This is a genomic window from Candidatus Streptomyces philanthi (assembly GCF_059553635.1).
This window is the reverse complement of record NZ_JCANQV010000012.1, coordinates 1-46,679: the sequence shown is the minus strand read 5'-3', so window position 1 is coordinate 46,679 and position 46,679 is coordinate 1. Positions and strand designations below refer to the sequence as shown.

Here is a 46,679-nt window from a genome sequence, read left to right as displayed (position 1 = left end):
ACAGGATGGATCCGTGCGAGGGGACGACAACCGGCTGACCGTTGCCGTGCGGGAGGCGCAGAACGGCGACGAGGAGGCGTTCCGTACCGTCTACCGGGCCGTGCACCCCCGACTTCTCGGATATGTACGGACTTTGGTGGGCGAAGCGGACGCGGAGGATGTCGCCTCCGAGGCGTGGCTCCAGATCACCCGTGACCTCGACCGCTTCCGGGGCGACGCCGACCGCTTCCGCGGCTGGGCCGCCCGCATCGCCCGCAACCGCGCCCTCGACCACATCCGGATGCGCGGCCGCCGTCCCGCCGTCGGCGGCGACGAGAGCGCGCTCGCCGACACCCCCTCCGCCTCCGACACCGCCAAAGAGGCCCTGGAGGCCCTCGGCACCGGCCGCGCCCTGCGGCTGATAGCCCGACTGCCGCAGGACCAGGCCGAGGCCGTGGTGCTGCGGGTGGTCGTCGGACTCGACGCCAAGAGCACGGCCCAGGTCCTCGGCAAGCGCCCCGGAGCGGTCCGCACCGCCGCCCACCGCGGACTGCGGCGCCTCGCGGAACTCCTCGACGAGGACCCCGCGCCCGGAGGGACGGAAGCGGCCGCGCCCGCCCGCGGAACGGACGGCTGCCCCGCCGGGCTCCCCCGGGGCACGGGCGGCCGGGCGGCGGGCACCGTGCCCGTACCCCCACGAGGACGCCGGAACGGCGTGGCGGAATCGTACGCACCAGGTGTGACGGAAACGGCCGCACGAACGCAGAGGGACATGTGATGGCCGACGACCGGTACAGCTGGCTCGACGAGGACGCGGCGGAACGCCTGCTGCGCGGCGAGCCCGCCGGCGCCACGGCCGCACAGGACCTCACCCGACTGCTCACGGACGCCGCGACGCCCCGGGCGGCGCCGCTGCCGGGGGAGGAGGCGGCGCTCGCCGCGTTCCGTACGGCGCGCGGCGCCCGGCGGGACGACGGCGCCCCCGTGACGCTCGGTCACACCGTGCGGCCCCGGTTCGCCCGGCCGTTCCGCCGCGGTCTCGCCGTCGCGTTCGCCGTCTGCGCGATCGGCGGTGTCGCGGTCGCGGCCGGTACCGGCGTGCTGCCCAGCCCCTTCCCGGGCGGGGACCCCGGCCCGGCCGCCACCGTTTCGGTCGGCGGCACCCCCGGGACGCTGGAGAGCCCGTTCGCGGGAACGACGACCGGGACCGGCACACCCTCCCCGGGCACCTCGTCCGGCACGGACCCGTCCGGCACTCCCGTCCCGTCCGCCTCCGCCGGTACGAGCGGAAGCCCGTCCTCCGAGGGCAGCTCCCCGGACGGCGGCCCCACCGGCCCCTCGCACACCCCCGGGAACAAGGGCCGCACCGGCGCAGGGGAAACGTCCCGCCCCGGTCAGGGCGGCGGCCCCGACCGCATCGCCAGGCTCTGCCGCGACCACCGCGCGGGCCGCACAGAGGGCATGGACCCCGACACCGTCCGCCGCCTGGAGAGCGCAGCCGGGGGCCCCGCCCGCGTCCGCGCCTTCTGCCGCCGGTACCTGCTCGACCACCCGGGGCAGGGCGGCAACGGCCAGGGCGGCGACCACGACGACAAGCGGGGCGGCAACGGTCAGGGCGGGAACGACCAGGGCGGCGGGAAGGGCGGCGGCAATGAGGGGGACGAGGACGGCGACGGCGGCGGACCCTCCTCAGCCGCCGTTCCTGCCCCTCATGCCGGGCCCCGGAACTGACGGGTGTGACGTTTTCCGGGCGCGTGACGCAGTAACGAATGAAGCCGACTGGTCATCGGCTGCGCGGCGGCCGGGGTCGCCCCCCGTACCCACGGTGCCGCGCGTACGGCGCGGGCGGGACTCGTTCCCCCGGTCCCGCCCGCGCCCCTCTGCCGTACCGGACGGAAAGCCCCGCAGGCCCGTCCCGGGAGCGGGCCCCGCACACGACGACGCCGGGGAGCACACACCGCGTGCTCCCCGGCGTCCGCGCGCCACGGGCCTGCCGCTACTTGTAGACGACGACCTTGGTGCCCGGCCGTACCTGGTCGAACAGCTTGGCGATCCGCTGCTTGTCCCGCACATTGACGCATCCGGCGGACGCGCCGTTGTACCCGCGGGCGGCGAAGTCCGCCGAGTAGTGGACCGCCTGGCCGCCGCTGAAGAACATCGCGTACGGCATCTTCGTGTGATAGATCGTCGAGACGTGGTGCCGGCTCTTGAAGGTGACGTGGAACGTCCCCTCACGGGTCGGCGTCCGGCGGCCGCCGAACCGCACGTCCATCGCCGAGACGACCTTGCCGTTGACCACCCAGGCCAGCGTCCGGGTCTTCTTGCTGACGCACATCACCTTGCCCTTGAGACAGCGCCGGTCCAGCTTGCCCAGCGGCCTGGTGGTCGTCGGGTGCAGCTCCAGGCGCGTCGGTGTGTGCGTGCGCTTGAGCAGCGCCTTCCACGTCAGCGGCCCGACCGTGCCGGTGCGCGGCAGACGCTGCTTCTTCTGGAAGGCCAGCACCGACGAGGTGGTGGTCCATCCGTAGTAGCCCGTCGGCCTGACGCGGAAGTGGCCCAGCTGCGCCAGCCGCGCCTGGACCTCCCGCACACTGCCGTTGCGCGAACCGGGCTTGAGCTGCGGCCGCGCGGCCTTCTTGCTCTTGCTCTTGCTCTTGTTCTTGGCCGCGGCCGGTACGGCCGTCGCCGTCCGCCCGCCCAGCGGCGCCAGTGCCCAGGTCGCGGTCACCGCCCGCGACGCGTGGACCGGGGCGACCGCGGCGGTCGCCTCCGTGCTTCCGGTGCCGACGACGGCGTCGGGAGCGGCCGTCACGGTCCGGAAGCCGACCGTCGTCGCCAGAACGGCGGTCACGGCGACCGCCGTGCCGACGGCTCGTCTTCCTGAACTCCTCTTCATCAGTTCCCACCCCCGGGATGTCAAAAGCCCGTCTGCAATGCTGCCCCGTACTGCGCTGTGGTGAACCTGTGGTCATCGTGTGCGCGGGGTTTCAGCGCGTTGTACGCCACCGCGCGCCCCCGTGGCTAGAGTCCTGCGGGGCAACGGCTTTTCCCCATCGGTGACGTTGGTGGTCCACCGGACCGGCGGGAGGCGTAGGACATGGCGCACGAGGCGGACGGTGTGCGGTACGGCGAGAGCGGGCTGCTCGTCGAACCGGTCTACGGGCCGGAGGCGCTGGAGGGTTGGGACCCCGCCGCCCGCCTGGGAGCGCCCGGCGCCCCCCCCTTCACCCGGGGCGTCCACCCGTCCATGTACCGGGGCCGCCCGTGGACCATGCGGCAGTACGCCGGATTCGGTACGGCGAGCGAGTCCAACGCCCGCTACCGGCAGTTGATCGCCCACGGTACGACGGGTCTCTCCGTCGCCTTCGACCTGCCGACGCAGATGGGGCACGACTCGGACACCCCGCTCGCCGCCGGCGAGGTCGGCCGGGTCGGCGTGGCCGTCGACTCCCTGGACGACATGCGGGTGCTGTTCGAGGGCATCCCGCTGGACACCGTGTCGACGTCGATGACCATCAACGCGCCCGCCGCTCTCCTCCTCCTGCTGTACCAACTCGTCGGCGAGGAACAGGGAGTGGCATCCGAACGGCTGACCGGCACCCTGCAGAACGACGTACTCAAGGAGTACATCGCCCGCGGTACCTACATCTTCCCGCCCCAGCCCTCACTGCGGCTGACCGCCGACATCTTCCGCTACTGCCGCACCGAGATGCCGCGCTGGAACACCATCTCCGTCTCCGGCTACCACATGGCCGAGGCCGGCGCCTCGCCCGTACAGGAGATCGCCTTCACCCTCGCCAACGCCCTCGCGTACCTGCGGGCCGCGCGCGCCGCCGGGATGGACGTGGACGAGGTCGCCCCCCGGCTGTCGTTCTTCTTCGTCGCGCGCACCACGCTCCTGGAGGAGATCGCCAAGTTCCGTGCCGCGCGCCGGATGTGGGCACGGCTGGTGCGCGAGGAGTTCGCCCCGAGGAACCCGAGGTCGATGATGCTGCGGTTCCACACCCAGACCGCGGGCGTCCAACTCACCGCCCAGCAACCGGAGGTCAACCTCGTACGCGTCACCGTCCAGGCCCTCGCCGCGGTGCTCGGCGGCACCCAGTCACTGCACACCAACGCCTTCGACGAGGCCCTCGCCCTCCCCACGGACCGCTCCGCGCGCCTGGCCCTGCGCACCCAGCAGGTCCTGGCGTACGAGACCGACGTCACCGCCACCGCCGACCCGTTCGGCGGCTCCTACGCGATGGAGTCGATGACGGACGCGGTGGAGGAGGCCGCCGACGCGCTGCTGCGCAGGGTCGAGGAGATGGGCGGCGCGGTCGCCGCCGTCGAACGCGGCTTCCAGAAGGACGAGATCGAGCGGAACGCCTACCGCGTCGCCCGGGAGACGGAGGCCGGCGACCGGGTCGTCGTCGGCGTCAACCGCTTCCGGACCGAGGAGGAGGAACCGTACGTGCCGCTGCGTGTGGACCCCGCGATCGAACAGCGCCAGATCGCCCGCCTCGCCGCACTGCGGGCCCGCCGCGACGGGACGGCGGTGGGCGCCGCGCTCGCCGCCGTCCGCACGGCCGCGCGGGGAACGGACAACGTCCTCTACCCGATGCGCGAGGCGCTGCGCGCCGGCGCGACCGTCGGCGAGGTCTGCGACACGCTGCGGGAGGTGTGGGGGACGTATGTGCCTACGGGGGCGTTGTGAGGGGGAGGCCCGGGGGCTGGTGGAGCGCGGGTTCGCGTGCACCGCGAGGCGGGTCGGGCGTCCGGGGGCCGCGAGACGTCGGGCGGGCGGGGCCGGCGGCCCGGGGTAGGGCGCTGGTGGCGGACGCGTTGGACCGAGCGGGGGACGGCACTGTCCTGAGGGGCACACGGGCCGACCGCCCCGCCTCGTACCGCCCGTATCACGGGAGCACCCCGCCCTCATAGGGGTCACCCCGGCATACCCGGACACTCTGCGTCACACTGGTGTCATGTCGTCCCCCCGCCGCGCGTGCCCCGTCTGCACCCGAGAGATCGCCGTTGTCGGCGGCCGCTTCGCCCGCCACGACCCGCCGGGCCGCCGGAGCACCATCGAACTGATCTCCTGCCCGGGGTCGCGCCGCATCGCCCCGATGATGGCGCCGGCCGAGAAGCTGTTCGACCCCGAGGAGCCGCCGTTCCCCGGGCAGCAGCCCCTGTTCTGAGCGGGCCGTACGCCCGTCAGGCCGGGCGCGGCCATCGCCTGGGCCTCCTGGTAGTCGTTGGCCTCGAAGGCGATCCGCGGCTCGAACCCGGCCTCCCGGCAGCCGCGGGTCAGCGCCTCGGCGACGGGGTCGCCACCCTCGCGGGGGAGCAGTTCTGCGCCCTCACCCTCTGCGCGACGGCCGGGGGAACACCCCCGCACGCGCGGGGACCAGCTGGGCCACCCACTCCTCGTAGCTCAGGTCCGGGGAACACCCCCGCACGCGCGGGGACCAGCTGGGCCACCCACTCCTCGTAGCTCAGGTCCGGGGAACACCCCCGCACGCGCGGGGACCAGTACGTCGGCCCCGACGGTGTTCGGGCCGCGCGGGGAACACCCCCGCACGCGCGGGGACCAGAAGCGCTCCAGGAGCGTGACGGTCTCGTCGTCGGGAACACCCCCGCACGCGCGGGGACCAGAGGACCTGACCTGCGACTTTAGCTCCGCCTACCTGGGTTTTCAGCAACTCTCGCCGATTCGGGCATAGCGGGCATCGTTGGTGGGCTATGACGAAGCGCTGATCTTTGTCGTGGCGGTGGAAGGTGTGAGGATCAGCCTCGTTGTTGGTCGGGGGAAACGGGTGGTGGTTCGGCGGGGTGGGGCTCATAGGGGAATGCCTGCTCGTCTGGCGAGGGCTGTGAGCTTTGGGTTGTTGCGTTTGTGGAGTGAGATGAGGACTCGGGTGAGTTCTTGGGTTGTTGGGTGGACTCTGGACATTTGGGGGGCGATTTTCCAGGCTGTGGCGAGGGAATCGACGGCGCCGTCCCGGTCGTTGAGTGCGAGTTTGGCGCGGGCGAGGTTCATGTGGAGGGGGGCGATGCGGGTTGCCGGGAGAGTGGGGGCGCCCCGGAGGTATTGCTCGGCCTCGTCCATGGCCGCCGCGTTCTCCTTGAGGTCCACGTGGGTGGCGATGGTGTGGGTCAGGGTGTTTTCGGGGCCGAAATGGATTCCCTGGACGTTCACGTCGGTGGGGAAGTGGGAGGCGGCGTTCTGGGCGCCTGCCAGGTGGCGGGCGGTTGTCTTCTTGTCCTGGAGGCGTCCGGCCAGGGTGAGCCCGCGGAGGTGGAGGAGACCCAGGGCGAGGTGGCGTTCCCTTCCCTGCATGGTGGATTCGGCCCGGGTGACGGCCTGGTCGACCACGGCCAGTCCGCCGGCGAAATCACCGCCGTTCAGAAAGGTCCCGGCCTCGTCCCGGACTGCTACCGCTTGCGCGAGTGCGTCGGCCCGTTCTGCGGCCTGTTGCTGTTTCACGACCGCCAGTTCGGCGAGGGTCATCCAACGGTGCCGTGCGGCAAGCCAGTAGACCGCGCTGTAGACGTCGGCGACCCTGGCCCAGGCGTCGGGACGTCCGCTGCGGTGGGCGAATTCCTGCGTCCGCCGGACCAGTGAGGGAAGGGCCCGGGTCACGGCGACGAGATCCGCTTCTCCCCGAAGCCGGAGAAGTTGTGAGAAGTCGCGTTCAAGCCGGTCGATTTCTACGGGCTCGTCGGTCGGGAAGTCGAAACGGCGCATCGCCGCTCGCAATTCCGTGAGGCGGTCCTCTTCGCCGCTCGGCGGTGGCGCTTCACCCAGCAGGTCGGCCAGGGAAAGGCCCAGGGCTGACGCGACCGCAGCGGCCATGCTGTGCGAGAGCGGGCGTTCACCCCGTTCGATTTTCCCCAGCATGCTCGTCGACATGCCGGCCCGCGCGGCCAGTTGTTCCTGTACCCATCCCCGCCGCAGTCGCTGGATCTTGACGTTCGCGCCGGGTCCTGGAGTGGTGATGTCGGCACTCATGTGAGCTGTCTTCCCGGTCGGGGGTCACTTGCCTCCACGGCTTGATTCTGCGGCTTTTCCGGGCCTCGCGCTTGTGCACTTCCTGTGCACTTTCACCACCCATAACCCTCGTTGACTGACCGTGAGCAACGGCAGCAGGTGGCGGTGACGCCTCGCCCGCAGTGACGCAGAAGGCATGGGGCCGGATGGTGTCGGGGGCGGGCTGTCGGCCGCTTCCTGGCAACGGAGGTAAGCGAGTGCTGGTGGACGAGTCGCCCGGTGACTGGCGGCGGAAGATCGAAGAGGTGGAGGCGGCGCGTGATGATCTCGGTGCTGCGTTGAAGGGGGTGGGGGGCACTCTGCCGTCCCTTGGGGTGGATGTGATGGCCGGTGTCGGACGGACGTCCGTGCTGGTGGAGCTGGGGCGGTGCAATGTGGCCACGGCGCACGCGTTGGCGAATGTTTTGAGGAGGGTGCCTCAAGGTGATGGCGGGGTGGGGTGTTGTGGGGAGTGACGTGTTGGGTGACGGAGGAGAGGGAGAGCCGGTCAAATCTCCTGGGCGGAGTTCTGATGTGGCGGAAGAGAAGCAGGGCAAGGAGAAAGGCGGCACCGGCGACCTGTGGGAAAAGGTGCGAGGGGTGAACAGGCGGCCTTCGTCCGGGAAGGAATCGGGGAAGTGGGGGTGAGCGGACGCGGCGCGGGGCGGTCTGCGGGTGACGGCCTGTTCTGGGGCGGGGTGTTCATGCTCCTGTCGTGGGGCGGCGTCATGGTCGTAGCCCTGCTGGTGGCCATGGAGCGCGCCTGACCTGGGGGCGGTCGCCGGGTGCCCGGCCCCCCAGGGGGTGGGCATCGGGTCGGCGGGTCCCTTCGGAGGCACGTCGGCAGGCCCCCGCAACACCCTCGCCGTAGTCCCCCGCCCCACGAGTGGTCACCACCCCCAGAAGCAGGGTATGATCATCTACGTAACTCCGGTGCGGCGCACCGAAGTCGCGCGTCCGTGGTCCAAGGAAAGACGCCCACCTGCCGGTGGGAAATGTAGGTGCAAGGCCTGCCGGGCGCTCCGGGGAGAAGGCCCCGTACTCGTTGAGTGCGGGGCCTTCTTGCTGCGTCGGGGAGGGGACGGGTGGTTGGGCCCGTCCCCTCCCGTCGTCAGGGGGCCAGGACGTCGAGTTCGGCCATGGCGCCGATGGTGATCTCGCGGGTGAGGGATTCGGCGCGGGCGGCGTCGCCGGTGCGGATGGCCTCGGCGACCTGGACGTGGAGGGTGACCGCGGCCGGGTCCGGGTCGGTGAACATCACGTGGTGGTGGGTGCGGCCGGTGAGGACGGCGGCGACGACGCCGCCGAGGCGGGCGAACATCTCGTTGCCCGAGGCCGTCAGGACGACGCGGTGGAACGCCGTGTCGTGCACCAGATAGGCGTCGAGCTGCTGGCCGCGGGAGGTGGCGACCATGCCCATCGCGTGCTCGGTCAGCGCGGCGCACTGCGTGGGATCGGCGTGCCGCGCCGCCAGTCCCGCCGCGACCGGTTCGACGGCCGAGCGCAGGACGGTCAGGGAGCGTAGCTGGCGGGGGCGGTCCGGTCCCGCGAGGCGCCAGGCGATGACGCGGGGGTCGTAGACGTTCCACTCCTCGGTGGGGCGGACCGTGACGCCGACCCGCCGCCGGGAGGCGACCAGACGCATGGACTCCAGGACGCGGACGGCCTCGCGGATGACCGTGCGCGACACGTCGAAGCGCTGCTCCAGCTCGTCGGTGCGCAGGACCGTGCCCGGGGGGTATTCGCCCGCGGTGATCGCGGGCCCCAGGGACTCCAGCACTCGGGCGTGCAGCCCCTTCCCCTCGTTCTCCATGGCCCAAGCCTACGGTGACCCCCTTCGCGACTTTAAGTATGACGTTTACGCCACACTGTCTTGAATAAGTCACACCTAATGGGTTTCAGTGGGGTGACGCCGAGGTCGAAGAAGACAGCGAGGTACACGGGATGAGCACGCCCCACGTCATCGTCGTGATGGGAGTGGCCGGCACCGGCAAGACCACCATCGGACCGCTGGTCGCCACCGGGCTGGACACTGTCTACGCCGAGGGCGACGACTTCCATCCCCCGGCCAACATCGCCAAGATGTCCGCCGGCGTCCCGCTGGACGACGACGACCGCGGCCCCTGGCTCGACGCCATCGGCGCCTGGGCGCACGACCGGGCGGGCCGCGGCGGCGTCGTCAGCTGCTCGGCCCTCAAGCGCGCCTACCGCGACCGGCTGCGCGCCGCCGCCCCCGGCGTCGTCTTCCTGCACCTCAGCGGCGACCGCGCGCTGATCGAGCGGCGGATGGCCGAGCGCAAGGGGCACTTCATGCCCACCGCGCTGCTCGACTCGCAGTTCGCCACCCTCGAACCGCTCGGGTCCGACGAACGCGGCGTCGTCGTGGACGTCACCGGCACGCCCGAGGAGATCGCCGCCCGCGCCACCGCCGCACTGCGGACCCTGGGCGACACCGCACCGGGCGCCTGAGCGCCCCCACCTCGCCTGCCCGGGCTTGTGCTCCGGCGCACGCTCCACCCCGCCCCGGGGCCTCACTCCGGCGCGCACCCCCTGCCCGGGAGCCCCCTCCCCGGCAGGATCTCCTCCGGGAGCCCCCTCCCGGAGGACCTTCCCCCTCCCTCCAAGGAATCGCCGTGACTCATCTCAGCGTGGAGATGCTCGCAGCGGACGCCGCCGGACCGATCACCTCGGCCGGTCACGCGCAGCTGGGCATCGCCGTCCTGACCGGCATCGCCGTCATCGTCCTGCTCATCACCAAGTTCAAGCTGCACGCCTTCCTCTCACTGATCATCGGCTCGCTGGTGCTCGGCGCGGTCGCCGGCGCCCCGATGGACAAGGCCATCGCCAGCTTCTCGGCCGGCCTGGGCGCGACGGTCTCCGGTACCGGCGTCCTGATCGCGCTCGGCGCCGTCCTCGGCAAGCTGCTCGCCGACTCCGGGGGCGCGGACCAGATCGTCGACACGATCCTGGCGCGGACGCGGCGCGGGGCGATGCCCTGGGCGATGGTGCTGATCGCCGGGATCGTGGGTCTGCCGATCTTCTTCGAGGTCGGGATCGTGCTGCTGATCCCCGTGGTGCTGCTGGTCGCCAAGCGCGGCAACTTCTCCCTGATGCGGATCGGCATCCCCGCGCTCGCCGGACTCTCCGTCATGCACGGCCTGATCCCGCCGCACCCCGGCCCGCTGGTCGCCATCGACGCGGTCGGCGCCAACCTCGGCGTGACCCTCGCCCTCGGCGTGGTCGTCGCCATCCCCACCGCGATCGTCGCGGGCCCCCTCTTCGCCCGTTACGCCGCCCGCTGGGTGGACATCGCGCCGCCCGAGAAGATGCTGCTCACGGGCCAGGACGGGCGGGACGGCGAGGACGGGCGGGACAAGCGCCCCGGCTTCGGCATCACCGTCGCCACCGTGCTGCTGCCCGTCGTGATGATGCTGTCCAAGGCGCTGGTCGACATCGTCGTCGACGACCCGAAGGCCGGTGTCCAGCGGGCCTTCGACGTCATCGGCTCGCCGATGATCGCGCTGCTGGTCGGTGTGCTCGTGGCGATGTTCACCCTCGGCCGGGCGGCCGGGTTCACCAAGGGGCGGGTCGCCTCCACCGTCGAGCGGTCCCTCGGCCCGATCGCCGGAGTGCTGCTGATCGTCGGCGCGGGCGGTGGTTTCAAGCAGACGCTGGTGGACTCCGGCGTCGGCCAGATGGTCCTGGACGTCTCGCAGGACTGGAACATCTCCGCCCTGCTGCTGGCCTGGCTGATCGCGGTCGCCATCCGGCTCGCGACGGGCTCCGCCACCGTGGCCACCATCTCCGCCGCCGGCCTGGTCGCCCCGCTCGCCGCCGACATGAGCACCACCCACGGCGCCCTGCTCGTCCTGGCCATCGGTGCCGGCTCGCTGTTCTTCAGCCATGTCAACGACGCGGGCTTCTGGATGGTCAAGGAGTACTTCGGGATGAACGTCGGCCAGACCCTCAAGACCTGGTCGATCATGGAGACCCTGATCTCGGTCGTCGGCATCGTCTGCGTGCTGCTGCTGTCGCTGGTGCTGTAGCGGCGGTACGTACCGAAGGGGCCGGGTCCGTGGCGCACACGGGCCCGGCCCCTTTTCCGGTGGGCGCGGGGCCCGTCACGCCGTGGCGGCCAGGAACGGTGCCAGGGCGGCGGTGACCTCCGCGGTGGCGTTCTCCGGGCCCGCCGCGAGGGTGAGATAGCCGTCGGGGCGGATCAGGAAGACGCCGGGGCCGCTGCCGTAGGCGGCGCGGAGATGACCCTCGTGGTCGAGGAGGTCGGCGCCGGGGCCGCCCGCGCGGACGGTGCGGAGCAGGCCGGGGTCCTGGGGGAGGGCCGCCGGGTCGAGGTCGGTCGTCCCGAGGACGAGCAGGGTGAAGTGGGGGCCGCTCAGCAGCTCGAAGAGGCGTACGGGGGCGCCGTCCGGGGTGGTGCACGGCGCGTCCGGCGCGCGGTCACCGGCGCGCAGGGCGTCCTCCGGGAGGTCCTTGCGCCGTTCGAGGGTGAGGGGGCTGTCGGCGTAGCCGATGTCGAGCTGGTGCAGATCGCGGCCGCGGCGCAGGGAGCCGGTCTCGTGCAGACGGGTGCTGGTGGCGAGGATGCGGGCGGCGATCGGGCGGCGCTCGGCCCCGTACGTGTCGAGCAGCGCGTCCGGCGCGCCGTGCCGCAGCACCTGGCCGAGCTTCCAGCCGAGGTTGTACGCGTCCTGCACGCTGGTGTTCAGACCCTGGCCGCCCGCCGGGGAGTGGACGTGCGCGGCGTCGCCCGCGAGGAAGACCCGGCCGGTGCGGAAACGGTCGGCCATCCCCGCCCGGGGGCGGAAGACGGACGTCCAGCGCGCGTCGCCGATCTGGTCGGCGGACAGGTGCGTGTGCGCGGCGATGTGGGCGCGGACCGCCTCCGGGGAGATGTCCGGATCGGGGCCCGTGACACCGACGAGGAAGCACTGGAAGAGGTCCGTGCGGGCCAGCGGGAGCATGGCGACGAACGCGCCGGGCGGCCGGAACCAGCGGTGCCAGTGGTCCCGGTCGAGGCCGTCGACGGGCAGATCGGCGAGTACGGCGATGCCCTCGGGCAGCTCCGGGCCGCTCATGGTGACGCCGAGGGCCCGCCGTACGGTGCTGCGCCCGCCGTCGGCGGCGACGAGATACCGGGCGCGTACGGTCCGTTCGCCGCCGTCCGGGCCCTTCAGGCAGGCGGTCACGGTGTCCGCGTCCTGGGTGAAGCCGGTGAGTTCGGTGGCGAAGCGCACCGTGCCGCCCAGCTCGGTCAGCCGCGCGTACAGCACCTCCAGATTGCGCCACTGGGGAACCATCACCGTGTTGGCGTACGGGACGGCGGGGGTCGGCTCGATGCGCTCGACCATGCGCACCGTACGGACCATCCGCCCGTCCTCCCACATGCCCACCTCCGGGTAGTGGCCGCCGACGGCCAGGGCCGCTTCGAGGACGCCGAAGTCCTCGTAGACCTCCTGGGTGCGGGGCTGGACGCCGGTGCCGCGGGCGCCGGGGGAGAGGTGTTCCTGGCGTTCGACGACCAGGGCGTTCACGCCGCGGCGGGCCAGGTCGAGGGCGAGGGCGAGGCCGGTCGGGCCGGCGCCGCTGATCAGGACGTCCGTGGTGAGGTCCGTACCGGCCACCGGTTCCTTAACGTTGTTAAGTTCCATGTTTCCGAGCATGTGCTTAACGGTGTTAAGTTGTCAACATGGCTTCGCGAATCGACCGGAAACACGTGGTGGACACCGCCCTGCGGCTGCTCAACGACACCGGCCTCGAAGGGCTCACCCTCCGCCGGATCGCCAAGGAGCTGGACGTCCAGGCCCCCGCGCTCTACTGGCACTTCAAGAACAAGCAGGAGCTGCTGGACGAGATGGCCACGGAGATCTTCCGGCGGCTGTCCGCACCGGTCACGGAGGGCCACTCGGTCACGGAGCAGTACGGCACCACCTGGCAGGACGCCGTCCGCGGCGCCTGCCGCGGACTGCGCGGCACCCTGCTGTCCTTCCGCGACGGCGGCAAGGTCTTCAGCGGTACGCGGATGACCGGCGGTGAGTACGCCGCACCGATGGAGTTCCTCCTGCGGCGGCTGACCGACGGAGGCTTCACCTTGCGGGCCGCGACACGTGTCTGGTGGACCGCGTACAACTTCACCATCGGCCTGGTGATCGAGGAGCAGTCGGTCCACCCCGTGCCCGACGACCACGACGTCCGCGACCCCGCCTACGACCTCACGCAGCGCCAGGCCCGCTTCGGCGACGTGTACCCGCTGATGGCGGAGGCCGGGACGTACATGTTCGGGAAGATGGACGAAGGGTTCGAGGCCGGACTCGACCTCATCCTGGCGGGCGCGGAGGCCACGCTGCGCGGGGCGCGCGCCGGGGAGTGAGGGGGCGCGCCGGGGGCGGCCCGCCCTTGGCGCCGGCGCGGAGGGGCCGCGTCAGCCCGTACGCCCTCGGCGCCCGGCGCGGACACGCCCCCGCGTCAGCCCGTACGCCGAGGCGCGATCGCCCGCTTCAGCACCGGTGTCAACGGCCGCTCCACCCACCGGTGCAGCACCCACGCCAACAGCAGCATCACCGCGATCGTCAGCCCCAGCGTCACGGCGGAGGGGATGCCCAGGGAGCGGTGGAGAGCGCCGACCACGACCCAGCCGAGGTGCTCGTGGACGAGGTAGAACGGGTAGGTCAGGGCGCCCGCGACGGTCAGCCAGGGCCAGTCGACGCGGCGGAAGGCGCCCAGGGCCACGGCGGCGACGACGGCGAAGCCGCAGGTCACGATGGCGATGACGACGATCGCCGAGCGGTGCGGGAAGGTGTGCGCCGTGTGCGGGTGCCACAGTTCGGCGACCGCGTGGTGCTGCCCCAGCAGCCAGCCGGTCAGTACGATCGCCCAGGCCACCGGATCGCGCCAACCGAAGCGGTGCAGCAGGTACAGGCCGATGCCGCCGATGAAGAACGGCGCGTACCGCGGCATCAGGACCACATCGAGGAACGGCTGGTGGGCCGCCTGCGCCAGCACGGCGGCCAGCGTCCAGCCGGCGCAGAAGACGACGACCCGGCCGCGGGTGGCGCCGGGCAGCACCACACACAGCGCGAACAGCGCGTAGAACCGCATCTCCGCCCAGAGCGTCCAGCACACCCCCAGCACCCGGGGGACGCCCAACGGCATCTGGAGCATGGTCAGGTTCGTCAGGACGTCGCTCGGCGCCAGGGCGCGGAACGCGACCCACGGCAGCGCGAAGACGGCGGTGACCAGCAGGATCGCCACCCAGTAGGCCGGATAGAGCCGGGAGACGCGGGAGGCGGCGAAGGAGCGCAATCGTTTCAGCCCGGGCGCGGCCCGGTCGGACGAAGGGTGGGCGACGGGCGGGGCCCAGCCGCTGAGGCAGATCACGAACCCGCTGATGACGAAGAAGACCTGGACGCCGAGGCACCCGTAGGCGAACCACTGCGAGGCGGTGGGGAACTCCTGCGCCGGGGAGGCCCCCCACGCCCGGGATATCTCCCCGTTCCGCCCGCCGTAGTGGTAGAGCGCGACCATCAGCGCGGCCAGCAGCCGCAGCCCGTCCAGCGCCCGCAGCCGGGGCGCCGCGCGCCGCCCGCCCCGTACGGCGGTACGGGCGGGCGCGGGCGCGGCCTGAGTGAGCTGGGCGGTCACCGGGACAGCGCCCGCTTCTTCAGGCGCCGCCGGACCGCGCGGGCGCGGCGCGCCACGCGGCGGACCGCGGCGTTGCGCGGGATGAACGACAGCTGCGAGGGGATCGCGCCGGGCAGCGCGAGCGCGGTGAGCCGCCGGCGCTTGAAGTAGCGGCGGGTGTAAGCGTTCAGATGCGCCGTGAGGTAGCGCTCGGCGACCGGCCGCAGGTCGGGGTGGAGCTGGTGCTGCATGGCGTAGCCGACCGCGCCGAGCAGGCCGGTCAGGTCCCCGGGGGCGGGTGGTGCGCCGTCCCCGGTGAGGTCGGGGACGAGGGCGTCGACGAGGGTGACGGGCACGCGGTTGCTGTTCTGGTACGGCGTCAGGCGCTCCAGCAGCAGTTCGGTGCCGGTCCTGGCGGTCGGCAGCCCGTAGAACGCGGAGGCCGTCAGCAGGGCGGTGGAGAAGCAGCCGACGACCAGCGCGGGCCGCATCGTGCGGTAGACCGCCTCGGCGAGCACCGGCCGCTCCAGCACGGTCAGTGCCACGTCCAGCCGCTCCGCCTCCTCCTCCAGCAGCCGCGACCAGCGGGCCGGCGCGGAGGGGTGCGGCTTGAAGACCACCTCGCGGTGGCCGCGGGCGGCGGCGCCGCGCACCATCCGCACATGCAGGTCCTCCTCCTCCTGCGGGGTGAGGATGTCCAGCGCGGAGAGGTATTGGCCCAGCAGGAGGGCGCCGCCCTCGGGCAGTCCGGGGACGTCGCTCGCGTCCGCGAGGTCGTCGAGGACCGTGGTGAAGGCCGCGCTGGGGACCGCCTCGGACGGGACGCCGAACTCGGTGAGCAGCAGCGGCTCCAGGCCCGGGACCAGGTCGAGGTGGAGCAGACGGCCGACGCGGGTGCCGATGAGCGGGTCGAGCTTGTTGCGGGTGGGGCCGTAGCTCATCAGGCCGTCGGCGTAGACGTCGATCGGCGCGTCGGGGAACAGCTGCGCCACCGCCTGCGCCGGGTTGACCTGGATCGACTCGACGACCAGCGCCACGCGGTCGTCGCCCAGGCCCCACAGCAGCCGCAGATGCCGCTCCCACAGGGGCGCGTCGTCGGGGCGCGGGGACCAGCCGCCGGGGTGGAACGGGCTGATCGCCTCGTTCCAGGACAGGACGCGGTCGAAGCGGCCGCGCAGCCGGTCGAAGCCCGGCAGGGTGTCCAGGGCCGGGGTGGTCTCCGGGGTGGTGGCGTTGTTGCTGACGAGCAGGAGGTTGCGGCCGGCGGGCGGGAAGAGGCCGCTGTCCAGGGCGGCGGCCAGGGTCGCCGCGCCGTAGAGGGTGGACGCGAGGAAGATCCGGGTGAGGGGGCGGGCGGGCATCAGGCGGCGACCTCCGGGGAGGGGCTGCCGCCCCGGCCGGGCGGGAGGGGGGTCCTGGGGGAGGGGCGGCGGCGCAGGCGGCGCAGCCGGGAGGCGCGCTGGACATCCATCGAGTCGAGGGCCTCCTTCAGTACGTCCTGCGGCATGCGTTTCATCGCCGCCGCACTCATGTCCCGCAAAGTCCTGGCCACCTGCGGCTCGAATCGTTCGATCGAACCGAGATGGTGGGAAATGATGGCGCAATAGGTGCGCACCGCTTTCGGGAGAAGCCGGTCCGCCTCGCGGTCCCGGGCCGTTTCCTCGATGACCTGGTCGAAAGCGCGCAGGAAATCCAATTGCCGTACGTCACCGATCTGCGTGAGCGAGGACGCCACCCCGCGCCGGTAGAAAACACCGAGCAGACCGACGACCGCCATGGACGACGCCTCGCGGTGCAGCCGCCAGATCCACGGGCGGTCCTCGGCGGTCCGCAGCCCGTGCCGGAAGTGCAGCAGCCCGTCGTCCAGCAGCCGGCGGTGGTAGATGCCCGCCCAGGCGTAGGCGTAGTCGACGGAGGTGGAGCGGTCGGCGGGCAGGATCAGCTCCCGCGGGTCCATGACGACCCCCCGCTTGCCGTGCGGGACGCGGTGCACCGTACGGGCCCTGCGGGTGCACTGCACATGGTCGGTGCGGACGAAGTCGCACCCCAACTCCTCGATGACGGTGAGGAGTTCCTCGTAGTAGCCGGGGGCGAGCCAGTCGTCGCCGTCGAGGAAGGTGACGTACGTGCCGCGGGCCGCGTCCAGCCCGGTGTTGCGGGCGGTGGCCAGACCGCCGTTGCGCTCGTGCCGCAGCAGCCGGGCGCCCGGCAGCTCCCGCTCGGCGCGCTCCAGGATCTGCGGCGTCCGGTCGCGGGAGCAGTCGTCGACGAGCAGGAACTCGAAGTCCTCGCGGGCGTTGGCCGCCAGGCTTCTGAGGGTGTCGGGCGCGTATGTCTGCACGTTGTAGAACGGCACGATGACGGAGAGCTTGACCACCCGCGTGACATTAGGCGCGCCACCCGCCCTTCGTCCTTACGCGACCCGGACTTCATGGTGAACGAAGAATGGCGGAACGGTTAACCGGTCCGCGTCGCGGGGCGGTTCGATCACCGGCGATCGGCTGTTAACCCGTTGTTGCAGCCCAGTTGGTTTTCCGAGCGAAAAGCCTTCTTAAAGTCATCGGCGTGCCATCACCTCTCCCTCCCGGACCGCGTGTCGCGGTACTCGCCGATTCGGACACCCGCTGGAAATGGGGCGCCCTCACCGCGCGCCGCCTCCTGCCGGACGCCCGACTCGACGGCTACCTCCTGCGCGGCCGCGCCACCCCCACGGTCCGCCAGCTCGACGAGGTCGGCGCCCGCGCCGACGCCCTGCGCGAGATCCGCGCCGTCGACTTCCTGGACCTGATGCGGGACAGGGCGACGGCGGACGCCGCCCGCGAGCGCTACGACCTCGTCGTCCTGGCGTGCGTCGGCGGCGCGGTCCAGGCCGTCCTGCACGGACTCGCCCGGGTGTGGCAGGGCGCGGCACACCGGCCCGTCGTGGCCACCGGATACGTCGGAGTGGTCTACGAGAAGCTCGCCGACGGACTGCTGCTGCGGCACGGCGCCGACCTCGTCCTCGCCAACTCCCGCCATGACGCGGAACGGTTCCGCGCGGTCTACCGGGGGGTGGGCGCGGACGACGGCGCGGTCGTCGAGTGCGCGCTGCCCTTCCTCGGGGGCGCGCCCCACCGCCGGGACGGCGGCCCGTGCCGCACGGTGGTGTTCGCCGCCCAGCCCTCCGTACCGGAGAGCCGAGCCGACCGGACGTATCTGCTGCGCAGGGTCGTGGGGCACGCCCGGCGGCACCCCGACCGCGAGGTCCTGCTCAAGCTGCGCAGCAAACCCGGCGAGCACACCACCCACATCGAGGAACTGCCGTACCAGAAGCTCGCCGCGAAGGTCCCCGGCGGCCTGCCCGCCAACTTCCGTCTGGTCTACGGCAACATGGGCGAGGTCCTGGACCGCACCGACCTCCTCGTCACCGTCAGCTCGACCGCCGCCCTGGAATCCCTGCACCGCGGCATCCCCACCGCCGTCCTCACCGACCTCGGCATCCGCGAGATCCTCGGCAACCACCACTTCCTCGGCTCCGGCTGCCTCGCCTCCTGGGACGCACTGGACGCCGGCCACCTGCCGCACCCCGACACCCAGTGGCTCGCCCGGCAGGGCGTCGCCGCCGACGGGACCTACGCCACCGCCTTCGACGCCGCCCGCGCCCGCGTCACCGCCCTGCGCACCGGCGGCCCCCTCCCGCCGGTCACCCCCTACTACACCCCGCGCACCGCCCCCGGATACCTCCCCGGCATCCTCGCCCGCCACGGCCTCGACCCGCACGGCGCCCCGCTCGCCACCGTCCGCGCCGAGGGCGCCGAACCCCCCGGCACCTTGCGCAGGATCGCCCGCGACACCGTCCGCGAGGCCGCCCGCGGCGCCTACCGCCACGGCGTCCAGCGCGTCGCCCCCGCCATCCGCCGCTGGGGGCAGCTGTGACCACCGCCCCGCACCACCCCACCCCCCACGGACCGCGGAAGGACCCCGACATGCCGCAGCAGCCCGCGCCGAGCGGACCCGCAGTGATCGCCGTGATCCCCGCCCGCGGCGGCTCCAAGGGCGTCCCCGCCAAGAACCTCGCCGCCGTCGGGGGCGTCCCGCTGGTCGCCCGCGCCGTCCGCGCCTGCCGCGACGCCCGGATCGTCACCGACGTCGTCGTCTCCACCGACGACGCGGGCATCGCCGCCGCCGCCCGCACCGCCGGGGCCGTGGTGATACGCCGTCCCGCCGACATCGCGGGCGACACCGCGACCAGCGAGGCCGCCGTCCGGCACGCCCTCGACGCCTACGAGGCCGAGCACGGCGTCCGCGTCGGCACCGTCCTCCTCGTCCAGTGCACCAGCCCCTTCCTCGTCCCCGAGGACATCGAGCACACCGCGGCCGCGGTCGCCGAGGGCGGCGCCGACAGCGCCCTGACCGTCGCCCCCTTCCACGGCTTCGTCTGGCGGGACGGCGACGATGCCGCCGACACCACCGGCGGACACGGCGTCAACCACGACAGGTCCCACCGGCCGCGCCGCCAGGACCGCCCCCAGGACCTGCTGGAGACCGGCGCCGTCTACGCCATGGACGCCGACGGGTTCCGCGCCGCCGGCCACCGCTTCTTCGGCCGCACCGAACTGGTCCGCACCGACCCCGCCCGCGTCCTGGAGATCGACGACCCCCACGACCTCGCCCGCGCCCGCGCCCTCGCCCCGCTGCTCGACGCCCCCCGCCCCGGCGCCCTCCCGGCCCGCGACGACATCGACGCGGTCGTCCTCGACTTCGACGGCACCCAGACCGACGACCGGGTACTGATCGACGCCGACGGGCGGGAGATCGTCGCCGTGCACCGCGGCGACGGACTCGGCATCGCGGCCCTGCGCCGGGACGGACTGAAGCTGCTGATCCTCTCCACCGAGCAGAACCCCGTCGTCGCCGCCCGCGCCCGCAAACTGCGCCTGCCCGTCCTGCACGGCATCGACCGCAAGGACCTCGCCCTCAAGCAGTGGTGCGAGGAGACGGGTGTGGCGCCCGAGCGGGTGCTCTACGTCGGCAACGACGTCAACGACCTGCCGTGCTTCGACCTCGTCGGCTGGCCCGTCGCCGTCGGCTCCGCGCACGACGTGGTCCGCGGCGCCGCCCGCGCCGTCACCGTCCACCCCGGTGGCGGCGGCGCGATCCGCGAGATCGCCACCTGGCTGCTCGGCCCGTCCCTCTGACACCGAGCGGTCCCACGACCCCTTTGCCCCCCGTTTCCCCACAGAAGGAACCACCCTCATGAGCACGAACTCCCGCATCCGCACCCTCGGCGACCGCGAGGTCGGCCCCGGCCGCCCCGTCTACGTCACCGGCGAGATCGGCATCAACCACAACGGCGACCTGGAGAACGCGTTCGCGCTGATCGACGCCGCCGCCGACGCCGGCTGCGACGCGGTGAAGTTCCAGAAGCGGACCCCCGAGATCTGCACCCCGCGCGACCAGTGGGACGTCGAACGCGACACCCCCTGGGGCCGGATGACCTACATCGACTACCGCCACCGCGTGGAGTTCGACGAGGAGGGCTACCGCGCCATCGACGAGTACTGCCGCAAGCGCGGCATCGCCTGGTTCGCCTCCCCCTGGGACGTCGAGTCCGTCGCCTTCCTGGAGAAGTTCGGCGTCCCCTGCTACAAGGTCGCCTCCGCCTCCCTCACCGACGACGAGCTGCTGCGCGCCATGCGCGCCACCGGCCGCACCGTGATCCTCTCCACCGGCATGTCCACCCCCAAGCAGATCCGGCACGCCGTCGAGGTCCTGGGCAGCGACAACATCCTCCTCTGCCACGCCACCAGCACCTACCCGGCCAAGGCCGAGGAGCTGAACCTGCGCATGATCAACACGCTCCAGGACGAGTACCCCAACGTCCCCATCGGCTACAGCGGCCACGAGACCGGCCTCCAGACCACCCTCGCCGCCGTCGCCCTCGGCGCCGCCTTCGTCGAGCGCCACATCACCCTCGACCGCGCCATGTGGGGCTCCGACCAGGCCGCCTCCGTCGAACCCGGCGGCCTCGCCCGCCTCGTCCGCGACATCCGCACCATCGAGGAGTCCCTCGGCGACGGCGTCAAGAAGGTCTACGAGAGCGAACTCGGCCCGATGAAGAAGCTCCGCCGCGTCGCCGGCGTCGTCGCCGAGGCGGAGGCCACGGCGGGACGCGCCCCGGCCGCGGTCTGACGACGGGACGGCGGACACCACCGTGACCTCATCCGACGGGACCCGCGGCACCCCGCACGACGCCGGGCGGGTCCCCTCCCCCAAGGCGGCGGGAACTCCCGCCCGCCGCCTTGCGGGGATGCCCCGGCAGCGCGGACGACGCGCCACCGACCGGGACACCGCGGCCGGCGTCGAACCTCCCGACGACACCGGCACCCTCGCCTTCGTCGAGAGCCCGGTCCAGCTCCTCAACGTCCTCGAATGGGCCCACACCACCGTGAGCGCCCGCCTCACCGTCGTCGTGCTCGCCCCCCACGACCCGATGACCCGCGGCCAACTCCGCAGAATGGCCGAACTCGCCCGCGAGGAGGGTCACACCGTCCGCTGGGAAGAGGCGCGCGGCGGCGCGAGCGCCCCCCTGCGCACCATCGGACAGCTCGCTCCCCTCCTGCGCCGCGCCCGCGGCATCGTCATCGGCGACCCGTTCTCCCGCTACGTCCAGCTGCTGCTCACCCTCACCCGCGCCGCCGACCTCGTGGTGGTCGACGACGGCACCGCCACCATGGAGTTCATCGCCCAACTGGCGCGCGGCGAACGCCTGGTGCGCTGGCACCGCCACGGCAGCGGACGCGGGGCGCGGGACCTGCTCTTCGAGCCGTTCGCCACCCTCGCGCGCCGGCGCCTCAGTCCCGCGCACGGCGTCGAAGGACGCACCGTCGGCCTCTTCAGCTCCATGCCCGTCGACCCGCCCCCCGGCGTCCGCGTCACCCCCAACGACTTCGCCTGGACCCGCGGCCGCTTCGGCCCGCCCCGCCTCACCCGCGGCGCGGACATCGTCGGCACCTCCCTCGTCGAGACCGGCGTCGTCGACACCGAGCGCTACCTGGAGGCCGTCCGCACCCTCGCCCGCACCCACGGCGCCGCCCGCTACTTCGCCCACCGCCGTGAACACACCGCCAAACTCCACCGGCTGGCCACCGAGACCGGCCTGGAGGTCGTCCGCCCCGACCTGCCCCTGGAACTCATCGCCCGCCGCGGCCCCGTGGGACGGCGCATCCTCAGCTTCCCGTCCACCGTCGTCCACACCCTGCCCCTCGCCCTCCGCGGGACCGGCGCCGAGGTCGCGGTCTGCGACATCGACCCGGCCTGGCTGACACGGAACGCCTCACCCCGCGCCCAGGGCTTCCTCGACGGCGTCACGGGAACGGCACGGGCCGTCCGCAGGCTCCCTCCGGCCACCGGATGACGGGCCGCGCCGGCCACGGTGAAACCCGGGGTCATACCCGGGAGGAGGACGGTCCATGCACCTCCCGGTCCGGATTTTTTCCCCTGGTGGGCTGAACTTTTGTTGATACAGGGACAGTTGCGCCGTTCGGACGCCTAATCTTCACCAGGTGAACCAACTGATGTCCCGCTCCGCCGATACCGACGACCATCCCTCCGGCCGGCAACTTCCCGGCACCCTCCCCGAGTCGCTGCGCACCGAACTCATCGCCTTCCGCCGCGACTTGCACATGCACCCAGAACTGGGCCACCAGGAACACCGGACCACCGCCGCCCTCAAGGCGCGGCTGGAAAAGGCCGGTCTCGCCCCCCGCGTCCTGGACACCGGCACCGGTCTGGTGTGCGACATCGGCACCCGCCCGGACGAGCGCCCGCGCACGCCCGACGGTGCGGAACCGGCCGGCGGCCTCCCCCTCCTGGCGCTGCGCGCGGACATCGACGCCCTCCCCATCCCCGACACCAAGACCGTCGACTACCGCTCCACCGTCCCCGACCGCGCCCACGCCTGCGGCCACGACGTGCACACCGTCGTCGTCCTCGGCGCCGGACTGGTCCTCGCCGACCTCGCCCGCCGGGGCCTGCTGCCGCGCCCGGTCCGGCTGGTCTTCCAGCCCGCCGAGGAGGTCCTGCCCGGCGGCGCGGGCGACGCCATCGCCTCCGGCGCCCTGGACGGCGTCGGCCGCATCCTCGCCGTGCACTGCGACCCCCGCGTCGACGCCGGCCGCATCGGACTGCGCGCCGGCGCGATCACCTCGGCCTGCGACCGCCTGGAGGTCGCCGTCGACGGCCCGGGCGGCCACACCGCCCGCCCCCACCTCACCACCGACCTCGTCACCGCGGCCGCCCGTATCGCCGTCGACGTACCGGCCCTGCTCGCCCGCCGGGTGGACTCCCGCTCCGGCCTCGCCGTCACCTGGGGCCGGCTCCACGCCGGGCACGCCTGCAACGTCATCCCGCAGCGCGCCGAACTCTCCGGCACCGTCCGCTGCCTGGAACGCGACGCCTGGCGCCACGCCCCCGACCTCGTCCATGCCGCGATCGACGAGGTCGCCGCCCTGCACGGCACCAAACCGCAGATCACCTACGTCCGCGGCGTCCCCCCGGTGGTCAACGAGACGGACTCCGTCCGGCTCCTGCACGCCGCGATGGCCGCCCGCCGCGGCGCCGACACCATCGAGGGCACCGAACAGTCCCTCGGCGGCGAGGACTTCTCCTGGTACCTCGAACACGTCCCCGGCGCCATGGCCCGCCTCGGCGTCCGCACCCCCGGCGACCTCAGCCGCTACGACCTCCACCGCGGCGACTTCGACGTCGACGAACACGCCATCCAGGTCGGCGTCGAACTCTTCACGGCGGCGGCGCTGCTGGATGCCGGGGCACGGTAGGGGGTGTTTGTTCCGCCGGGCCGGCCCTCTCCGCTACGGAAGGGGAACGGCCCGGCGGCCGTCGTGCCGGGCGAGTGGCCAAGCCGTCGCGGCCCCGCCGGCCGCCGCTACCGGGGCCACGGGGCCGGCTCGGGACGGCGGTACCACCACCAGCCCCGATCCGGGCCGGTGGCCCCGGGACCCGTGCGGCCGGTCCGGCCGATGACGGTCCCTTCCTCGTCGGGGACGGTGCGCCCGTCCAGGACATCGTCCAAGCGCCGGACCGCGTCCCGCAGCGGGGCGCCGACCGGTGCGGGAGCGGCCGCCGTGAGACGCGCGAGTTCGTCACGGAGCCGCAGATCGTCGCGGTACATGTCGAGGGGGTACCTTCCGGACGGCGCCCAGCCGGATTCCAAGCGGCGCACCATGCGCTCCCAGAGAAAGAGCGCGGTCCGGGCCTCGTACAGAGCGGTTCCGGGAGCGTCGTCGAACGCGGGAGGCGTTTCCGTGCCCCGCGCATTCCGCAGTGCCGTGACGTTTTCCGTGAACGTGTCCGTCGCGGGTGTCGGCACGCTCTGCGCGCGAAGGATCTCCGGCAGCTGCATCACCTTTGCGCGGGGAAGCCCGGGTACGGAATCCTCGACCGCCTCGACCGTGTAGACCGACGGCGCGTCGTCGCTGGTGTTCACCCGTGCCCGGGTCGTCAGACCGTCGGGGGTGACGAGCCAGTGGGCGCTGGGCAGGTTCTCCTCCGCGGAGTAGAGAACCGCGGAACGCGAAACGGACGCGAATTTCCGTGCGACGTACGCCTCCGGGGGAAGACCGGATTCCTCTGCCCGGACGTCGATGTCGAGGAGAAGGGAGACGTCACCGTGTACGGGGGAGAAGTCGCACAGGACGGCCGCTTCCCAGTTCCGGCTGTCCTGGTCGGCGTCGGCGTCGACGGCGTCGACCGAGGTCGCGCCGACATCGAAGCAGGACGCCAGGGAAGCGGAGACCTCGGCCGGCTGCAACGGACTCAGGAGCAAGAAGTTGTACGTCACGGCTTATGCGTTCCTTCGTATATGCTCAGCGCTTTCCGGACGGCTTCGGGGTTGTTGACGAAACGCGGCGCTCTGGTCAGTTGCGGTGCGGCATCGATATCGCCGTTCGCTTTGGCTATCTGCTGAAGTGCGGCGTACTCGTTCCGGTCCAGTTCGACGAAACCCGTTCCGGATATGGGGAACGCTGTGCCGTTCTCCTCTATCCCGTACCGTCGTCCGTTGATCTCGTACTCGTTGCCGTTGTTGGTGAGTCTCGCTTTCCCCTCGGCGATGTGCTCCAGATCCTTTTTGACCTCTTCCTCGTATCCGCGGAGGATGACCGTGTTCTTCGGTCTGATCTCTCCCCGGGCCGCTCCGCCGGGAGTGTGCCGGGAATTCGGCGGCCTGATGGTCTTTCCGCCGGCGCTTCCCTTGACGCCGGGCGTGACGGTCCAGCCGTCCCGCCCGCCGCGCATCATCCACGTCCCGCCCGCCGGTAACGGCCCCTCGCCGCCGAGGGCCAGGCGGGGGCCGAAGACGTCGGGGGTGAGGCCGTGCAGGGCGTTCCGGACGCCGCCCGCGTCCTTGAGGGCGCGGGCGGCGGTGCCCGTGCCGCCGAGGGCGCCGCCGAGGAGGGCGCCGGTGAGGCCGGCGTGCTGGAGTTCGGCGAGGTTGATGCCGTGCTGGTCGCCGAGGGCGATGCGGGTGCCCTGGACGGCGACGGCGTCGACGGTGATGGCTTCGAGGCCGCCGAGGGCGGCGGTGGCCAGCGCGCTGCCGATGATCGCGGCCGCGGTGGCGGAGAGGGTGACGCCCACCGCTTCGGCCGCCGCGACGACGGCCGTGGTCGCCGCCGCGGCAGCGGCCTCGCTGGCGCCGAAGGTGACGACGGCGAGTGCGGTGGTGACGGCGATGGTGGCTCCGAGGGCCGCCATCTCGTGCTCGATCCGCCGTTTGGCGTCGGCGACCTCGTCCGCGAACCGGTCCAACGCCATGGCCATGTCACGCGAGGAGGTGGCGAGATCGTCCAGATAACCCTTGCCGCCGCCGTGGTAGCGCCGCCAGAAGCCGTCGAACGCCTCGATCGACCGGCCCTTGTTGGTGTCGATGACCTCCCGTGCGGACCTGTGGCAGGCGGCCGTGCAGTCCTCCACGTCGTCGGCGTAGACACGCCACGCGCGGGCGGCCTCCCGTAACCGGTCCTCGTCGCCCTCGGGCCACCAGACGATCTTCTTGACGATGCTCTTGACCTCGTCGGCGGCGCTCACCGCCCGGCCCCGTCGAAGCCGGAGGCGCTGGAGCGGTCCGCCTCCCGGTGGTTGTCCGCCATGTCCCGCAGCGCCTTGTGGACACTGTCCAGCCCCTGGGCCAGTGCGTGGGCGGCCCGTTCGATCTCCGTGCGGTGCGGGGCGTAGCCGTCGTGGAACCGCCGGCCCGGTTCGTCGCCGCCCCAGGGATGCCCCAGGGACTCCAGCGCGTTCTTGAGCTTCGCCGTCGCCTTCTCCAGGGCGGCGGATTCCCTGTGGAAGGTCGCCGCCTCCGAATGGAGCTGGTCGGTGTCCACCTGGAAGCCGGTCATGCTCCCCCCTCGTGCCCGGTCTGCCTCGTTGTCCGAACCCGTGCGAGATGACTCCCCTCCCTTCTTCCCCGCAGCGGTTCACCTGATGGCGTGACAGCAGAACAGGGCCGGATGCTGACACCGGCCGGTCCGGCGCGGCGACGGATCTTTTGCCGTCAAAGCGGTGCATCGTGCGGAGAATGCGGCGAGGAAAAGGGCTCCGGTGTCACCTGGCGCATGTGCGCGGTAACCGTGCGGCGTTTTCCGTGGCGGGCCTACCGCCGCCGAATCCCGGTGGCAAGGCATTCGGCGGACGGAGGCGCGGGGTGCCGTCCGGAACGCCCGGCGCCGGGCCTTCCGCCCCCTGCGCGACGAATCGATAACGGCCATGCCGCAGAGGGTTTTGCGCCAGGTCTACGCGCGTTAATCTCCCGGCAGTCCGCGCCGATGGGGGCGCGAAAGCGAAGGGAAGGCCCCGTGCGTCGGGTCACCAGGATTTGCGCCACGGCCACCGCCACCGCGGTCCTCGCGCTCACCGCCACCGCGTGCGGGCAGAGTTTCGCCGAGGCCAACCGTGCCAAGCACGCCGGAGTCGGACTCGCCTTCGACATCGGCGGACGCGACGACCACTCGTTCAACGAGGCCGCCGCACGCGGCACCGAGCAGGCCCGCAAGAGCCTCGGCGTCAAGGTCAAGATGCTCACCGCCAAGAACGGGGAGACCGAGGCCGACCGCGAACAGCGGCTGAGTTCGTTCGCGGAGGCCGGCTACAACCCCGTCATCGGCGTCGGCTTCGCCTACAGCCAGTCCGTGCAGAACGTCGCCAAGGACTTCCCCGACACCACCTTCGGTGTCGTCGACGCCGTCCCCACCGGCAAGAACGTCGACGCGATGGTCTTCGCCGAGCACGAGGGCTCCTACCTGGCGGGCGTCGCCGCCGCGCTCAAGAGCAGGACGCACCGGGTCGGCTTCATCGGCGGCGTCAACAACGCGCTGATCCAGAAGTTCCAGGCCGGTTTCGAGCAGGGTGTCCGCGCCACCGACCCCAAGGCCGAGATCACGTCGCAGTACCTCTACCCGAACAACGACAAGGGCTTCAACGACCCGGCCGCCGCCAAGGCCAAGGCCGCCGGCATGCTCGACCACGACATCGACGTGATCTACACCGCGGCCGGCCAGTCCGGGGCCGGCGCCATCGAGGAGATCAGCAAGCACAAGGGCGCCTGGGCGATCGGCGTCGACTCCGACCAGTACCGGCAGGCCGGCCTCGCGCGGTACAAGAACTGCATCCTCACCTCCGTCGTGAAGAACGTCGATGTGGCGGTCTTCGACCTCATCAAGAGCGTCGAGGACCACAAGCCGCTGACCGGCGTCCATGTCTACGACGCCAAGCACGACGGTGTCTCGCTCGCCACCTCGGGCGGTTTCATCAAGGACATCCAGCCGCAGATCGACGCGGCCCGGAAGAAGATCGTCGAGGGCAAGGTGAAGGTCAAGGAAACGCCGTAACCCGGGACATCACGGCCCGGGGCGCCGCACCCGCCCCGGCGCTCCCGGCGCGCGGCGCGCGCCCGTCCCGTCCTCCCCCTTCCGCCCGTCCGCTCCTTCATCCCCGAGGGGAGTGCGCCATCAACGCAGCGCCCACGAGCAGCAGTCCGGCCGCCCCGGACGCCCCCGCCGTAGAACTCCGCGGCATCACCAAAAGGTTCCCCGGCGTCGTCGCCAACCACGACATCCACCTCACCGTGCGCCGTGGCACCGTCCACGCCCTGTGCGGCGAGAACGGCGCCGGCAAGTCCACCCTGATGAAGATCCTCTACGGCATGCAGAAGCCGGACGAGGGCACCATCACCCTGGACGGCACCGACGTCACCCTGCACACCCCGGCCGACGCGATCGCCCGCGGCATCGGCATGGTGCACCAGCACTTCATGCTCGCCGACAACCTCACCGTCCTGGAGAACACCGTCCTGGGCGCGGAGAAACTGCACGGCATCGGCGGCCGCGCCCGCGCCCGGATCGCGGAGATCTCGGACGCCTACGGGCTCGGCATCCGCCCCGATGTCCTCGTCGAGGACCTCGGCGTCGCCGACCGCCAGCGCGTGGAGATCCTCAAGGTCCTCTACCGCGGCGCCCGCACCCTCATCCTCGACGAGCCGACCGCGGTCCTCGTCCCGCAGGAGGTCGACGCGCTCTTCGACAACCTGCGGGAGCTGAAGTCCGAGGGACTGACCGTCATCTTCATCTCCCACAAGCTGGGTGAGGTGCTGTCGGTCGCCGACGACATCACCGTCATACGGCGCGGCACCACCGTCGCCTCCGTCGAACCGGCCGGGACCACGCCCGAGCAGCTCGCCGAGCTGATGGTCGGCAGCGAACTGCCGTCTCCGGAGACGCGCGAGTCGACCGTCACCGACGTGCCGATGCTGCGGGTCGAGGACCTGACGCTGACCGCCACCGACTCCGACGGGGTGGTCCGCACCGTCCTCGACGGCATCTCCTTCACCGTCCACAAGGGCGAGGTCCTGGGCATCGCCGGGGTCGAGGGCAACGGGCAGGCCGAGCTGGTCGAGGCCGTCATGGGCACCCGCCGTCCCGGCCACGGCACCGTCACCCTCGACGGCGCCGACCTCAGCCGCGCCTCCACCCGCGCCCGCCGCGAGGGCGGCATCGGCTACATCCCCGAGGACCGGCACCGCCACGGGCTGCTGCTGGAGGCCCCGCTGTGGGAGAACCGTATCCTCGGCCATGTGACCGAACGCCCCAACTCCAAGGGGCGGCTGCTCGACCTCGCCGGGGCCCGCGCGGACACCGAGCGGATCGTCGCCGAGTACGACGTCCGCACCCCCGGCATCGAGGTCACCGCGGCCTCGCTCTCCGGCGGCAACCAGCAGAAGCTGATCGTCGGCCGGGAGATGAGCCACCACCCCAAGCTGCTCATCGCCGCCCACCCCACCCGCGGGGTCGATGTCGGCGCGCAGGCGCAGATCTGGGAACAGATCCGTGCCGCGCGCCGCGAGGGGCTGGCGGTGCTGCTGATCTCTGCCGACCTGGACGAGCTGATCGGCCTGTCCGACACCCTGCGGGTGATGTACCGCGGACGGCTGGTCGCCGACGCGGACCCCGCCGTGATCACCCCGGAGGAGTTGGGCTCCGCCATGACCGGTGCCGCCAGCGGCCACCTCAGTGCCCCGGACGCCGCCCCGGCGCGGGACGGTGACGACGCATGAGCGCCGCCACGCCCCCGGCCCGGGGCGCCCTCGGACGCGCGACCCGCGACAGGATCGTCCTCGCCGTCGCCGCGCCCCTGCTCGCCCTCGTCGCCGCCGTCGCGATCAGCTCGCTGGTCCTGCTGGCGTCCGGCCAGGACCCGTTCCGCGCGTACGGGATCATGGCCGATTACGGCCACTACAGCGACAGCCAGGTCTGGATCCTCAACAAGTCGGTGCCGTACTACCTGTCGGCCCTCGCGGTCGCCATCGGCTTCCGCATGAACCTCTTCAACATCGGCGTCGACGGCCAGTACCGCCTCGCCGCCTTCGCCGCGGCCGCCGCCGGCGGCGCGCTGGTGCTGCCCGGCGCCCTCCAGATCGTGCTGCTCATCGTCATCGCCATGCTGGTCGGCGCCATCTGGTCCGGCATCGCCGGTCTGCTGCGCACCACCCGCGGCGTCAGCGAGGTCATCACCACGATCATGCTGAACTCGATCGCGGCGTCGGTCATCGGCTACTTCCTCCAGGACGGCCGCCTCGCGATCAAGGACGGGAACCTTCTGCACACCCGGTTCCTGCCGGAATCCAGCCACTTCTTCGCCTTCCCGACCCACCCCAAGCCGGTCTCCGGATTCGTGCTGATCGCGGTCGCGGCCGGCGCGCTGTACTGGTTCCTGCTCAACCGCACCCGCTTCGGGTTCGACCTGCGCACCGTCGGCGCCTCCGAGTCCGCCGCCGAGGCCAGCGGCGTCAGCGTCAAACGCATGATCGTCATCAGCATGCTGCTGTCCGGCGCCGCGGCCGGCCTGGTCGGCATGCCCACCCTGCTGGGCGAGTCCTTCCAGTACGGCACCGACTTCCCCGTCGGCATCGGCTTCACCGGCATCGCCATCGCCCTCCTCGGCCGCAACCACCCGGTCGGCATGGCCTTCGGCGCCCTGCTGTGGGCCTTCCTCGACCGCACCGGCTCCCGGCTGGAGTTCGAGGGCTATGCCCAGGAGATCGTCGGCGTCATCCAGGGCGTCATCGTCCTGTGCGTCGTCATCGCGTACGAGATCGTGCGCCGCTACGGGCTGCGCCTCCAGCAGCGCAAGGTCGGCGAGGAGCTGGCCGCCCGCAACCGTACGTCGGACCACAACGAGGCGGAGGTGTCCGCGTGAACGGCCGAACCGACCCGCGCGGGGGCACGCCCGCCGAGCGAAGCGAGGCAGCCGCATGAGCACGGACGTCAAGCCCGCGGCGGCGACCGCGGCCCCCGCGCCCGGCACACGCCGCAGACTCACCTACCCCTGGGTCCTGCTGATCCTCGCCGGGGCTCTTGTCGCCATCTCCGCGCTGCGGGCCGTCACCGGCGCCGGTGACCTCACCTCCACCGGCCAGTTCGGCGCCGCGCTCAGCGCCGCCGTCCCCATCGGCCTCGCCGGACTCGGCGGCCTGTGGGCCGAACGGGCCGGCGTGGTCAACATCGGGCTCGAAGGCATGATGATGCTCGGCTCGTTCGCGGCCGGCTGGATCGGCTGGCAGCACGGGCCGTGGGCCGCGGCGCTCGCCGGCGTCGTGGGCGGCGCGCTCGGCGGACTGGTGCACGCCGTCGCCACCGTCACCTTCGGCGTCGACCACATCGTCTCCGGTGTCGCGATCAACATCCTCGCGCTGGGCGCCACCCAGTACCTCGCCACCTTGTGGTTCGGCGCCGAGGGCAGTGCCGCGCTGAAGGCGGGCGGCAACGACAAGCAGTCCCCGCCGATGGCCGACATGCCGACGTTCACCGTCCCCGGCCTCTCCGACTGGCTGGCGCAGATCGCCTCCCACCACTGGTTCCTCGTCTCCGACCTCGCCGGGGTCCTCGGCGCCGCCGTCACCAACGTCTCCTGGCTCACCGTCGCCACCGTCGGCCTCTTCATCGGCAGCTTCTTCCTGCTGTGGCGCACCTCGTTCGGCCTGCGGCTGCGGTCGTGCGGTGAGGCGCCGGTCTCCGCCGAGTCGCTGGGCGTCAACGTCTACACGTACAAGTACGCCGCGGTGCTGGTCTCCGGCGCGCTCGCCGGGCTCGGCGGCGCCTTCCTCTCCATCGGCGTGCACTTCTACCAGGACGGGCAGACCGGCGGCCGCGGCTACATCGGCCTCGCCACCATGATCTTCGGCAACTGGCGTCCCGGCGGTGTCGCCATGGGCGCGGGCCTGTTCGGCTTCATGGACGCCATGCAGCTGCGCAGCGGCGGCCCCACCGTCCACGCCCTGCTGCTCGGCCTCGCCGCCCTGCTCGCCGTCCTCGCCCTGCTGCGGCTGCGGGCCGGCAAGCGCGCCCAGGCCGCGGTGGCCGGCGCCTTCGCCGTACTCCTGGTCGTCTGGTACGCGGTGGCCGACACCGTGCCGCTGGAACTCGTCGAGGCCAGCCCCTACATCGCTACCCTGCTGGTACTGGCCCTCTTCTCCCAGCGGCTGCGGCCGCCGAAGGCGGGCGGCAGACCCTACCGCCGAGGACAAGGCGTATGACGCACGACGTGCCGGTCGACTGGACCGCACTGCGGGCACGGGCCCGGGACGCGATGTCCCGGGCCTACGCCCCGTACTCCGGCTTCCCCGTAGGCGCCGCCGCCCTCGTGGACGACGGCCGCACCGTCACCGGCTGCAACATCGAGAACGCCTCCTACGGACTCACGCTGTGCGCCGAATGCGGCCTGGTCTCCGCCCTGTTCGCGGGCGGCGGCGGGCGGCTGACCGCCTTCACCTGCGTCGACGGCGCGGGCGAACTCCTCGTCCCCTGCGGCCGCTGCCGCCAGCTCCTGTACGAGCACGGCGGGCCGGGACTGCTGCTCGACACGCCCGCCGGCGTACGCACCCTGGCCGACCTGCTGCCGGACGCCTTCGGGCCGGGGCATCTGGGGCGTTAGGGGCTCACGCGGCGTACGGTGGGCCCTCGCTGCCCCTGCGTCTATGCGTGGAGAACAAGGGGGCGCCCGAGCCCGCGTAACACCCTGTAACCACTTGCCTGAACCGATCAGCCGGGCGCGCCCCGTAATCCAGCGGGACGCGCCCGGCCCTCGCATCTTTCTTCAGGGCGCGGAGGTCGTCTGCGAACGGATGGCGAATGCCGAGTGTCCCGGCTTGAGATGCGGGCTCAGCACCGGCTCTACCCCTCGCACAGTGGCTGTCCAAGATGTGCAGCTGTTTGGGCGGCATCTTTGTGGGTCAGTGCGACGACCACCGCCGTCAGGGGAATCATCAAGCCGGCGATGAGGACGAAGAGCGTCGGGAGCCAGCTGTGCCAGCCGGAAGCGGTCGGGAGCCCGTCGCGTCGCGCGGCGTAGGAAAGCGCCAGGTGGACGAGGAGAGCCGCCAGGGCGGCGAGCAGGGCGCCGTAGGCGAAAGCGAAGTGCGTCCACGGCACCGCCATATAGCGGCAGGCAGCCGACTGGTGGTGAACATGGGCGGTGGACAGCGCGAACGTGGTGATGAGACAGCCGATGGCGGCCAGCGAAAGCAGCGGTACGGCAACCGCTCGGACCTGCGAGCGCCGCGCAGCGGGCTGTGTGACGGTCTCGGTCATACCTGTCTGTCAGTACCAATCCGGGTGCGGGCGGACGATGCGGATGTTCTGCTGCCCCTCGGCCTTTTCCGTTGTCGGCAGCCGGCCTTCCAGACTCACGTTCTGGTACGAGTCCTGGTGCTGGGTGTACTTGATTTCACCGTCCGGCATGACGGCCGTGACCACGGAGGCGTGATGGGTATTGCCGTGCTCGATATGTTCGTTGGGGCCCTGTTGTTCGTAATAGATGATGTCGCCGGGCCGGGCCTGGGACGGCGGCACTTCCTCCCCGCCATGCTTGAGCATAAAGTTCTGCTGGTTCTCGGCACCGGCCCATGACTTGGAGTAGTACATGCTGGTGTCCCACCAGTCGATGCCGATGCCGCTCTCGTGGCCCCAGGTGTCGTCGCCGCGTGCGCCGTCCCACGGATCGAGCTTCTTCTGCATGCCGGCGTGGTCGAGCGCTTGGGAAACGAAGTTGGTGCAGTTGTTGTCGAACTGGACCGGGTCGTCCTTGTTCCAATTTTCCAGTGCGTACTCCACCATTGCGACCCGGTCGAACTTCCCGTCCGTGCCCCGCATTTCGCGCTTGACGTTCTCGGGTATTCCGTCGAGGTGCGCGAGCCTGACCGGCTCGGCCCGCGTCAGGTCGTACTGCTGCTTCTCACTCAGTCCGTTCCACCAGGCGCGTACGGCTGCCGGGTCGGTGTTCTGCGGGGGAATGTCGGCGGCGAGCATGTCCATCTCGACGTGCGACGCGGTGTTCTGCTCCTTGAGCGCCTTGTCCGGGTCGTCGATCTTGACCGCAGCCGTCAGGCGTGACAACTCGGCCTTCGCCCGTTGGTCCGCCTCGGTCGCCTGCCGCAGCGCTTGCTCGCGCAGGGCGACGATTTCGGTGTACGCCTGCTGCTTGTCCGCGTCCGCCGGGCACTCCAGGGGCATCCCGTCGTCATTGAGCGGGAGGTCATGGGCGCGTGCGAGGTCGGTGAGCTGATGAGCGGTGCTCATGGCCAGTTCCAGGCTGGTGTGCATGCCTTCCATGACCATTTTGACGCTGAGCAGCAGGTCGTAGGCCGACTCCAGTTGATTGGCCAGTCTCACGAAGTCGCCGGCCGCGGCCGCGCCCACCTCGTCGGCCCAGTTGTCGGCGAGCGGCTTGGCGCCCTGCTCGCGCACGTCGTGCGCGGCGTTCAAGGCGTACTTGGCCAGCGCCGCCCAGTCGCCCGCAGCGTCCTTCCACTTCTGGGGACGGGCGCTGATGAGTTCCGCGTACGTGACCACGGTCAGTGCCTCCCCAGGTCTGCCATGGCGGCCCTCAGCCGTGCGACCGCTTCTTGGTCGGCGTCGTCGTAACTGTCGGCGGAATCCTGTAACCGCTGCGCCAAGTCCCCCATTTTCTTGGCGAGTCCGACCATGTGTTCTTCCCAGGTGTCCCGGCACACCAACAGAGTGTCTCCACATTCCCAGAACATGTGGTCGCGGTAGACGTCGTCAGTGCTGTCGAGTGCATGCTGCATCCGCCGCTGGGTGTCGCTCGACAGCGCCTTCATGTCCTCGCCGGTGCCACGCACCTTCGTCGTATTTACCCGCACGTCACTCATCGGTTCCCCCTGCCCTGTGAACGCCTCGGACGGCACATAGCGACTCCTACGCATGCGCCATGTGCATGACTTATAAAGTGCTACGGCAAGAGGTCCGGCGCAACATCGCGGCCAGGGGGCGTTGCCGTCCGCGCGATGTGGTCGTGGGACCTGGACCACGTCACCCCGTCAGTTGTTCTGCCTGGCTCAGCGTCCGCTGCGGGTTGCCGGCGACCTCCACGGTCTGCGTGTCCGCAGCCATCGCAGAAATCCCCCCGCACCCCTTATCGCGTCCCGAGCACCTGGGGCAGGCGCCGGCGGGGGCCGTCGGCGCATCCGGAGGGCCCTCGCCGCCAGTGCGTCTATGCGTGTAGAACAGCCCTGCGAAGAGCACCGCCCACGAAAGGAAGCCCCATGGCCATGGACGTCATCTCCGTCATCCGCACCAAGCGGGACGGCGGCGCGCTGACACCCGAACAGATCGACTGGGTGATCGACGCCTACACCCGGGGCGAGGTCGCCCACGAGCAGATGTCGTCCCTGGCGATGGCGATCTTCCTCAACGGCATGGACCGCGCCGAGATCGCCCGCTGGACCGCCGCCATGATCGCCTCCGGCGAGCGCATGGACTTCTCCTCCCTCACCCGCCCCACCACCGACAAGCACTCCACCGGCGGCGTCGGCGACAAGATCACCCTGCCGCTCGCCCCGCTCGTCGCCGCCTGCGGCGCCGCCGTCCCCCAGCTCTCCGGCCGCGGCCTCGGCCACACCGGCGGCACCCTCGACAAGCTGGAGTCCATCCCCGGCTGGCGCGCCCAGCTCTCCAACGCGGAGATGCTCGGCGTCCTGCGCGACGTCGGCTCCGTCATCTGCGCCGCGGGCGAGGGCCTGGCGCCCGCCGACAAGAAGCTCTACGCGCTCCGCGACGTCACCGGCACCGTCGAGTCCCTGCCGCTCATCGCCTCCTCCATCATGTCCAAGAAGATCGCCGAGGGGACCGGCTCCCTCGTCCTGGACGTCAAGGTCGGCTCCGGCGCCTTCATGAAGGACCTCGACAGCGCCCGGGAACTCGCCTCCACCATGGTCGGCCTGGGCACCGACCACGGCGTACGGACCGTCGCCCTGCTCACGGACATGGCCACGCCGCTCGGCCTGACCGCCGGCAACGCCCTCGAAGTCCGCGAGTCCGTCGAGGTCCTGGCGGGCGGCGGCCCCCGAGACGTCGTCGACCTCACCCTCGCCCTGGCCCGCGAGATGCTCGACGCCGCCGGCCTCACCGACGCCGACCCGGCCGCGGCCCTCGCCGACGGCTCCGCCATGGACCACTGGCGCCGCATGATCACCGCCCAGGGCGGCGACCCCGACGCCCCCCTCCCCGTCGCCCGCGAACAGCACGTCGTCACCGCCCCCGCCACCGGCGTCCTCACCTCCCTCGACGCCTACGCCGTCGGCCTCGCGGCCTGGCGCCTCGGCGCGGGCCGCGCCCGCAAGGAGGACCCGGTCCAGGCCGGCGCCGGCATCGAACTCCACGCCAAGCCCGGCGACCCCGTCACGGCCGGCCACCCCCTGCTCACCCTCCACACCGACACCCCTGAAAAGTTCGACCACGCCCTCTCCGCCCTGGAGAACGCCTGGACCGTGGCACCGCAGGGGACGGAGTTCGCGGCGGGGTCCGTGGTGCTGGAGAGGGTTGGGTGAGCTGGGGTTTCCTCGTACGGGTGAGAGTGGGACGTGGACCTGCGCGTGGACCGTTCGACATGCTGGGATCGGTGTCGACCGAGTGAGGAGACCGCCATGAGTGCACTCCCCGCCGACCCTGTTCCGGGCCGGCACTGGGAAGAGCTGATCCGGTTCTGGGAAGAGTCGGACTGGCCCGAGGGCAGCAGGGTGGAGATCATGGGTGGATTCATCGTCGTGACACCACCACCTTCCGCGTCCCACAACCGCATCGCCGAGATCGTCCACCGCCGCCTGTACACCGTGCTTGCCGAGGACCGCGGGGCGTTCGAGACGCTGGGTGTCGCCCATCCTTCCCGCGGCCGCCTCTGCGTCCCGGACCTCGTGGTGCTGCCCTACGAGGTCGTGGACCAACTGGGGCAGGGAGAGCCCGCGCCGCTCACAGCGGCCGAACTGGTCGTCGAGGTCACCTCGCCGTCCAACGCCGTCCACGACCGGATCAACAAGGCGGCCGCCTACGCCCAGGCGGGCATCCCGCTCTACCTCATCATCGACCGTTTCGCCCCCACAGGCCCCGCCGTCACGCTCTACGGCGAGCCCAAGGACGAGGTCTACCGGGAGCTGGAGCGCGCGAAGTTCGGGGAGACGATCCATCTGCCCGCTCCCTTCGGACTCACCCTCGGTACGAGCGGCTTTCCCGTCGGCGACTGACGGCGTGCCAAAGGGCCCGCCCCCCACCGAAAAACCGGTGAAGGCGGGCCCTTCCCGCAGCCCCGTCAGGCCGTCCGGCGCGTCGGCAGGTGCCGGGCGGCGAGGGCCTTGCGGGTGGCGTAGAGGGTGATGGAGGCGGCGGTGACCATGGCGAGGAGGCCGAGGACGACGGTGCCGTCCCAGCCGACCAGGCGGAAGGCGAGGGCGCCGAGGGCGCCGCCGATGCTGGAGCCGATGTAGTAGGCGCACTGGTAGAGGGCGGACGCCTGGGCGCGGGCGGTCTTGGCGGTGCGGCTGACGGCGGCCGAGGCGACGGCGTGGCCGGCGAAGAAGCCCGCCGTGATGAGGATCAGGCCGGCGAGTACGGCGGCGACCGAGGACGTCAGGGACAGCAGCAGGCCGGTCGAGGTCGTGCCGAGCGCCAGGTAGAGGGCGCCGCGGCGGCCGAGGCGGGCGACCAGCTTGCCGGCCGCTGCCGAGGAGAGGGTGCCGACCAGGTAGACGAGGAAGATCGAGCCGACGATGCCCTGCGGCAGATGGAACGGCGCGGCGACCAGGCGGTAGCCGATGACGGTGTAGACCGCGCCGAAGACCGTCATGAACAGGGCGCCGATCGCGTAGAGCCGGCGCAGCAGCGGATCGGCGAGATGGGCGCCGAGGGTACGGGCCAGGGCCCGCGGGCCCACCGGGCGGGGTGTGAAGTGCCGGGCCGGGGGCACCAGCAGCCGGAACGCCAGCGCGCACAGCACGGCCAGCGCGCCCACCGCGCACAGGGCCGCCCGCCAGCCCCACAGCTGGGCCACCCAGCCCGTCAGGATGCGGCCGGACATCCCGCCGATGCTGTTGCCCGCCACGAACAGGCCGATCGCCGCGACCAGCGCCTTGGCGCGTACCTCCTCCGCCAGGAACGCCATCGCCGACGCCGGGAGACCCGCCAGGACCACGCCCTGGGCGACGCGCAGCGCGATCAGCCAGCCCAGCGACGGGGCGAACGGCACCAGCATCGCGAGGACCGCGGCGAGGGACAGGGACGCGGTCATCATCGCGCGGCGGCCGAACCGTTCGGAGAGCGCGCTGAGCGGGATCACCGCGAGCGCCAGGCCGAAGGTGGCTCCCGACACGGTCCAGCTCGCCTGGTCCGGGGTGACGTGCAGGCCGTCGGAGATGGCCGGCAGCAGTGCCTGCGTCGAGTAGAGGAGGGCGAAGGTGGCGACGCCCGCCGCGAAGAGGGCGAAGCTCATCCGGCGGTAGCCGGGGCCGCCCGGGTGCAGCTTCGACGCGTCGGCGTCGGCCGCGGGAGAGGGGGTGGGGGACGAAGGGGAGGAGGCGGCCGCACGGTCGGTGACGGACGCCCCGGTATCAGCGGGAGGCATAAGGCGACCGTAGGGCCGCGTCGTTCATGCGTCCAATGCATGAAAACGTCATAATTCATGCCGTGACACATGAGCACAGTTCACGGGCAGGTCTGTCGCAGAACGGCAACAGAAATGACATGCGGGGGAACGTTTCCCGCAGCCGGTCGCCGGGCGGCGCGGGGGCGTCCGGCGCGCCCGGCCGCCCGCGTTCGGGCGGGCCGCACGGCGAGGCCGGGGAGTCCGCGGAACTGGGCACCGACTCCTGGGCGTTGACGCTGGCGCCCCGGCTCGCCCAGTTCACCGCCGTCGCCCGGTACGAGCACGTCACCCGCGCGGCGGGGGAGATGGGCATGCCGCAGCCCACCCTCAGCCGCGCCATCGTCCGGCTGGAGGAGGATCTGGGGGTCGCCCTCTTCACCCGGTACGGCCGGACCCTGACGCTCACCCCGGCCGGCCGCGCCTTCCGGGCCTGGACCGAGCGGGCGCTCGCGGACCTGGAGCGTGCCGCCGAGTCCGTACGCGCCGACGCCGACCCGGGCGCGGGCAAGGTCGCCTTCGGCTTCCTGCACACCCTCGGCTCGGAGACCGTGCCCGGCCTCATCCGCACCTTCCGCGCCGACCACCCCCGCATCCGCTTCCAGCTCGTGCAGAACTACGGCGAGGCGATGATCGAACGGCTGCGCGCCGGCGACCTCGACCTCTGTCTGACCTCGCCGGTCCCCGACTACCCGGACCTGGTCGCCCGCCGGCTCGACGAGCAGAGGCTGCGGCTGGTCGTACCGGACGACCACCGGCTGGCCGGCCGTAAGCGCGTCCGGCTCGCCGAGGCGTCCGGCGAGCTGTTCGTCACCCTCGAACCGGGCTACGGGCTGCGGCGGATCACCGACGCGCTGTGCGCCGAGGCCGGGTTCGCGCCGCGGATCGCCTTCGAGGGGGAGGAGGCCGAGACGCTGCGCGGGCTGGTCGCGGCGGGGCTGGGGGTGGCGCTGCTGCCGCCGCCCGCGGTGCCGCGGCCCGGTGTCGCCGAGCTGACGGTGACGGCGCCGCGGGCGGTCCGCGAGATCGGGGTGGCGTGGCTGGACGGCCGGCAGGACACACCTCCGGTGGCCGCGTTCAAGAAGTTCCTGCTGAGCCGGAGGGGAGTGCTGCTGCCGCGGTGAGAGGGGGCGGCCGGGCCCGTCCCGCGACAGGTACCGGCCGCACCGTCAGTGCCGCAGGGCTCTCCCGAAGCCCGCGGCCAGCGGCATCCGCAGGCCCAGGGGAGGGGGCGCGGCCAGCGCGTCGCGCACCGGGCGGGCGTAGTCCCGCGCGAACAGCGAGCCGACGGTGAAGTCCGCGGCCAGCGCGTGCACCTCGGCGCGGTGCTGGAGCAGGTGGTGGCCGTCGGAGTGGACCTCGAAGCGGCAGGTGTCGCGGTTGACCTTCTTGGCGCGCTGGGCGTAGCGGTAGGACAGATCGGGGTCGACGCGGGCGTCGTTGGTGCCGTGGACGAGCAGGACATGGCGGCCGATGAGCTGCTTCACCGGTTCGGGAGCGGCGCCGCCGGGCCCCGCGGGGGGCAGCCACGGGGCAAGGGCCAGAACGGAGTTGACCGCCGGATGCCCCGCGGCGCGCAGCGCCGCCCGCGCGCCCATGCCCGCGCCGACCAGGCACACCGGCACATCGCCGTAGCGCCGTACGACCTCCTCCACCGCCCAGGCCGCGTCCCGCGCCGGATACGCCTCGTCGCCGTTCCAGCCGTGGCAGCGGTAGTGGACGACATGGGCCGTCAGCCCCTCGTCGCGGCCCGCCCGGACCAGCCGGGCCGCGAGGGGGCGCAGCGCGAGCGCCGCCAGCGCGGACGGCCGCCGCACCCCCGACTCCCCGCAGCCCGGCAGCAACAGTGCCACCCCGCTCACCGCGCGCACCGGCGGACGTCCGTCGTCCCGCCCGCGAAGCGCCCCGCGCACCCCCTCGTCACCTGCCGTTCCCAGCGGTTTTCCCAGCCGGGCGTCCCGCCCCGGCAGCGCTTGCTGAGCCATGCCCAGAACGATGGCAGACGGTGGGGTGCGGGCCACCCCGCGGACGGGTCACCGTTACATATCGTTCGCCGTGATCTACGCGCGTAGGCGCTACAGTGCGCCAATGACGAGCGAGACCACCCACCTCCCGACCGGTGACCAGATCCGCCGCGCGCCCAAGGTGCTCCTCCACGACCACCTCGACGGCGGCCTGCGCCCCGAGACCATCGTCGACCTCGCCCGGGAGACCGGGTACGAGGGACTTCCCGAGACCGACCCCGGACGACTCGGCACCTGGTTCCGCGAGGCCGCCGACTCCGGTTCGCTGGAACGCTATCTGGAGACCTTCGCGCACACCTGCGCCGTCATGCAGACCCGCGACGCCCTGGTGCGGGTGGCGGCCGAGTGCGCCGAGGACCTGGCGGCCGACGGCGTCGTCTACGCCGAGGTCCGCTACGCGCCCGAGCAGCACCTGGAACGGGGACTGACCCTCGAAGAGGTCGTCGAGGCCGTCAACGAGGGCTTCCGCGAGGGCGAACGGCGCGCCCGCGCGGCCGGCCACCGCATCCGCGTCGGCGCCCTGCTGACCGCCATGCGGCACGCCGCCCGCTCCCTGGAGATCGCCGAACTCGCCAACCGGCACCGTGACACGGGCGTCGTCGGCTTCGACATCGCGGGCGCCGAGGCCGGCTTCCCGCCCACCCGCCACCTCGACGCGTTCGAGTACCTCAAGCGCGAGAACAACCACTTCACCATCCATGCCGGGGAAGCCTTCGGGCTGCCCTCCATCTGGCAGGCGCTCCAGTGGTGCGGCGCCGACCGCCTCGGCCACGGCGTACGGATCATCGACGACATCGAGGTCGCCGACGACGGTGCGGTGACGCTGGGCCGCCTCGCGTCCTACGTACGGGACAAGCGCGTCCCGCTGGAGATGTGCCCGACCTCCAACCTCCAGACCGGCGCCGCCGCCTCGTACGCCGAGCACCCGATCGGGCTGCTGCGCCGTCTCCAGTTCCGGCTGACCGTGAACACCGACAACCGGCTGATGAGCGGGACGTCCATGTCGCGGGAATTCGAGCACCTGGTCAGGACCTTCCGTTACACGCTCGACGACATGCAGTGGTTCACGGTCAATGCGATGAAATCAGCATTCATTCCTTTCGATGAACGACTGGCGATGATCAACGACGTGATCAAGCCCGGCTATGCCGAACTGCGTGCCGCCTGGCTGTTCCGGTGAATGCGGGGTATTTCCATGGTGCGCAGGTGAATTGACGGAGGGTCAGGTTCATTCGGCGGGGTTCCCGGAGGTGTTTTTCCGGGGTGTCCACCGGGGGGTTCCGGGGCGGTGGAGGTGTTTGCGGCGGTGTCCGGCGCCACTAGGTTCCTGTTCCGGCCAAGCCCCCACCGCGGCCTTTCGCCAGGCACCAGCCCCCATTTCCAAGGATGTAATCCGATGAAGCAGACCCTCAGGACTCTCGGCGCCGCCGTACTCGGCGCCGCCTTCGCCGCCACCGCCGCGGGTACCGCCGTCGCCGCCCCGGCCGACGCCGTCGCCGGTGTGCTGCACAAGCTGCCGGTCAAGCAGGCCGTCACGACCGTCTCGAAGGTCACCGACCGCCACCCGTCCACCGGCGGTGTCCAGGCGCCCACCCAGGCCCGGGGCAACCGCCTGCTGGGTGGTCTGTCGGCCGCCGGCAGCCTCACCAAGGCCCTGCCGACCGGCGCCGTCACCAAGGTCCTGCCGCTCGGCTGACCCCCGGACCGCCGGTTCGCCCCGGCACCCGGCCGCGCCCCGGTCCGTACGCCCCGTCCCGCGTACGCGCCGGGGCGCGGCATGTCGCGGGGGAGGGGCGTCACCAGGCGCCGGCGGACTCGTTCTCGGTCGGGAGCAGCAGCCACAGCGCCAGGTAGACGAGGAACTGCGGGCCCGGCAGCAGGCACGAGAGCACGAAGATCACACGCATCGTCGCCGGGGTCGTACCGAAGCGACGGGCCAGGCCCGCGCACACTCCGGCGATCATTCGGTTGTTGCGGGGACGGACCAGTGCGGCGGCCATGCGGACCACTCCTTCTCGACGGGCGGGGCGGCTGCCCCGATGTCTCAAAGGTAGGTTCGGCCGCCCGAGAGGGCATCGGCCTGCGGTGGCGGTCCGACCCTGGAGAACCTCGGGGTCGCGCGCCCCGTGCGCTCCGCCCGTCGGCGGAGCCGGGACCGGTACCGGGGTACGACCACAAGATGGGCCACTGCTACCCCGAGGGTGTTCAGCAGCACCGCGTCGACGTCCGGGACCCGTCCGGGCACCGCGCTCTGGGCGAACTCGACGAGCAGCGACAGCATCGCCCCGGCGAACACCGTACGGATCAGGGAACCCACGGGGGAAACGTTCAGGCGCCCCGAGGCGAGCGGGAGCAGCACCCCGAGCGGGGCCAGCAGCAGGAACGGTCCGCCCAGGCTCCGTACGGCCTCCCACGGGCCTGCCTCCAGGGCCGGGCCGATCGTGGCGAACGGTTCGAGGTTGGCGGCCGGGACCCAGGGCGCCGACCGGGGAAGCAGTGTCAGCCAGCCGACGACCAGCAGATGCGCCACGAGGAGGAGGAATCCGGTGGCGCGCAGACGGAGAGCGGCGGATCTGCCGGGGCCATGACGCTGCACACAGGGCAGGACGCAGGGAGCGGCGGATGCGGTTCCGCCCTTTTTGCGCCATGAGCCGGACGGGGGAGTGGGGGACAGGGGTCCTGCGGAGGAGGGGGGAACCCTTAGGGGTCGCCGCTCAGCCGTCCAGGCCGGGGTCGAACGCCGTCTCCCGCCAGGCTTCGACGGCCGGCCGCACGGCCTCCACCAGCATCGGCAGCTGGGGTGCGAGCGCGAGGCAGGCGATCGCGCGGGACATGCCCACGGCGTTGACGAAACGCAGCACCCGTTCGTCCAGTGGCCGCAGGCCCCGGCGGCGCGCGGCGGCGTCGTAGGCGGCCGCGCAGTCGGGGCCCAGGGCCGCCAGGTCCCATTCGACGGGGCCCAGTCCGACCAGTTCGAAGTCGGCGTACAGGGGGCCGTTCTTCGAGGCGAAGATGTTGACCGCCGGGGAGTCACCGTGCACCGGCTGCAACGCGACACCGGGGAACGCCGCCTCGAACGCGGTGCGCGAGCTGACGACGGGCTCCAGGACCTCCCACTCGCGCCGAGCCCGTGCGAGGTCCGCCGGTGCCAGCAGGTCCGGGCGCGTTTCGAGCGCGGTCAGCCCCTCGGAGACGAACAGCGGGTCGCCCGCCGGCAGGAACGGCAGCTCGCCCGGATAGCCGCGCAGCGCGTCGTGCAGGTCGGCGGCCAGGGCGGAGTTGCGGACGTAATCGGGTTCGGCCCCTGGCTCCTCCTCGACGTACTGCCAGAACGTCATGGAGAACCCGTCCCGCTCCACGGGCTCGCACGGCACCAGCGAACTCGGCGGTATCACCGGGCAGTTCCGCTCCGCGAGCCATGACGCCACGGCGAGCTCCACCCGCTGCTGCTCCGCCTGAGCCCCGGCGCTGCTGTGGGGCGGCAGCACGGTGGGCACCCGCACGACCACGGGCGAGGGGGCCAGGTGGACGACGACGGAGAACACGTCGTGCAGCACTCTCGGGTCGGTCACCGTCAGCCCGAGGTCGCGTCCCGCGGCCACGGCGGCCTCCCGGGCGCGGGACGTACGGGCGGCGAGCTGTTCCGGGGTCATGCGTCGTTCTCTCCGATCTGCGGCTTCTCCGGCGGGCCGGGAGCGGGACGAACGGCACCCTTGGCCGCCCGGCTCAGGGGACGGCGGGGAGCGCCCTGCGGATCACCATAGCAAGACGATCCGTCTCGTCTCTAGTGGTGTGCTCCGCGGGAGCCCGCCCGCGTCGCGTCCGGCACCGTCCGCCCACGCCCCCGCCTCACCCCCGGCGCATCAGCCGCTGGACCAGGCGCAGTCCGCGTGCGGAGAACGGCGGCTGGGCCAGGCGCAGGGTGTCCGGGCGCAGCGGCTTGCTGAGGACCGGCTTCTCGTGGGAGAAGGTCCGCCAGGACCGGGCGCCGTGGTAGGCGCCCATCCCGCTCGGGCCGACGCCGCCGAACGGCAGGCCGCTCGCGCCGACATGGATCAGGGCCGCGTCGTGGACGACGGCGCCCGAGGAGGTGCGCTGCTCGAACAGACGGCGGGTGCGTGCCGAGGAGCTGAACACGTACAGGGCGAGCGGCTTGTCCCAGCCGTTGACCACCTCGACGGCCTCCTCGGCGGAGGCGACGGGGACGATCGGCAGGACCGGGCCGAAGATCTCCTCCCGCAGTACGGGCAGCGCCGCGTCCGGGCCGATGACGGGGCGGCCGCCGCCGGGCACGGTCACCACCGTGGGCGCGAGATAGCGCGCGGCGCGGTCGTGCTCGCCGCCGATCACCACCTCGGTGCCCTCCAGATGGCCGACGAGCCGGTCGAAGTGGCGCTCGTCGACGATGCGGCCGTACTCCTGGCTCGTGCGGGGGTCGGTGCCCCACAGCTCCTCGATCGCGGACCTGAGCGCGGCCACCAGCGCCGGTACCCGGTCGGGGGTGGTCATCACATAGTCCGGGGCGACGCAGGTCTGCCCGGCGTTGGTGAACTTCGCCCAGGCCAGACGGCGGGCCACCGCCCGGACGCGGGCGTCGTCGTCGAACCAGACGGGCGACTTCCCGCCCAGCTCCAGCGTCACCGGCGTCAGATGCTCGGCGGCCGCGCGCATGACGATCCGGCCGACGGTGCCGCCGCCGGTGAAGACGATGTGGTCGAACCGCTGCTCCAGCAGCCGGGTGGTCTCCGGGACGCCGCCCTCCACCGTGCGGACCGCGCCGTCGGGGAAGTACCGGGGCACGAGGCGGGCGAGGAGCGCCGAGGTCGCGGGCGCGAGCTCGCTCGGCTTGAGGACCGCCGTGTTGCCCGCGGCCAGCACGCCGACCAGCGGGTTGAGCAGCAGCTGCACCGGATAGTTCCACGGGGCGATCACCAGCACCACGCCGAGCGGTTCGGGCACCAGGCGGGCCCGGCCGGGCAGCAGCGCCACCGGGAGCCGGGCCCGCCGGGGTCTGGCCCACCGCCGCAGATGCCGCAGGGTGTGCTCGATCTCGGCGACGACGAGGCTGATCTCGGTGAGCTGGGCCTGTGCCGGGCTCTTGTGGAGGTCGCTCCGCAGGGCGTCCTCCAGGGCGGTCCCGTTCTCGGTGAGCAGGGCGCGCAGCGCGCGCAGGCGGCGGACGCGGGCGGCCAGGGGGCGGGTCGCGCCGGACGCGAAGAGGGTCCGCGCGGCCGCGACGGCCTCGGGGATGCCGGCCGTCGCCGCGGACCGGGGGAGTGTCGTCGAGGGCATGCCGCCACCGTACCCATAAACGAAACGAAAGCTTTTCGTTTAGTCCGTGAGGTGGGTCACCGCCGGGGCGCGAGAGAATCTGGACATGACGACGAAGACCAGCACTCCGCGAAGGGGGCGACGCAACGACCCGCGCCTGGACGCCGCGCTGATGCACGCGGCGATCGAGGTCCTCAACGAAACGGGGTACGCGGCGTTCACCACCACGGCCGTCGCCCGGCGCGCCGGCGCCTCCACCGCGTCCCTCTACCGCCGGTGGCCCTCGAAGCAGGCCCTCGCCGGGGCCGTCGCCCGCCACATCACCCTCAACGAGCTCACCGGCATCGACACCGGTTCCCTCGAAGGCGACGTCCGCGAACTCCTCATCCGCAAGCAACGCATCCTCGACGCGAGCGCGGGCCCCGCCCTGCTGTCACTGATGGGCCAGGCCGCACACGACCCGGACCTGCGGCGGATCCTGCGCGAGGACGTCTATCTAGCGGCCCGCGAACGCCTGGAGACGCTGGTGGACCAGGCCGCCCGCCGAGGGGAGTTGGACGAGGACGTCGACGCGGAACGGGTCAGCGTGCTGGCCCTCGTCCTGATCGGCACCGCCCTGGCCCGCTCGGTCTTCCTCGGGAGCCCGGCCCCCGGGCAGGACGCGTCCGGCGACCTCACCGAGACGGAGCTGCGCCTGCTGCTGGACGCACTGCGCCGGCGCGCGTAGGCCGCGCGCGCCCCCTCACGCGCCCCCGGAGGGTGGACCGCCCAGCGCCGTGGCGCGGGCCGTGCCGGAGGCGGAGTGGGTCAGTGCCGCACAGGTGTAGCGGTGGGGCGTGTCGTCGTCGTCCGGGCCGCCGAGGATCGCCGCCCGGGTGTGGCCGAGGCCCGGCGCCGCCCCGTACGTGCAGACGAGCTGCGCCAGGGCGAAGGACGGCAGCGCGTCCGGGCGGACGCTCAGCCGCAGCGCCTCCGCGGCGTCACTCTCGCGAGGACCCGTGACCTGAAGATCACCCGGGACCGCCGTACTGAACCCGGCCGCCTCCTCGGCCGCGGACGGCTCCCGCCGCAACTCGCCGAGCAGGGCGCGGGCCGTCCGCAGCCGTTCCGCACCGGCCTGCGGCCCCCGGGTGGCCCGCGTCTGCCGCTCCACCGGTACCAGCGAGGCGCCGCACACCAGATAGACGGTGGTGCGGACGGTGCCGGGGGCGTCGGCCGCCGTCCCGGCGCCGGGCACCTTGCAGCTCACCCGCGAGGGCGCGCTCCCGGCGTCCACCGGC

Annotated in this window: 44 protein-coding genes and 1 pseudogene; 24 read left to right on the top strand and 21 right to left on the bottom strand. The window is 72.2% G+C overall.

Annotated elements, in window-relative coordinates:
* Positions 1-13 precede the first annotated feature (13 nt).
* Both AC51EU_RS03555 and AC51EU_RS03550 read left to right on the top strand, forming a co-directional pair.
* Positions 14-757 (top strand): RNA polymerase sigma factor, encoded by a 744-nt coding sequence (locus AC51EU_RS03555; protein WP_496265137.1) that lies wholly within the window; start codon positions 14-16, stop codon positions 755-757.
* A complete protein-coding gene (locus AC51EU_RS03550; protein WP_496265132.1) occupies positions 757-1,710 on the top strand; it encodes a hypothetical protein in 954 nt (317 codons plus the stop codon). The genes AC51EU_RS03555 and AC51EU_RS03550 overlap by 1 nt, the downstream gene beginning before the upstream one ends.
* 265 nt (positions 1,711-1,975) lie before the next feature.
* Here AC51EU_RS03550 and AC51EU_RS03545 read toward each other — a convergent pair whose 3' ends face one another.
* Positions 1,976-2,830, bottom strand: coding sequence for a L,D-transpeptidase family protein (locus AC51EU_RS03545; protein WP_496265131.1), 855 nt, complete (start codon positions 2,828-2,830; stop codon positions 1,976-1,978).
* A gap of 246 nt (positions 2,831-3,076) precedes the next feature.
* On the opposite strand from AC51EU_RS03545, the gene AC51EU_RS03540 reads away from it, so the two are divergent.
* Positions 3,077-4,675, top strand: a complete 1,599-nt coding sequence (locus AC51EU_RS03540; protein WP_496265130.1) for an acyl-CoA mutase large subunit family protein — start codon at positions 3,077-3,079, stop codon at positions 4,673-4,675.
* A gap of 268 nt (positions 4,676-4,943) precedes the next feature.
* On the top strand, positions 4,944-5,156 hold the full coding sequence (locus tag AC51EU_RS03535; protein ID WP_496265129.1) for a hypothetical protein: 213 nt from the start codon (positions 4,944-4,946) through the stop codon (positions 5,154-5,156).
* A gap of 17 nt (positions 5,157-5,173) precedes the next feature.
* Here the strand turns inward: AC51EU_RS03535 and AC51EU_RS03530 are convergent.
* Positions 5,174-5,290, bottom strand: a pseudogene (locus tag AC51EU_RS03530) (LysR family transcriptional regulator); the annotation flags it as partial.
* Positions 5,291-5,797: 507 nt separating this feature from the next.
* Positions 5,798-6,970: a helix-turn-helix domain-containing protein gene (locus AC51EU_RS03525; protein ID WP_496265128.1), complete on the bottom strand. Its 1,173-nt coding sequence runs from the start codon at positions 6,968-6,970 to the stop codon at positions 5,798-5,800.
* A 662-nt stretch (positions 6,971-7,632) separates the two neighbouring features.
* Here AC51EU_RS03525 and AC51EU_RS03520 point away from each other — a divergent pair.
* The gene (locus AC51EU_RS03520) at positions 7,633-7,755 is read left to right on the top strand and encodes a hypothetical protein (protein WP_496265127.1); all 123 of its coding nucleotides are present in this window, start codon (positions 7,633-7,635) and stop codon (positions 7,753-7,755) included.
* Between the two features lie 344 nt (positions 7,756-8,099).
* Here the strand turns inward: AC51EU_RS03520 and AC51EU_RS03515 are convergent, their stop codons facing one another.
* The gene (locus AC51EU_RS03515) at positions 8,100-8,801 is read right to left on the bottom strand and encodes a FadR/GntR family transcriptional regulator (protein ID WP_496265126.1); all 702 of its coding nucleotides are present in this window, start codon (positions 8,799-8,801) and stop codon (positions 8,100-8,102) included.
* Positions 8,802-8,932: 131 nt separating this feature from the next.
* On the opposite strand from AC51EU_RS03515, the gene AC51EU_RS03510 reads away from it, so the two are divergent.
* Both AC51EU_RS03510 and AC51EU_RS03505 read left to right on the top strand, forming a co-directional pair.
* Entirely contained in the window at positions 8,933-9,457 is a 525-nt protein-coding gene (locus AC51EU_RS03510) for a gluconokinase (protein ID WP_496265125.1), read from the top strand.
* Positions 9,458-9,621: 164 nt separating this feature from the next.
* A complete protein-coding gene (locus AC51EU_RS03505) occupies positions 9,622-11,034 on the top strand; it encodes a GntT/GntP/DsdX family permease (protein WP_496265124.1) in 1,413 nt (470 codons plus the stop codon).
* A 75-nt stretch (positions 11,035-11,109) separates the two neighbouring features.
* On the opposite strand, the gene AC51EU_RS03500 is transcribed toward AC51EU_RS03505, so the two are convergent.
* On the bottom strand, positions 11,110-12,657 hold the full coding sequence (locus AC51EU_RS03500) for an FAD-dependent monooxygenase (protein WP_496265123.1): 1,548 nt from the start codon (positions 12,655-12,657) through the stop codon (positions 11,110-11,112).
* A 38-nt stretch (positions 12,658-12,695) separates the two neighbouring features.
* Here AC51EU_RS03500 and AC51EU_RS03495 point away from each other — a divergent pair, with 38 nt between their 5' ends.
* Positions 12,696-13,376, top strand: a complete 681-nt coding sequence (locus tag AC51EU_RS03495) for a TetR/AcrR family transcriptional regulator C-terminal domain-containing protein (RefSeq protein ID WP_496265122.1) — start codon at positions 12,696-12,698, stop codon at positions 13,374-13,376.
* Positions 13,377-13,471: 95 nt separating this feature from the next.
* Here AC51EU_RS03495 and AC51EU_RS03490 read toward each other — a convergent pair whose 3' ends face one another.
* From AC51EU_RS03490 to AC51EU_RS03480, 3 genes are read right to left on the bottom strand one after another with little or no spacing between them, the layout of a single operon-like run.
* Positions 13,472-14,647 (bottom strand): acyltransferase family protein, encoded by a 1,176-nt coding sequence (locus tag AC51EU_RS03490; protein WP_496265121.1) that lies wholly within the window; start codon positions 14,645-14,647, stop codon positions 13,472-13,474.
* Positions 14,644-15,987, bottom strand: a complete 1,344-nt coding sequence (locus AC51EU_RS03485) for an alpha-2,8-polysialyltransferase family protein (RefSeq protein ID WP_496265120.1) — start codon at positions 15,985-15,987, stop codon at positions 14,644-14,646. The genes AC51EU_RS03490 and AC51EU_RS03485 overlap by 4 nt, the downstream gene beginning before the upstream one ends.
* Positions 15,987-17,003 carry a glycosyltransferase family 2 protein gene (locus AC51EU_RS03480; protein WP_496265119.1) on the bottom strand — a complete coding sequence of 339 codons (1,017 nt, stop codon included), beginning with the start codon at positions 17,001-17,003 and terminating at the stop codon, positions 15,987-15,989. The genes AC51EU_RS03485 and AC51EU_RS03480 overlap by 1 nt, the downstream gene beginning before the upstream one ends.
* A 188-nt stretch (positions 17,004-17,191) precedes the next feature.
* On the opposite strand from AC51EU_RS03480, the gene AC51EU_RS03475 reads away from it, so the two are divergent.
* The 5 genes from AC51EU_RS03475 (at position 17,192) to AC51EU_RS03455 (ending at position 23,445) form a co-directional block, all read left to right on the top strand.
* Entirely contained in the window at positions 17,192-18,541 is a 1,350-nt protein-coding gene (locus AC51EU_RS03475; protein ID WP_496265118.1) for a DUF6716 putative glycosyltransferase, read from the top strand.
* A gap of 50 nt (positions 18,542-18,591) precedes the next feature.
* Entirely contained in the window at positions 18,592-19,803 is a 1,212-nt protein-coding gene (locus AC51EU_RS03470) for a cytidylyltransferase domain-containing protein (protein ID WP_496265117.1), read from the top strand.
* Positions 19,804-19,861: 58 nt separating this feature from the next.
* Positions 19,862-20,797: an N-acetylneuraminate synthase family protein gene (locus tag AC51EU_RS03465; protein WP_496265116.1), complete on the top strand. Its 936-nt coding sequence runs from the start codon at positions 19,862-19,864 to the stop codon at positions 20,795-20,797.
* Positions 20,798-20,915: 118 nt separating this feature from the next.
* A complete protein-coding gene (locus AC51EU_RS03460) occupies positions 20,916-22,022 on the top strand; it encodes a hypothetical protein (protein WP_496265136.1) in 1,107 nt (368 codons plus the stop codon).
* Positions 22,023-22,182: 160 nt separating this feature from the next.
* Positions 22,183-23,445, top strand: coding sequence for an amidohydrolase (locus tag AC51EU_RS03455; protein ID WP_496265135.1), 1,263 nt, complete (start codon positions 22,183-22,185; stop codon positions 23,443-23,445).
* 107 nt (positions 23,446-23,552) lie between these two features.
* Here the strand turns inward: AC51EU_RS03455 and AC51EU_RS03450 are convergent, their stop codons facing one another.
* From AC51EU_RS03450 to AC51EU_RS03440, 3 genes are read right to left on the bottom strand one after another with little or no spacing between them, the layout of a single operon-like run.
* Positions 23,553-24,467, bottom strand: a complete 915-nt coding sequence (locus tag AC51EU_RS03450; RefSeq protein WP_496265115.1) for a hypothetical protein — start codon at positions 24,465-24,467, stop codon at positions 23,553-23,555.
* Positions 24,464-25,714 carry a WXG100 family type VII secretion target gene (locus AC51EU_RS03445; RefSeq protein WP_496265114.1) on the bottom strand — a complete coding sequence of 417 codons (1,251 nt, stop codon included), beginning with the start codon at positions 25,712-25,714 and terminating at the stop codon, positions 24,464-24,466. Before AC51EU_RS03445 ends, AC51EU_RS03450 begins: the two co-directional genes overlap by 4 nt.
* The gene (locus AC51EU_RS03440; protein WP_496265113.1) at positions 25,711-26,025 is read right to left on the bottom strand and encodes a WXG100 family type VII secretion target; all 315 of its coding nucleotides are present in this window, start codon (positions 26,023-26,025) and stop codon (positions 25,711-25,713) included. Before AC51EU_RS03440 ends, AC51EU_RS03445 begins: the two co-directional genes overlap by 4 nt.
* 456 nt (positions 26,026-26,481) lie before the next feature.
* Here AC51EU_RS03440 and AC51EU_RS03435 point away from each other — a divergent pair, with 456 nt between their 5' ends.
* The 5 genes from AC51EU_RS03435 (at position 26,482) to AC51EU_RS03415 (ending at position 32,110) form a co-directional block, all read left to right on the top strand.
* Positions 26,482-27,513 carry a BMP family lipoprotein gene (locus AC51EU_RS03435; protein ID WP_496265112.1) on the top strand — a complete coding sequence of 344 codons (1,032 nt, stop codon included), beginning with the start codon at positions 26,482-26,484 and terminating at the stop codon, positions 27,511-27,513.
* A gap of 119 nt (positions 27,514-27,632) precedes the next feature.
* Complete coding sequence (locus AC51EU_RS03430) at positions 27,633-29,234, top strand: ABC transporter ATP-binding protein (RefSeq protein ID WP_496265134.1); 1,602 nt, start codon at positions 27,633-27,635, stop codon at positions 29,232-29,234.
* On the top strand, positions 29,231-30,376 hold the full coding sequence (locus AC51EU_RS03425) for an ABC transporter permease (protein WP_496265111.1): 1,146 nt from the start codon (positions 29,231-29,233) through the stop codon (positions 30,374-30,376). The genes AC51EU_RS03430 and AC51EU_RS03425 overlap by 4 nt, the downstream gene beginning before the upstream one ends.
* A gap of 55 nt (positions 30,377-30,431) precedes the next feature.
* The gene (locus AC51EU_RS03420) at positions 30,432-31,712 is read left to right on the top strand and encodes an ABC transporter permease (protein WP_496265110.1); all 1,281 of its coding nucleotides are present in this window, start codon (positions 30,432-30,434) and stop codon (positions 31,710-31,712) included.
* A complete protein-coding gene (locus AC51EU_RS03415; protein ID WP_496265109.1) occupies positions 31,709-32,110 on the top strand; it encodes a cytidine deaminase in 402 nt (133 codons plus the stop codon). The genes AC51EU_RS03420 and AC51EU_RS03415 overlap by 4 nt, the downstream gene beginning before the upstream one ends.
* Positions 32,111-32,349: 239 nt before the next feature.
* Here AC51EU_RS03415 and AC51EU_RS03410 read toward each other — a convergent pair whose 3' ends face one another.
* Genes AC51EU_RS03410 through AC51EU_RS03400 form a run of 3 tightly spaced genes read right to left on the bottom strand, consistent with a single transcriptional unit; the run spans position 32,350 to position 34,382 of the window.
* Complete coding sequence (locus AC51EU_RS03410) at positions 32,350-32,766, bottom strand: hypothetical protein (RefSeq protein WP_496265108.1); 417 nt, start codon at positions 32,764-32,766, stop codon at positions 32,350-32,352.
* Between the two features lie 9 nt (positions 32,767-32,775).
* Complete coding sequence (locus AC51EU_RS03405) at positions 32,776-34,026, bottom strand: amidase domain-containing protein (RefSeq protein ID WP_496265107.1); 1,251 nt, start codon at positions 34,024-34,026, stop codon at positions 32,776-32,778.
* A 2-nt stretch (positions 34,027-34,028) separates the two neighbouring features.
* Positions 34,029-34,382: a type VII secretion target gene (locus AC51EU_RS03400; RefSeq protein WP_496265106.1), complete on the bottom strand. Its 354-nt coding sequence runs from the start codon at positions 34,380-34,382 to the stop codon at positions 34,029-34,031.
* A gap of 363 nt (positions 34,383-34,745) precedes the next feature.
* Here AC51EU_RS03400 and AC51EU_RS03395 point away from each other — a divergent pair, with 363 nt between their 5' ends.
* On the top strand, positions 34,746-36,023 hold the full coding sequence (locus AC51EU_RS03395) for a thymidine phosphorylase (RefSeq protein ID WP_496265133.1): 1,278 nt from the start codon (positions 34,746-34,748) through the stop codon (positions 36,021-36,023).
* 96 nt (positions 36,024-36,119) lie between these two features.
* Positions 36,120-36,713, top strand: a complete 594-nt coding sequence (locus tag AC51EU_RS03390; RefSeq protein ID WP_496265105.1) for a Uma2 family endonuclease — start codon at positions 36,120-36,122, stop codon at positions 36,711-36,713.
* 65 nt (positions 36,714-36,778) lie between these two features.
* On the opposite strand, the gene AC51EU_RS03385 is transcribed toward AC51EU_RS03390, so the two are convergent.
* Positions 36,779-38,086: an MFS transporter gene (locus AC51EU_RS03385; RefSeq protein ID WP_496265104.1), complete on the bottom strand. Its 1,308-nt coding sequence runs from the start codon at positions 38,084-38,086 to the stop codon at positions 36,779-36,781.
* 62 nt (positions 38,087-38,148) lie between these two features.
* Here AC51EU_RS03385 and AC51EU_RS03380 point away from each other — a divergent pair, with 62 nt between their 5' ends.
* The gene (locus AC51EU_RS03380; protein WP_496265103.1) at positions 38,149-39,228 is read left to right on the top strand and encodes a LysR family transcriptional regulator; all 1,080 of its coding nucleotides are present in this window, start codon (positions 38,149-38,151) and stop codon (positions 39,226-39,228) included.
* Positions 39,229-39,273: 45 nt separating this feature from the next.
* Here AC51EU_RS03380 and AC51EU_RS03375 read toward each other — a convergent pair whose 3' ends face one another.
* Positions 39,274-40,089: an alpha/beta hydrolase gene (locus AC51EU_RS03375; protein WP_496265102.1), complete on the bottom strand. Its 816-nt coding sequence runs from the start codon at positions 40,087-40,089 to the stop codon at positions 39,274-39,276.
* A 103-nt stretch (positions 40,090-40,192) separates the two neighbouring features.
* On the opposite strand from AC51EU_RS03375, the gene AC51EU_RS03370 reads away from it, so the two are divergent.
* Together AC51EU_RS03370 and AC51EU_RS03365 are read left to right on the top strand one after the other, a co-directional pair.
* On the top strand, positions 40,193-41,308 hold the full coding sequence (locus tag AC51EU_RS03370) for an adenosine deaminase (RefSeq protein WP_496265101.1): 1,116 nt from the start codon (positions 40,193-40,195) through the stop codon (positions 41,306-41,308).
* 216 nt (positions 41,309-41,524) lie between these two features.
* Complete coding sequence (locus AC51EU_RS03365; protein WP_496265100.1) at positions 41,525-41,824, top strand: hypothetical protein; 300 nt, start codon at positions 41,525-41,527, stop codon at positions 41,822-41,824.
* A 100-nt stretch (positions 41,825-41,924) separates the two neighbouring features.
* Here AC51EU_RS03365 and AC51EU_RS03360 read toward each other — a convergent pair whose 3' ends face one another.
* The 4 genes from AC51EU_RS03360 to AC51EU_RS03345 form a co-directional block, all read right to left on the bottom strand.
* Positions 41,925-42,128: a PspC domain-containing protein gene (locus AC51EU_RS03360; protein WP_496265099.1), complete on the bottom strand. Its 204-nt coding sequence runs from the start codon at positions 42,126-42,128 to the stop codon at positions 41,925-41,927.
* Between the two features lie 44 nt (positions 42,129-42,172).
* Entirely contained in the window at positions 42,173-42,724 is a 552-nt protein-coding gene (locus AC51EU_RS03355; RefSeq protein WP_496265098.1) for a VanZ family protein, read from the bottom strand.
* Positions 42,725-42,842: 118 nt separating this feature from the next.
* Positions 42,843-43,781, bottom strand: a complete 939-nt coding sequence (locus AC51EU_RS03350; RefSeq protein WP_496265097.1) for a phosphotransferase — start codon at positions 43,779-43,781, stop codon at positions 42,843-42,845.
* A 196-nt stretch (positions 43,782-43,977) separates the two neighbouring features.
* Positions 43,978-45,420, bottom strand: a complete 1,443-nt coding sequence (locus tag AC51EU_RS03345) for an aldehyde dehydrogenase family protein (protein ID WP_496265096.1) — start codon at positions 45,418-45,420, stop codon at positions 43,978-43,980.
* A gap of 85 nt (positions 45,421-45,505) precedes the next feature.
* On the opposite strand from AC51EU_RS03345, the gene AC51EU_RS03340 reads away from it, so the two are divergent.
* Complete coding sequence (locus tag AC51EU_RS03340; protein WP_496265095.1) at positions 45,506-46,126, top strand: TetR/AcrR family transcriptional regulator; 621 nt, start codon at positions 45,506-45,508, stop codon at positions 46,124-46,126.
* Positions 46,127-46,141: 15 nt separating this feature from the next.
* On the opposite strand, the gene AC51EU_RS03335 is transcribed toward AC51EU_RS03340, so the two are convergent.
* The coding region (locus AC51EU_RS03335; protein ID WP_496265094.1) for a hypothetical protein at positions 46,142-46,679 on the bottom strand (538 nt) is incomplete at its 5' end.

Coding starts and splice junctions, on each gene's coding strand:
- AC51EU_RS03500 (WP_496265123.1), bottom strand. CDS start 12,657: ATGGAACTTAACAACGTTAAGGAACCGGTGGCCGGTACGGACCTCACC.
- AC51EU_RS03465 (WP_496265116.1), top strand. CDS start 19,862: ATGAGCACGAACTCCCGCATCCGCACCCTCGGCGACCGCGAGGTCGGC.
- AC51EU_RS03370 (WP_496265101.1), top strand. CDS start 40,193: ATGACGAGCGAGACCACCCACCTCCCGACCGGTGACCAGATCCGCCGC.
- AC51EU_RS03385 (WP_496265104.1), bottom strand. CDS start 38,086: ATGCCTCCCGCTGATACCGGGGCGTCCGTCACCGACCGTGCGGCCGCC.
- AC51EU_RS03365 (WP_496265100.1), top strand. CDS start 41,525: ATGAAGCAGACCCTCAGGACTCTCGGCGCCGCCGTACTCGGCGCCGCC.
- AC51EU_RS03440 (WP_496265113.1), bottom strand. CDS start 26,025: ATGACCGGCTTCCAGGTGGACACCGACCAGCTCCATTCGGAGGCGGCG.
- AC51EU_RS03460 (WP_496265136.1), top strand. CDS start 20,916: ATGCCCCGGCAGCGCGGACGACGCGCCACCGACCGGGACACCGCGGCC.
- AC51EU_RS03410 (WP_496265108.1), bottom strand. CDS start 32,766: ATGACCGAGACCGTCACACAGCCCGCTGCGCGGCGCTCGCAGGTCCGA.
- AC51EU_RS03375 (WP_496265102.1), bottom strand. CDS start 40,089: ATGGCTCAGCAAGCGCTGCCGGGGCGGGACGCCCGGCTGGGAAAACCG.
- AC51EU_RS03390 (WP_496265105.1), top strand. CDS start 36,120: ATGAGTGCACTCCCCGCCGACCCTGTTCCGGGCCGGCACTGGGAAGAG.
- AC51EU_RS03420 (WP_496265110.1), top strand. CDS start 30,432: ATGAGCACGGACGTCAAGCCCGCGGCGGCGACCGCGGCCCCCGCGCCC.
- AC51EU_RS03485 (WP_496265120.1), bottom strand. CDS start 15,987: ATGCCCGCCCGCCCCCTCACCCGGATCTTCCTCGCGTCCACCCTCTAC.
- AC51EU_RS03345 (WP_496265096.1), bottom strand. CDS start 45,420: ATGCCCTCGACGACACTCCCCCGGTCCGCGGCGACGGCCGGCATCCCC.
- AC51EU_RS03395 (WP_496265133.1), top strand. CDS start 34,746: ATGGACGTCATCTCCGTCATCCGCACCAAGCGGGACGGCGGCGCGCTG.
- AC51EU_RS03470 (WP_496265117.1), top strand. CDS start 18,592: ATGCCGCAGCAGCCCGCGCCGAGCGGACCCGCAGTGATCGCCGTGATC.
- AC51EU_RS03550 (WP_496265132.1), top strand. CDS start 757: ATGGCCGACGACCGGTACAGCTGGCTCGACGAGGACGCGGCGGAACGC.
- AC51EU_RS03510 (WP_496265125.1), top strand. CDS start 8,933: ATGAGCACGCCCCACGTCATCGTCGTGATGGGAGTGGCCGGCACCGGC.
- AC51EU_RS03535 (WP_496265129.1), top strand. CDS start 4,944: ATGTCGTCCCCCCGCCGCGCGTGCCCCGTCTGCACCCGAGAGATCGCC.
- AC51EU_RS03515 (WP_496265126.1), bottom strand. CDS start 8,801: ATGGAGAACGAGGGGAAGGGGCTGCACGCCCGAGTGCTGGAGTCCCTG.
- AC51EU_RS03340 (WP_496265095.1), top strand. CDS start 45,506: ATGACGACGAAGACCAGCACTCCGCGAAGGGGGCGACGCAACGACCCG.
- AC51EU_RS03495 (WP_496265122.1), top strand. CDS start 12,696: ATGGCTTCGCGAATCGACCGGAAACACGTGGTGGACACCGCCCTGCGG.
- AC51EU_RS03415 (WP_496265109.1), top strand. CDS start 31,709: ATGACGCACGACGTGCCGGTCGACTGGACCGCACTGCGGGCACGGGCC.
- AC51EU_RS03540 (WP_496265130.1), top strand. CDS start 3,077: ATGGCGCACGAGGCGGACGGTGTGCGGTACGGCGAGAGCGGGCTGCTC.
- AC51EU_RS03350 (WP_496265097.1), bottom strand. CDS start 43,781: ATGACCCCGGAACAGCTCGCCGCCCGTACGTCCCGCGCCCGGGAGGCC.
- AC51EU_RS03525 (WP_496265128.1), bottom strand. CDS start 6,970: ATGAGTGCCGACATCACCACTCCAGGACCCGGCGCGAACGTCAAGATC.
- AC51EU_RS03425 (WP_496265111.1), top strand. CDS start 29,231: ATGAGCGCCGCCACGCCCCCGGCCCGGGGCGCCCTCGGACGCGCGACC.
- AC51EU_RS03455 (WP_496265135.1), top strand. CDS start 22,183: ATGTCCCGCTCCGCCGATACCGACGACCATCCCTCCGGCCGGCAACTT.
- AC51EU_RS03360 (WP_496265099.1), bottom strand. CDS start 42,128: ATGGCCGCCGCACTGGTCCGTCCCCGCAACAACCGAATGATCGCCGGA.